Source organism: Pseudomonas sp. P1_C12 (assembly GCF_056406435.1).
This window is the reverse complement of sequence record NZ_JBFUAE010000003.1, coordinates 1-57,179: the sequence shown is the minus strand read 5'-3', so window position 1 is coordinate 57,179 and position 57,179 is coordinate 1. Positions and strand designations below refer to the sequence as shown.

50 protein-coding genes, 2 tRNA genes, 2 rRNA genes and 3 pseudogenes (1 of these 57 running past the window's edge) are annotated in these 57,179 nt (G+C 60.5%); 33 read left to right on the top strand and 24 right to left on the bottom strand.

Annotated elements, in window-relative coordinates; translation table 11 throughout:
* Positions 1-1,246 carry the 3' portion of a uracil-xanthine permease family protein gene (locus tag AC1D19_RS05645; protein ID WP_477756262.1) on the top strand. It extends 29 nt beyond the left edge of the window, so the window shows 1,246 of its 1,275 coding nt (coding positions 30-1,275); its start codon lies off the left edge, out of view; the stop codon is at positions 1,244-1,246.
* Positions 1,247-1,355: 109 nt separating this feature from the next.
* Here AC1D19_RS05645 and hemH read toward each other — a convergent pair whose 3' ends face one another.
* On the bottom strand, positions 1,356-2,378 hold the full coding sequence (hemH, locus tag AC1D19_RS05640) for a ferrochelatase (RefSeq protein WP_477762643.1): 1,023 nt from the start codon (positions 2,376-2,378) through the stop codon (positions 1,356-1,358).
* 13 nt (positions 2,379-2,391) lie between these two features.
* Positions 2,392-3,294: a TIGR01777 family oxidoreductase gene (locus AC1D19_RS05635; RefSeq protein WP_477762642.1), complete on the bottom strand. Its 903-nt coding sequence runs from the start codon at positions 3,292-3,294 to the stop codon at positions 2,392-2,394.
* A 196-nt stretch (positions 3,295-3,490) separates the two neighbouring features.
* On the opposite strand from AC1D19_RS05635, the gene AC1D19_RS05630 reads away from it, so the two are divergent.
* The 7 genes and pseudogenes from AC1D19_RS05630 (at position 3,491) to AC1D19_RS05600 (ending at position 9,285) form a co-directional block, all read left to right on the top strand.
* Positions 3,491-4,477 carry an NAD(P)/FAD-dependent oxidoreductase gene (locus AC1D19_RS05630; protein WP_477756333.1) on the top strand — a complete coding sequence of 329 codons (987 nt, stop codon included), beginning with the start codon at positions 3,491-3,493 and terminating at the stop codon, positions 4,475-4,477.
* A 158-nt stretch (positions 4,478-4,635) separates the two neighbouring features.
* The gene (locus AC1D19_RS05625; protein WP_477762641.1) at positions 4,636-5,595 is read left to right on the top strand and encodes a YbgA family protein; all 960 of its coding nucleotides are present in this window, start codon (positions 4,636-4,638) and stop codon (positions 5,593-5,595) included.
* Positions 5,595-6,536, top strand: coding sequence for a MerR family transcriptional regulator (locus tag AC1D19_RS05620; protein ID WP_477762640.1), 942 nt, complete (start codon positions 5,595-5,597; stop codon positions 6,534-6,536). The genes AC1D19_RS05625 and AC1D19_RS05620 overlap by 1 nt, the downstream gene beginning before the upstream one ends.
* Positions 6,537-6,557: 21 nt before the next feature.
* Positions 6,558-8,000 (top strand): deoxyribodipyrimidine photo-lyase, encoded by a 1,443-nt coding sequence (gene phrB / locus AC1D19_RS05615; RefSeq protein WP_477762639.1) that lies wholly within the window; start codon positions 6,558-6,560, stop codon positions 7,998-8,000.
* Positions 8,001-8,002: 2 nt separating this feature from the next.
* A pseudogene (locus AC1D19_RS05610) lies at positions 8,003-8,101 on the top strand (transcriptional regulator); the annotation flags it as partial.
* Complete coding sequence (locus AC1D19_RS05605; protein WP_477762638.1) at positions 8,098-8,880, top strand: SDR family NAD(P)-dependent oxidoreductase; 783 nt, start codon at positions 8,098-8,100, stop codon at positions 8,878-8,880. The pseudogene AC1D19_RS05610 and the gene AC1D19_RS05605, both read left to right, overlap by 4 nt.
* 99 nt (positions 8,881-8,979) lie before the next feature.
* Positions 8,980-9,285 (top strand): YkgJ family cysteine cluster protein, encoded by a 306-nt coding sequence (locus tag AC1D19_RS05600; RefSeq protein ID WP_007981864.1) that lies wholly within the window; start codon positions 8,980-8,982, stop codon positions 9,283-9,285.
* A 122-nt stretch (positions 9,286-9,407) separates the two neighbouring features.
* On the opposite strand, the gene AC1D19_RS05595 is transcribed toward AC1D19_RS05600, so the two are convergent.
* The 6 genes from AC1D19_RS05595 to hemA form a co-directional block, all read right to left on the bottom strand.
* A complete protein-coding gene (locus tag AC1D19_RS05595) occupies positions 9,408-9,926 on the bottom strand; it encodes an acyloxyacyl hydrolase (RefSeq protein WP_223454734.1) in 519 nt (172 codons plus the stop codon).
* 124 nt (positions 9,927-10,050) lie between these two features.
* Positions 10,051-10,842, bottom strand: a complete 792-nt coding sequence (gene murI, locus AC1D19_RS05590; protein ID WP_477762637.1) for a glutamate racemase — start codon at positions 10,840-10,842, stop codon at positions 10,051-10,053.
* Positions 10,835-11,590 (bottom strand): molybdopterin-synthase adenylyltransferase MoeB, encoded by a 756-nt coding sequence (locus AC1D19_RS05585; RefSeq protein ID WP_477754147.1) that lies wholly within the window; start codon positions 11,588-11,590, stop codon positions 10,835-10,837. Before AC1D19_RS05585 ends, murI begins: the two co-directional genes overlap by 8 nt.
* Positions 11,584-12,414 (bottom strand): peptide chain release factor N(5)-glutamine methyltransferase, encoded by an 831-nt coding sequence (gene prmC / locus AC1D19_RS05580; RefSeq protein WP_477754148.1) that lies wholly within the window; start codon positions 12,412-12,414, stop codon positions 11,584-11,586. The genes AC1D19_RS05585 and prmC overlap by 7 nt, the downstream gene beginning before the upstream one ends.
* A complete protein-coding gene (gene prfA, locus AC1D19_RS05575; RefSeq protein WP_477762636.1) occupies positions 12,415-13,497 on the bottom strand; it encodes a peptide chain release factor 1 in 1,083 nt (360 codons plus the stop codon). It abuts the gene before it with no gap.
* Positions 13,494-14,783: a glutamyl-tRNA reductase gene (gene hemA / locus AC1D19_RS05570; protein WP_007973881.1), complete on the bottom strand. Its 1,290-nt coding sequence runs from the start codon at positions 14,781-14,783 to the stop codon at positions 13,494-13,496. Before hemA ends, prfA begins: the two co-directional genes overlap by 4 nt.
* Positions 14,784-15,096: 313 nt before the next feature.
* On the opposite strand from hemA, the gene AC1D19_RS05565 reads away from it, so the two are divergent.
* The 8 genes from AC1D19_RS05565 to ychF all read left to right on the top strand — a co-directional run bounded on the left by AC1D19_RS05565 (position 15,097) and on the right by ychF (position 22,014).
* Positions 15,097-16,821 carry a tetratricopeptide repeat protein gene (locus AC1D19_RS05565; RefSeq protein WP_477762635.1) on the top strand — a complete coding sequence of 575 codons (1,725 nt, stop codon included), beginning with the start codon at positions 15,097-15,099 and terminating at the stop codon, positions 16,819-16,821.
* 4 nt (positions 16,822-16,825) lie between these two features.
* Positions 16,826-17,443: a lipoprotein insertase outer membrane protein LolB gene (gene lolB, locus AC1D19_RS05560; RefSeq protein WP_477762634.1), complete on the top strand. Its 618-nt coding sequence runs from the start codon at positions 16,826-16,828 to the stop codon at positions 17,441-17,443.
* Between the two features lies 1 nt (position 17,444).
* Positions 17,445-18,296 (top strand): 4-(cytidine 5'-diphospho)-2-C-methyl-D-erythritol kinase, encoded by an 852-nt coding sequence (ispE, locus tag AC1D19_RS05555; protein WP_477762633.1) that lies wholly within the window; start codon positions 17,445-17,447, stop codon positions 18,294-18,296.
* 36 nt (positions 18,297-18,332) lie between these two features.
* Positions 18,333-18,407, top strand: a tRNA-Gln gene (locus AC1D19_RS05550).
* Between the two features lie 46 nt (positions 18,408-18,453).
* Entirely contained in the window at positions 18,454-19,395 is a 942-nt protein-coding gene (locus tag AC1D19_RS05545) for a ribose-phosphate pyrophosphokinase (RefSeq protein ID WP_003208392.1), read from the top strand.
* Between the two features lie 142 nt (positions 19,396-19,537).
* A complete protein-coding gene (locus AC1D19_RS05540) occupies positions 19,538-20,137 on the top strand; it encodes a 50S ribosomal protein L25/general stress protein Ctc (RefSeq protein ID WP_008046051.1) in 600 nt (199 codons plus the stop codon).
* Between the two features lie 169 nt (positions 20,138-20,306).
* On the top strand, positions 20,307-20,891 hold the full coding sequence (gene pth, locus AC1D19_RS05535) for an aminoacyl-tRNA hydrolase (RefSeq protein ID WP_008153430.1): 585 nt from the start codon (positions 20,307-20,309) through the stop codon (positions 20,889-20,891).
* Positions 20,892-20,913: 22 nt separating this feature from the next.
* On the top strand, positions 20,914-22,014 hold the full coding sequence (gene ychF / locus AC1D19_RS05530; protein WP_218426638.1) for a redox-regulated ATPase YchF: 1,101 nt from the start codon (positions 20,914-20,916) through the stop codon (positions 22,012-22,014).
* 128 nt (positions 22,015-22,142) lie between these two features.
* On the opposite strand, the gene AC1D19_RS05525 is transcribed toward ychF, so the two are convergent.
* On the bottom strand, positions 22,143-23,360 hold the full coding sequence (locus AC1D19_RS05525; RefSeq protein ID WP_477762632.1) for an MFS transporter: 1,218 nt from the start codon (positions 23,358-23,360) through the stop codon (positions 22,143-22,145).
* A gap of 332 nt (positions 23,361-23,692) precedes the next feature.
* Between AC1D19_RS05525 and AC1D19_RS05520 the strand changes: the two genes are divergently transcribed.
* Positions 23,693-25,750 carry a methyl-accepting chemotaxis protein gene (locus AC1D19_RS05520; RefSeq protein ID WP_477762631.1) on the top strand — a complete coding sequence of 686 codons (2,058 nt, stop codon included), beginning with the start codon at positions 23,693-23,695 and terminating at the stop codon, positions 25,748-25,750.
* 15 nt (positions 25,751-25,765) lie between these two features.
* Here the strand turns inward: AC1D19_RS05520 and AC1D19_RS05515 are convergent, their stop codons facing one another.
* Positions 25,766-26,671, bottom strand: a complete 906-nt coding sequence (locus AC1D19_RS05515) for a LysR substrate-binding domain-containing protein (RefSeq protein WP_477762630.1) — start codon at positions 26,669-26,671, stop codon at positions 25,766-25,768.
* A gap of 228 nt (positions 26,672-26,899) precedes the next feature.
* On the opposite strand from AC1D19_RS05515, the gene AC1D19_RS05510 reads away from it, so the two are divergent.
* The 6 genes from AC1D19_RS05510 (at position 26,900) to AC1D19_RS05485 (ending at position 32,524) form a co-directional block, all read left to right on the top strand.
* The gene (locus AC1D19_RS05510) at positions 26,900-28,018 is read left to right on the top strand and encodes an ABC transporter ATP-binding protein (RefSeq protein ID WP_477762629.1); all 1,119 of its coding nucleotides are present in this window, start codon (positions 26,900-26,902) and stop codon (positions 28,016-28,018) included.
* Positions 28,019-28,033: 15 nt separating this feature from the next.
* Positions 28,034-28,954, top strand: a complete 921-nt coding sequence (locus tag AC1D19_RS05505; RefSeq protein WP_477762628.1) for an ABC transporter permease — start codon at positions 28,034-28,036, stop codon at positions 28,952-28,954.
* Positions 28,954-29,760 (top strand): ABC transporter permease, encoded by an 807-nt coding sequence (locus tag AC1D19_RS05500; protein ID WP_477762627.1) that lies wholly within the window; start codon positions 28,954-28,956, stop codon positions 29,758-29,760. The genes AC1D19_RS05505 and AC1D19_RS05500 overlap by 1 nt, the downstream gene beginning before the upstream one ends.
* A 27-nt stretch (positions 29,761-29,787) precedes the next feature.
* Positions 29,788-30,834, top strand: a complete 1,047-nt coding sequence (locus tag AC1D19_RS05495; protein WP_477762626.1) for an ABC transporter substrate-binding protein — start codon at positions 29,788-29,790, stop codon at positions 30,832-30,834.
* A gap of 60 nt (positions 30,835-30,894) precedes the next feature.
* Positions 30,895-32,367: an amidase gene (locus AC1D19_RS05490; protein WP_477762625.1), complete on the top strand. Its 1,473-nt coding sequence runs from the start codon at positions 30,895-30,897 to the stop codon at positions 32,365-32,367.
* An 80-nt stretch (positions 32,368-32,447) separates the two neighbouring features.
* Positions 32,448-32,524: transfer RNA gene (locus AC1D19_RS05485), tRNA-Met, on the top strand.
* 79 nt (positions 32,525-32,603) lie between these two features.
* Here AC1D19_RS05485 and AC1D19_RS05480 read toward each other — a convergent pair.
* On the bottom strand, positions 32,604-33,707 hold the full coding sequence (locus AC1D19_RS05480) for a M14 family metallopeptidase (RefSeq protein WP_477762624.1): 1,104 nt from the start codon (positions 33,705-33,707) through the stop codon (positions 32,604-32,606).
* 168 nt (positions 33,708-33,875) lie between these two features.
* Between AC1D19_RS05480 and ggt the strand changes: the two genes are divergently transcribed.
* Positions 33,876-35,708: a gamma-glutamyltransferase gene (ggt, locus tag AC1D19_RS05475; protein WP_477762623.1), complete on the top strand. Its 1,833-nt coding sequence runs from the start codon at positions 33,876-33,878 to the stop codon at positions 35,706-35,708.
* 79 nt (positions 35,709-35,787) lie between these two features.
* Here the strand turns inward: ggt and ddlA are convergent, their stop codons facing one another.
* Positions 35,788-36,882, bottom strand: coding sequence for a D-alanine--D-alanine ligase (ddlA, locus tag AC1D19_RS05470; RefSeq protein WP_477756072.1), 1,095 nt, complete (start codon positions 36,880-36,882; stop codon positions 35,788-35,790).
* A 165-nt stretch (positions 36,883-37,047) separates the two neighbouring features.
* Here ddlA and AC1D19_RS05465 point away from each other — a divergent pair, with 165 nt between their 5' ends.
* Positions 37,048-37,857 (top strand): AraC family transcriptional regulator, encoded by an 810-nt coding sequence (locus tag AC1D19_RS05465; RefSeq protein WP_477762822.1) that lies wholly within the window; start codon positions 37,048-37,050, stop codon positions 37,855-37,857.
* Between the two features lie 76 nt (positions 37,858-37,933).
* Positions 37,934-38,302: a cupin domain-containing protein gene (locus tag AC1D19_RS05460; RefSeq protein WP_477762622.1), complete on the top strand. Its 369-nt coding sequence runs from the start codon at positions 37,934-37,936 to the stop codon at positions 38,300-38,302.
* 12 nt (positions 38,303-38,314) lie between these two features.
* Here AC1D19_RS05460 and AC1D19_RS05455 read toward each other — a convergent pair whose 3' ends face one another.
* The 4 genes and pseudogenes from AC1D19_RS05455 to AC1D19_RS05440 all read right to left on the bottom strand — a co-directional run bounded on the left by AC1D19_RS05455 (position 38,315) and on the right by AC1D19_RS05440 (position 41,769).
* Positions 38,315-38,914, bottom strand: a complete 600-nt coding sequence (locus AC1D19_RS05455) for a flavin reductase family protein (RefSeq protein ID WP_477762621.1) — start codon at positions 38,912-38,914, stop codon at positions 38,315-38,317.
* 107 nt (positions 38,915-39,021) lie between these two features.
* Positions 39,022-39,459 (bottom strand): annotated as a pseudogene (locus AC1D19_RS05450) (methyl-accepting chemotaxis protein); the annotation flags it as partial.
* 150 nt (positions 39,460-39,609) lie between these two features.
* Positions 39,610-40,248: pseudogene (locus AC1D19_RS05445) on the bottom strand (PAS domain-containing protein); the annotation flags it as partial.
* A gap of 207 nt (positions 40,249-40,455) precedes the next feature.
* Positions 40,456-41,769, bottom strand: coding sequence for an MFS transporter (locus AC1D19_RS05440; protein WP_477762620.1), 1,314 nt, complete (start codon positions 41,767-41,769; stop codon positions 40,456-40,458).
* 201 nt (positions 41,770-41,970) lie between these two features.
* On the opposite strand from AC1D19_RS05440, the gene AC1D19_RS05435 reads away from it, so the two are divergent.
* The 3 genes from AC1D19_RS05435 to AC1D19_RS05425 all read left to right on the top strand — a co-directional run bounded on the left by AC1D19_RS05435 (position 41,971) and on the right by AC1D19_RS05425 (position 45,325).
* A complete protein-coding gene (locus AC1D19_RS05435; protein WP_477762619.1) occupies positions 41,971-43,389 on the top strand; it encodes a short-chain fatty acid transporter in 1,419 nt (472 codons plus the stop codon).
* Positions 43,390-43,482: 93 nt separating this feature from the next.
* The gene (locus AC1D19_RS05430) at positions 43,483-44,655 is read left to right on the top strand and encodes a hypothetical protein (protein WP_477762618.1); all 1,173 of its coding nucleotides are present in this window, start codon (positions 43,483-43,485) and stop codon (positions 44,653-44,655) included.
* Between the two features lie 145 nt (positions 44,656-44,800).
* Entirely contained in the window at positions 44,801-45,325 is a 525-nt protein-coding gene (locus AC1D19_RS05425) for an SET domain-containing protein (protein ID WP_477760531.1), read from the top strand.
* 6 nt (positions 45,326-45,331) lie between these two features.
* On the opposite strand, the gene can is transcribed toward AC1D19_RS05425, so the two are convergent.
* Positions 45,332-45,976: a carbonate dehydratase gene (gene can / locus AC1D19_RS05420; protein ID WP_007978048.1), complete on the bottom strand. Its 645-nt coding sequence runs from the start codon at positions 45,974-45,976 to the stop codon at positions 45,332-45,334.
* A 168-nt stretch (positions 45,977-46,144) separates the two neighbouring features.
* Here can and AC1D19_RS05415 point away from each other — a divergent pair, with 168 nt between their 5' ends.
* Entirely contained in the window at positions 46,145-46,549 is a 405-nt protein-coding gene (locus tag AC1D19_RS05415) for a serine kinase/phosphatase (protein ID WP_477757004.1), read from the top strand.
* A gap of 11 nt (positions 46,550-46,560) precedes the next feature.
* On the opposite strand, the gene rimI is transcribed toward AC1D19_RS05415, so the two are convergent.
* Positions 46,561-47,013 (bottom strand): ribosomal protein S18-alanine N-acetyltransferase, encoded by a 453-nt coding sequence (gene rimI / locus AC1D19_RS05410; RefSeq protein WP_108214833.1) that lies wholly within the window; start codon positions 47,011-47,013, stop codon positions 46,561-46,563.
* The gene (locus AC1D19_RS05405) at positions 47,006-47,752 is read right to left on the bottom strand and encodes an energy transducer TonB (RefSeq protein ID WP_477762821.1); all 747 of its coding nucleotides are present in this window, start codon (positions 47,750-47,752) and stop codon (positions 47,006-47,008) included. Before AC1D19_RS05405 ends, rimI begins: the two co-directional genes overlap by 8 nt.
* Before the next feature lie 231 nt (positions 47,753-47,983).
* Here AC1D19_RS05405 and mksB point away from each other — a divergent pair, with 231 nt between their 5' ends.
* The 3 genes from mksB to mksF are packed head-to-tail and all read left to right on the top strand — an operon-like array spanning position 47,984 to position 52,813.
* Positions 47,984-49,273, top strand: a complete 1,290-nt coding sequence (gene mksB / locus AC1D19_RS05400; protein WP_477760530.1) for an Mks condensin complex protein MksB — start codon at positions 47,984-47,986, stop codon at positions 49,271-49,273.
* Complete coding sequence (gene mksE, locus AC1D19_RS05395; RefSeq protein WP_477762617.1) at positions 49,263-49,976, top strand: Mks condensin complex protein MksE; 714 nt, start codon at positions 49,263-49,265, stop codon at positions 49,974-49,976. The genes mksB and mksE overlap by 11 nt, the downstream gene beginning before the upstream one ends.
* Complete coding sequence (gene mksF, locus AC1D19_RS05390) at positions 49,973-52,813, top strand: Mks condensin complex protein MksF (RefSeq protein WP_477762616.1); 2,841 nt, start codon at positions 49,973-49,975, stop codon at positions 52,811-52,813. Before mksE ends, mksF begins: the two co-directional genes overlap by 4 nt.
* A 188-nt stretch (positions 52,814-53,001) precedes the next feature.
* On the opposite strand, the gene AC1D19_RS05385 is transcribed toward mksF, so the two are convergent.
* The 5 genes from AC1D19_RS05385 to AC1D19_RS05365 all read right to left on the bottom strand — a co-directional run.
* Positions 53,002-55,305, bottom strand: a complete 2,304-nt coding sequence (locus AC1D19_RS05385; RefSeq protein ID WP_477762615.1) for a PqiB family protein — start codon at positions 55,303-55,305, stop codon at positions 53,002-53,004.
* Complete coding sequence (locus tag AC1D19_RS05380; RefSeq protein ID WP_477762614.1) at positions 55,298-55,921, bottom strand: paraquat-inducible protein A; 624 nt, start codon at positions 55,919-55,921, stop codon at positions 55,298-55,300. Before AC1D19_RS05380 ends, AC1D19_RS05385 begins: the two co-directional genes overlap by 8 nt.
* A complete protein-coding gene (locus AC1D19_RS05375; RefSeq protein WP_477762613.1) occupies positions 55,908-56,567 on the bottom strand; it encodes a paraquat-inducible protein A in 660 nt (219 codons plus the stop codon). The genes AC1D19_RS05380 and AC1D19_RS05375 overlap by 14 nt, the downstream gene beginning before the upstream one ends.
* Positions 56,568-56,714: 147 nt before the next feature.
* Positions 56,715-56,830: ribosomal RNA gene (gene rrf / locus AC1D19_RS05370) — 5S ribosomal RNA — on the bottom strand.
* A gap of 158 nt (positions 56,831-56,988) precedes the next feature.
* Positions 56,989-57,179, bottom strand: a 23S ribosomal RNA gene (locus AC1D19_RS05365); the annotation flags it as partial.

The window sequence follows — 57,179 nt, the reverse complement described above, 5'->3', positions numbered from 1 at the left end:
GCGCACGGTGCTGTCCGGCGCACAGATGCTGTTCGTGGCCTTCGGCGCCCTGGTGTTGATGCCGCTGATCACCGGCCTTGACCCGAACGTGGCGCTGTTCACGGCCGGCCTGGGGACGATCCTGTTCCAGATCGTCACCGGGCGTCAGGTGCCGGTGTTCCTGGCATCGAGCTTTGCATTCATCACCCCGATCATTCTCGCCAAGGGCCAATTCGGCCTCGCCGCGACCATGGGCGGTGTGATGGCGGCGGGTTTTGTCTACACCTTCCTCGGCCTCGCGGTGAAGATCAAAGGCACCGGTTTCATCGACCGCCTGCTGCCGCCTGTGGTGATCGGCCCGGTAATCATCTCCATCGGCCTGGCCATGGCACCGATTGCCGCCAACATGGCCATGGGCAAGGCTGGCGACGGTAGCGAGCTGATTCACTACCAGACGGCAATGATGATCTCGATGCCCGCGCTGCTGACCACGCTGATCGTCGCGGTGTTCGGCAAGGGCATCTTTCGCCTGGTGCCGATCATCTCTGGCGTGCTGGTCGGTTTCGGCATGGCGTTCTACTTCGGCGTGGTCGATACCGCGAAGATTGCAGCGGCACCATGGTTCGCCATCCCGAACTTCACCGCGCCGGAATTCAACTGGCAGGCGATCCTGTTCATCGTTCCGGTAGCCCTGGCTCCGGCCATCGAACACATCGGCGGCGTGATTGCCGTGGGTAGCGTGACCGGTCGCGATTACCTGAAGAAGCCTGGCCTGCACCGCACCCTGCTCGGCGACGGCATTGCCACCACGGCGGCCGGTCTGTTCGGCGGCCCGCCCAACACCACCTACGCCGAAGTAACCGGCGCGGTGATGCTGACCAAGAACTACAACCCGAAAATCATGACCTGGGCGGCGATCTTCGCCATCAGCCTGGCGTTTATCGGCAAGTTCGGTGCGCTGCTGCAAAGCATTCCGGTACCGGTGATGGGCGGGATTCTCTGCCTGTTGTTCGGTTCGATTGCGGCGGTGGGGATGAACACGCTGATCCGCCACAAGATCGATCTGGCCGAGGCGCGCAATCTGGTGATTGTTTCGGTGACCCTGGTGTTCGGGATCGGCGGCGTGCTGATCGGCACCGGCACCGGGCCGGACGATTTCGGCCTCAAAGGCATTGCGCTGTGTGCGGTGGTGGCGATTGGCTTGAACCTGATCCTGCCGGGCAATGACAGCTGGAAGCACAAGAAGGCGAATGAGCCGCTGATCTGATTGGATGAAGACCTGAGATCTTTGTTGCCAGTCAGATAGCATTCGCGGGCAAGCCCGCTCCTACAAGTTCTATGCAAAACCTGTAGGAGCCGGCTTGCCGGCGAAGCTTTTAAAGCGCCAACGGCGCTCGCTCGCACAACGCACTCAACGCCCGCGCCCAATGCGGGTCATCGTTGAGGCACGGCACCAGCACCAGGTCCTCCCCTCCCGCTGCGCGGAATTGCTCCTTGCCGCGATCTCCGATTTCTTCCAGGGTCTCGATACAATCGGCAACGAACGCCGGGCACATCACCAGAATCTTTTTCACGCCGCTTTTGGCCAACTCATCGAGGCGCGCTTCGGTGTAGGGCTCGATCCATTTGGCGCGTCCCAGACGCGACTGGAACGACACCGACCACTTGCCCTCCGGCAACCCCATGCGCTTGGCAAACTCTGCCGCCGTACGCAGGCACTGACCGCGATAACAGGTGGCGACCACCTCAGGTGGCGCCCCGGCGCAGCAATCGCCGCCCCCTTCGAAGCTGTGACCGGGGTTGAGCTTCTTCAGATGCCGCTCCGGCAATCCATGAAAACTCATCAATAAATGATCGTAGTCCTGCTGCAAATGCGGCCGCGTCGTGGCGACCAGCGCATCGAGGTATTCCGGTTGATCGTAGAAAGGTTGAAGAACCGACAATTGCACGTTGAGGTTTTTCTCGCGTACCACGCGTTTGGCTTCCTCGATGACCGTGGTGGTGGTGCTGTCGGCGAACTGTGGATAAAGCGGCGCCAGCGTAATCCGCTTGTGCCCTGCGCCGACCATGCGCATCAGTGTCGATTCGATCGACGGCTCGCCATAGCGCATGGCCAGTTCGACCGGGCCGTGGTGCCACTGGATGGTCATGGCTTGTTGCAAACGACGGCTGAGTACCACCAGCGGCGAGCCCTCGTCCCACCAGATCGAGGCATAAGCATGGGCCGACTGCTCGGGACGCTTAATCAGGATCAGCGACACCAGCAAGCGTCGAACCGGCCATGGCAGGTCGATCACGTACGGGTCCATCAGAAATTGGTTGAGGTAGCTGCGCACATCCGCCACCGAGGTGGAGGCAGGTGAGCCCAGGTTGACCAGAAGCAACGCGTGATCAGTCATGCAACGTCCTATTTCAAAGGCGACTGGACAGATCGTCCAGAGCCGCGCGCAAATCCATGAACTTAAAAGTGAAACCAGCCTGTAACAAACGCACCGGGGTGGCGCGCTGGCCGCCCAGCAACAGTAAGGACAACTCACCCAGCCCCACCTTCAATACGAAGGCCGGCATCGGCATGAACGCCGGGCGATGCAGTACGCTACCCAGCGTCTTGGCAAACTCGCGGTTGCGCACCGGTTTGGGCGCGCACGCATTATAGGGACCGCTGGCCTCGTTGCGATGCAGAAGAAAATCAATCAGGGCGATTTGATCGTCGATATGAATCCACGGCATCCACTGCCGGCCGTTGCCGATGGGCCCTCCCAGACCCAGTTTGAACGGCAGTAACAGCCGCGACAAAAAGCCACCCTCCGCCGACAGCACCAACCCGGTACGGATGTGAATGACGCGAATGCCCATCGCTTCGGCCCGCTGTGCAGTCTCCTCCCAGGCGATGCATAACTGGCTGGCGAAGTCTTCACTGATCGGCCCCGAATCCTCGGTCAGTTCACGCTCGCCGCCGTTGCCATACCAGCCGACAGCTGAACCGGAAATCAGGACCCGGGGTTTCTGCTCGCGACTTTCGAGCCACGCCAGCAGGGTTTCGGTGAGCGTGATGCGACTGCTCCACAACAAGGCTTTTCGCTTGTGCGTCCAGGGTCGGTCGGCAATCGGCGCTCCGGCCAGATTGACGATCGCATCCACTGGCTCCTGCCCCAGATCCTCCAGCCGGGCAATTCCACGCACTTGGGTACCACATGTTTTCGCGACTTTTTCAGGCTGGCGACTCCAGACTGTCAGGCGATATCCCTGACCCGACCAGTGCCGGCAAAGCTGACGTCCTATCAAACCAGTACCGCCGGTCAGCAATATGTGCATGACTTCTTCCTCGCGTGGCGTTTTACCCTGTCCATTAGTCTATTTTTATAAGCAGGGATCTTTGGTATCGAGCAGGCTCTATGTTTAACAATAGGCCAAGCTGTCAGAACGAGAACGCTAAAAGTTATACCAACAAACAATATTGTACAGGTTTGAACCCCGGCGTAGTCTGTACAGAAAGGTAAACGAGGCACCTATGACTGTACCTATCGCAATCATTGGCACCGGCATTGCCGGACTCTCCGCCGCCCAGGCCCTGACTGACCTCGGGCATGTGGTTCAACTGTTCGATAAAAGCCGCGGTAGTGGCGGGCGCATGTCGAGCAAACGCAGCGATGCGGGCGCTCTGGACATGGGTGCGCAGTATTTCACCGCCCGTGACCGTCGCTTTGTCACCGAAGTCCAGCGCTGGCAGGCCAAGGGCTGGGTTGCCGAGTGGACGCCGCAGCTGTACACCTACCATGGTGGCCAGCTTAACCTGTCGCCAGACGAGCAGACCCGCTGGGTCGGCACGCCGCATATGAGCGCCATCACCCGCGCCCTGCTTGGTGAACTTGAAGTGCATTTCGCCTGCCGGATCACCGAGGTCTATCGCGGTGAAGAACACTGGCATCTGCAGGACGCCGAGGGCTTCACCCACGGACCGTTCAGCCACGTGGTCATCGCCACGCCAGCCCCGCAGGCCACGGCTTTGCTGGCATCTGCGCCGAAACTCGCCGGTGCCGCCGCCGGGGTGAAAATGGACCCGACCTGGGCCATCGCCCTCGCCTTCGAAACGCCGCTGGAAACGCCCATGGAAGGCTGCTTCGTGCAGGACAGCCCCCTCGACTGGCTGGCTCGCAACCGCAGCAAACCCGGGCGTGACAACACTCTCGACACCTGGGTGCTGCACGCAACCAGCGCCTGGAGTCGCCAGCACATTGACCTGTCCAAGGAAGCCGTGATCGAACAACTGCATGGCGCCTTCGCCGAACTGCTGCACGATTCCATGCCCGCACCGACCTTCAGCCTCGCCCACCGCTGGCTCTACGCCCGCCCCGCCAGCAGTCACGAATGGGGCACCCTGGCCGATGCAGACCTGGGGCTGTATGCCTGTGGCGACTGGTGCCTGTCCGGGCGCGTCGAAGGGGCCTGGCTCAGCGGTCAGGAAGCCGCTCGCCGCTTGCATGAACACCTGCAGTAAGCAAAGGCATCAACCCGAGCAAATCGCTGCTGTCGCCATGGACAGCAGCCCGCCACAATACTTATACACAACATTTGACTTGTACAACTTCGAATCTATGATGAAGTTATCCTGTACAGACTCGACCGTCTGCACCGGTTCAGATTCGAGGTGCTCCGATGTCCCACGCCCACGCCAAACCGAAAATCGCCATCAGCGCCTGCCTGATGGGGCTCGACGTGCGCTACAACGGCGGGCACAAGGAATCGCGGTTGTGCAGCCGCACCCTCACTGATTACTTCGATTTCATCCCGGTCTGCCCGGAAGTGGCCATCGGCCTGGGCGTGCCCCGCCAACCGATTCGGCTAGTGGGCAGCGCAGATCAACCCGAAGCCGTGGGCACCCTCGACCACAAGCTTAACGTGACACAACCGTTGGCCACCTACGGCCGGGACATGGCAGCGCAGTTGGGGGATATCTGCGGCTACATCTTCATGCAAAATTCCCCGTCCTGTGGCCTGGAGCGGGTCAAGGTCTACCACGCCAACGGCGCACGGGCGGATATTGGCGGGCACGGGATCTACGCCCGGGCCTTCTGCCTGCGGCACCCGGACTTGCCGGTGGAGGAAGACGGCCGGCTCAACGATCCGGTGCTGCGGGAAAACTTCCTCACCCGGGTGTTCGCCTACAGCGCCTGGCAGCAGCTACGTCAAGAGGGCATGACCCGGCACGGTCTCACGGGCTTTCACTCGCGCTACAAATACCTGCTGATGGCCCACAACCCGGTGCAATACAAAACCCTGGGCAATCTGCTGGGCAACATGGGCAAAACCGATCCGCAGGAACTGGGCCCCCGCTATTTCAGCGAACTGATGTCGGCGCTGAAAAAATGCGCCACCCGCCGCACTCACACCAACGTCCTGCAACACCTCAGCGGCTACCTGAAACAGGCCATCAGCGGCGAAGACAAGCAGGAAGTGCAGCACGTAATCAGCCAATACCGCCTGGGTATCGTGCCGCTGGTGGTGCCGCTGACGCTGCTCAAGCATCACTTTCGCCAACACCCCGATCCGTACATCGCACAGCAGGTTTACCTGCAACCGCACCCGGAAAACCTCAGCCTGCGAAACGCCATCTGATGAAAAAAAAACTCGACACCAGCGCCCGCGAAGACCTCGGCGATGACTTTGAAAAGGCGTTGGACGAAGGCTGGCTGCCGATCCGAGAAGTGGCGCGGCAAACCGGCGTCAATGCCGTGACCTTGCGCGCCTGGGAGCGGCGCTACGGCCTGATCGTGCCGCAACGCACACCCAAGGGGCATCGGTTGTTCTCGGCCGACCATGTACAACGCATCCAGGCCATTCTCACCTGGCTCAACCGTGGCGTTGCCGTCAGCCAGGTCAAGCAACTGCTCGACACGCCGCAAGCCTTCAGCGAGTTCGTCGACAACGATTGGCACGCCTTGCTGCAAACGTTGCTGCAGGCGGTCAGCGGATTGCAGGAGCGCGCCCTGGATGACAGCGTCAATCAGGCGATGGCGTTGTATCCGCCGCGAACCCTGTGCGAGCAATTGCTGATGCCCTTGCTGGCCGCTCTGGAGCAACGCTGGCAAGGCCAGTTCGGGGCGCAGATGGAGCGGGGCTTTTTTTGTGCCTGGCTGCGTAGCAAGTTCGGTGCGCGCATCTACCACAACAATCGTCAGTTGCGCACCGCGCCGCTGCTGCTGATCAACCACTCGGACCTGCCCATGGAGCCGCACCTGTGGCTGACGGCCTGGCTGATCAGCAGCGCCGATTGCCCGGTGGAAGTCTTCGACGGGCCACTGCCTGTCGGCGAACTGGCATTGGCGGTCGAACTTCTGCAACCCCGTGGGATTCTGCTGTACTCAAGCAAAGCCCTGAATCCGGCGCAACTGCCGAAACTTTTCAAAGGTGTCAGTTGCCCAAAAATGATTGCCGGACCAACGGTATGCATCCACCGCACCGAGCTGTCTGTCAGTACTGCCGAGATCGCTGATTTGTACCTGGCCGAAAATCCGTTGTCGGCACATCAGGCACTCGTTCAGCGCGGGCTGATTTAAATGAATCGCGTGGATACCAACATGCAATTGATCTGGCTGCGCAGCGACTTGCGCCTGCATGACAACACCGCCCTCTCGGCTGCCGCGGCTCGCGGCCCGTGCGTGGCGGCATTTCTGTTGAGCCCGGAACAATGGCTGGAACACGACGATGCGCCCTGCAAAGTGGACTTCTGGCTGCGTAACCTACGCGAGTTGAGCCGCGAACTGGGTCAACTGAACATTCCCCTGCTGGTCCGCCTGGCACCTCGCTGGGATGACGCACCCAGCGTATTGCTGAACCTGTGCCGACAGTTGCAGATCGACGCTGTGTACCTCAACGAAGAGTACGGCATCCACGAATCCCGTCGCGATGCAGCCGTCACCCAGACGCTGAAGGCTGAAGGCATCGAAGTTCGCCGCTACCTCGATCAATTGCTGTTCAAGCCCGGGAGCGTGCTGACCCGGACCGGCACTTACTTTCAGGTCTTCAGCCAGTTCCGCAAAGTCTGCTACGAACGACTGCACCGCTCGCTGCCCAGCCTGGTCTGCGCGCCGCACAAACAAACGCCGCTGAACATTGCCAGCGATGCGATCCCCGTGAGTGTCGACGGCTTCGCAACACCCGATGAGAACCTGCGCAACCTGTGGCCGGCGGGCGAAACCGAAGCCTGGCATCGCCTCGACAGCTTTAGCGATGTGCAGATCGCGCGCTATCAAAGCGAACGGGATTTCCCGGCGAAGCCCGGCACCAGTCAGCTCTCGGCCTATCTGGTCGCCGGGGTGATTTCTGTGCGCCAATGCCTGCACGCGGCCTTGAACAGCAATCAAGGTGAATTCGAAAGTGGCAAGACTGGCGCCGTCACCTGGATCAACGAACTGCTGTGGCGCGAGTTCTACAAACACATCCTGGTGGGCTACCCTCGGGTTTCCCGACACCGCGCGTTTCGTCCGGAAACCGAAGCATTGGCCTGGCGCAACGCCCCCGAAGAACTGGCCGCTTGGCAACAGGCGCGTACCGGTTTGCCGATTATCGACGCCGCCATGCGCCAACTGCTGGCAACCGGCTGGATGCACAACCGCCTGCGCATGGTGGTGGCGATGTTCCTGACCAAGAACCTGTTGATCGACTGGCGCGAAGGCGAACGCTTTTTCATGCGTCACCTGATCGATGGCGACCTGGCGGCGAACAACGGTGGCTGGCAGTGGAGTTCCTCCACCGGCACCGACTCGGCGCCTTACTTCCGGATTTTCAACCCGCTGAACCAGTCGGAAAAATTCGACCCCGAAGGCGTGTTCATCAAGCAATGGCTGCCGGAACTGGCCGGGCTGAATAAAAGAGAAGTGCACAACCCCGCCAATCTCGGCGGCCTGTTCGGTGTTGTGGATTACCCCTCACCGATCGTCGACTTGAGTACCTCCCGTACACGCGCGTTGACGGCGTTCAAAAATCTACCCTCACGGCAGTACACCGCAATTGGGTCATGAGTTACCGCTACCGGGATTGCCTCGATGCCGGGGCTCTGTTTTATGAATATTTACCCGTATTGGGCCGGGCAATTGCCTGGCTGAAAAGGAGATTGGGATGAGTTGCGCACTCGCACGACGATACTGGCTGACCGGTGCCAGCAGCGGCATCGGTGCCGCCCTGGCCGAAGAAATCCTGAAAACCGGTGCGCACCTGGCCGTCAGCTCGCGCATCGTGGCCCCCCTCAAAGACTTGTCGCAACGTTATCCGGGACAGGTGCTGGTGGTCGCCGGAGACCTGACCAACAGCCAGACCGTGCGCGAGATCGGCGAGCAGATTGCCGAGGACTGGGGCTCGCTGGACACCGTGATACTCAATGCCGGCACCTGCGAGTACGTGGATGCCAAACAGTTCGACGCCTCGATTGTCGAGCATGTCGTGCGCACCAACCTGCTGGCCAGCAACTATTGCATCGAAGCGGCCCTGCCCCTGCTGCGTGCCGGCACCGCACCGCACATGGTAGCCATGGCCAGTACGGTGACTTACCTGCCACTGCCCAAGGCAGAAGCGTACGGCGCCTCGAAGGCCGGGCTGCGTTATCTGTTCGAATCCCTGCGCATCGACCTGGCCCCGGAAGGTATTGAACTCACAGTGATCAGCCCCGGGTTTGTCGAAACGCCGCTGACGGCGAAAAACGACTTCCCCATGCCCTTGAGCTGGCCGGTGGAGAAAGCCGCACGGCACATCTTCGAAAAACTCAAGGAGCGCCCGCTGGAAATCGCTTTCCCGGCAGCGTTCATGGCCGCCCTCTGGCCACTCTCCAAACGGCCGGACCGAGTGAAACTGGAGATCGGCAAACCCATGGTGCGCAGCCAGCCACCGATCAAGGATCAACCCTGAAAATCGCCACCATCGGCATCGGTATCGCGGACGTTCCGATACTTGAGCGTCCGTCAGACCTTTCACACAGCACCCGGCGACTGCCTTACACTGCGCGCCATGAAAACCATCCCCCATACGCAAATCGCGGAACCCGCGGTCACGTGCTCGACCTGTGCAGCCTGCTGCTGCCAGCTCGAAGTCATGCTGATCACCGATACGGGTGTGCCTGAACGGTTCATCGATACCGATGACTGGGGCGGGGAAGTCATGCTGCGCCTGGACGACGGATGGTGTGCCGCACTGGATCGCAACACGATGATGTGCACCATCTACGAAAAACGCCCGCTGATCTGCCGGGAATTCGAGATGGGCGCACCGGAGTGCATCGACGAACGCCAGGGGATTTCGACGGCGTATCGCTGAACAGGAAAACAACACAGCTCCTGTAGGAGCGAGCCTGCTCGCGATTGCGGACTGTCAGCCAACTAAGCTGGCAACTGACACACCGTCATCGCGAGCAGCCTCGCTCCTACAGGGGGATGCAATTACAACGGCAACGTGTAATGCAGCGAGTAGCTTTCTACACCGTCGTTGGAACTGGCGAGCCCGGCGTTGGAATAGTGCGTCGCACGGATCCCGACTTCATGGCCGCCGTTGAAGCGCAGGCCAAAACCGAACCGGTCTTCAAACTGGAAGGCACTGCCGATGTTGTTGTCTTCGAGTCGGGTATTGGAGAACACCGCCACGCCAATGCCTGCTTCAACGTAGGGCTTGACGTTCTGACCGGCAAATTCGTAAACGAACACCGGAGAGAACGACAGGCTGTTATTGCTCGAGGTCTTGTCGCCTTCCCAATAGGTGTAGGCGCCGCTCCAGTAACCGGTCACGCGACCGACGTCACTCTGCCACCAGCTCTGGTCCCAATCGAATTGCATGCCCAGTCGATACGTCATGGTCGAATCGCTGGTCTGACCAACCGCGAACTCCACACCAGCCGCCTGCGCGGTAAAGGTGTGCCCCATTAATGCGGCCGCAATCGCGGCCAAACAGAATAGTCGCTTCATTAGAAACTTCCCTTTCCGAACAATTTCGTATGGTTTTTTTTGTTGCTCAACCCTGCAAAGCTATGGAAATCGGCGATTTATCAGAAGTTCACCCCAATTTTTCGTTTGATTCCTTTGGACTTTCTTACCTGTTGAAGCTTCGCACAGTGCCAGCCGTATTCCACAGTATCGGCAAGATATTTCTGAAATGAACCGGATCGGCGCTGGTCCAGAACTGCGCTTCTCGGGCAGGCCCCTCGGCGAGCAGCTCGCCTTCGACCAAAAGCCGCTGGAGTTGCCGCGCGACGGCGGCACCGGTGTCGATCAGGCTGATGTCCTCGGGGATCATCTGCCGCAGCATCGGTTTGAGAAAAGGGTAATGAGTGCAGCCGAGAATCAGGGTGTCCGCGCCGGCAGCCAGCAGTGGTTCGACATACCCGGCCAACAGCTGACGCAGCTCGGAACTGCGCAGATCGCCGTTTTCAATCAGTTCAACCAGACCGGGACACGGCTGGGTGATCACTTTCACGTCCGTGGCGAAGCGGTCGAGCAATGCGGCGAACTTGGCACTCTGCAAGGTGCCGGTGGTGGCCAGCACCCCCACCACGCCGGAGCGGGTTGCGGCGGCGGCCGGTTTGACTGCCGGCTCCATGCCGACAATGGGCCATTCGGGATAGTCACGGCGCAAGTCGGCGACACCAGCCACCGTCGCCGTGTTGCAGGCCAGCACCAGGGCCTTGGCGCCCTGTTGCTGAAAGAAGTCGGCCATCACGCTGCAACGCTGCTGGATAAATTCCGGGGTTTTCTCGCCATAGGGAATATTCCCGCAGTCGGCGACGTACATCAGCGTCTCGTTGGGCAGCAAGCACTGGATCTCGGCTAGCACCGAGAGCCCGCCGACACCGGAGTCGAACACACCAATCGGCGCTTCACGCATGTTTCGACCCACAGACGCTGCAACCCGGATCGCGCTTGACCCGCAATTCACGGAAGCGCGTGCCCAAGGCATCGATCAACAGCAGGCGCCCCACCAGCGGCTCGCCGAATCCGGCCAGCAATTTCAGCGCTTCAAGCGCTTGCAGACTGCCGACCAGCCCCACCAGCGGACCGACCACGCCGGCTTCGCTGCAGGTCAGTTCGGCTTCGCTGCCGTGCCCGTATAGGCAGTGGTAGCACGGACTCTCCGGCCGACGCGGATCGAACACCGACAGTTGCCCTTCGAGGCGAATCGCCGCGCCGCTGACCAGCGGTTTGCCGGCGGTTACGCAAGCGGCGTTGACCGCTTCACGGGTGGAAAAATTGTCAGAACAATCGAGGACCAGATCCACCCCGGCCACCACGGCGGCCAGGGAGTCTTCGTCCAGCGCCGCACGATGAGCGATCAACTGGATCTCGGGATTGATCGCGCTCAGGCGCTTGATTGCCGAATCGACCTTGGACATGCCGACGCTGTCGGTGTCGTGAATGATCTGGCGCTGCAGGTTGGTCAGGTCGACCGTATCGAAGTCCGCCAGGTGCAATTCGCCAACACCAGCGGCTGCCAGATACAGCGCCACTGGCGCGCCAAGGCCGCCAAGACCGACAATCAATACGCGGCTTTCCTTGAGCCGCAATTGGCCGTCGATATCGATGTGTTGCAGCAGAATCTGCCGGCTGTAACGCAGCAACTCCTGATCATTCAGCACGGCAGGCGCCCCAGACTGATGCGTTGGTGACCGCCCAGATCGGTGCGGCTGTGGACTTCTTCAAATCCGCGGGTCAGCAGCAAATCGCGGACCGCCTCGGCCTGATCGTAGCCGTGTTCGAGCATCAGCCAACCGCCGGCGTCCAGATGGTCCGGCGCCTGGGCGACGATCAGGCGCAGATCCTCGAGCCCGTCGACACCGGCCACCAAAGCACTGGCCGGTTCAAAGCGCACATCGCCCTCAACCAGATGCGGATCGGCCGCTGCGATGTAGGGCGGATTGCTGATGATCAGTTGAAAACGCTGACCTTCCAGGGCACTGAACCAATGGCTGCTCAGCACGGTGGCGTTGCCCAGGTGCAGACGCTGGCGATTGCGTTCGGCCAGGGCCACGGCTTCCAGAATTCGGTCCACGGCAGTGACGCTCCAGGCCGGACGTTCGCTGGCCAGGGCCAGGGCAATCGCGCCGCTGCCGGTGCCGAGGTCGAGTACTTTAGCCGGTGTGGCCGGCAACAGTTCCAGCGCGGCCTCCACCAGCAGTTCGGTGTCCGGGCGCGGGATCAATGTGTGCGGTGCCACTTCCAGATCCAGCTTCCAGAAACCCTGCTGGCCGAGGATATAGGCCACCGGCTCACCGTTGCGGCGGCGCTGCAAATATTCGGCGAACGTCAGCGCCGCTTCGCTCGGCACGATGCGCTCCGGCCAGGTGTGCAGGAAACTGCGGGACTTGCCCAAGGCCGCCGCCAGCAGCAATTCGGCATCCAGACGCGCCGTGGGCGAGTCGGGCAAATCGGCGGCGCGCAACAAACTGGCAATGATCGTCATTTACTCACCTATCGCTGCCAGTTGATCGGCCTGGTATTCGGCCAGCAACGGCTCGATCACCGCCTCTACACCGCCGGCGAGGATCTCGTCGAGGGAATACAGGGTCAGGTTGACGCGGTGGTCGGTGACCCGGCCCTGGGCAAAGTTATAAGTGCGGATGCGCTCGGAGCGATCACCGGAACCAACCAGCAACTTGCGCTCACTGGCGATGGCGTTGGCCGCGGCGGAGGTCTGTTGATCGTTCAGCTTGGCCGACAACCAGGACATCGCCCGGGCGCGGTTCTTGTGCTGTGAACGTTCTTCCTGGCACTCGACCACGATGCCGGATGGCAAGTGCGTGATGCGGATCGCCGAGTCGGTCTTGTTGACGTGCTGGCCACCGGCGCCAGAGGAGCGATAGGTATCGACGCGCAGGTCGGCCGGGTTGATCTCGATGGCTTCCTGCTCGTCCGGCTCGGGCAACACCGCCACGGTGCAGGCCGACGTGTGGATGCGGCCCTGGGATTCGGTCGCCGGAACCCGCTGCACGCGGTGCGCGCCGGATTCGAATTTCAGCTTGCCATAGACGTTGTCGCCCTCGACCCGGGCAATCACCTCTTTATAGCCGCCGTGTTCACCCTCGTTTTCCGAGAGGATCTCCACTCGCCAGCCACGGCGCTCGGCGTAGCGCGAATACATGCGGAACAGGTCACCAGAGAAAATCGCTGCCTCGTCGCCGCCGGTGCCGGCACGGATTTCGAGAAACACGTTGCGCCCGTCGTTCGGGTCCTTGGGCAGCAGCATGCGCTGCAGGTCGGCTTCAAGCGTGACCAGGCGTTCCTTGGCCTCGCGGACTTCTTCCACGGCCATTTCACGCATGTCCGGGTCGCTGTCCTTGAGCAGTGCCTGGGCGCCTTCGAGGTCGTCCTGCACTTTCAGCAGTTCTTTATAGGTGCCTACGATCGGTTCGACTTCCGCGTACTCCTTGGAATAGGTGCGGAACTTGTTCTGATCGGAAATGACCTCGCCGTCGCCCAGCAGGGCAGTCAATTCCTCGAAACGGTCCTGGAGGATATCCAGCTTATTGAGCAGTGACGCTTTCATTGCGGTTTTTTATCCGAAAAGCTATCCGATGAGCCCTCACCGAGGGCAAAGAGTTCCTGGGCCATCGCCAACGCATCCAGGCGACCTTCGGCAGAAAGCTTTTTCAATTGCACGCTCGGTGCGTGCAACAGTTTGTTGGTCAGCCCGCGAGCCAGTTGCACCAGCACCTCTTCGGCACTGCTGCCATTGGCCAGCATGCGCTGGGCCTTTTGCAATTCTTCGTCGCGCAGGCGTTCGCTCTGTTGACGATAAGCCTTGAGCACGTCCACCGCCGCCAATTCACGCAGGCGGACCATGAAGTCTTCGGCACCGACCGAGACCATCTCTTCGGCGGCCTGGGCTGCGCCCTGACGGCTCTTGAGGTTCTCGGCAACCACCTCGTGGAGATCGTCGACGCTATAGAGGTAAACGTCGTCCAGCTCGCCGACTTCTGGCTCGATGTCGCGGGGAACGGCGATATCCACCATGAAAATGGGTTTGTGCTTGCGCAGTTTCAAGGCGCTTTCCACTGCACCCTTACCCAGAATCGGCAATTGGCTGGCAGTGGAACTGATGACGATATCGCTGCGCACCAGCTCTGCCGGAATATCCGACAGCAACACCGCATGGGCACCGAACTGTTCGGCCAGAATGCTCGCGCGCTCCAGGGTGCGGTTGGCGACCACGATGCGCTTTACACCCAGGTCATGCAGATGGCGGGCGACCAGGGTGATGGTCTCGCCGGCGCCGATCAACAAGGCCTGGCTGCGTTGCAGGTCGCTGAAAATCTGCTTGGCCAGGCTCACCGCGGCAAACGCCACCGACACCGGGTTCTCGCCGATGGCAGTGTCGGTGCGCACCTGCTTGGCCGCATTGAACGTGGCCTGGAACAGCCGCCCGAGCAACGGCCCGATGGTGCCGGCCTCGCGGGCCACGGCATAGGCCGACTTCATCTGGCCGAGAATCTGCGGTTCGCCCAACACCAGCGAGTCGAGCCCGGAAGCCACCCGCATCATGTGACGAACTGCCGCATCATCTTCATGCACATAGGCGCTTTCGCGCAGCTCGTCGTAGCTCAAATGATGATATTCGGCCAGCCAGCGCAGCACGACATCCGCCGACAGGTGATCCTGTTCTATATAGAGTTCACTGCGATTGCAGGTGGAGAGGATCGCAGCTTCGCGGCTGTCGGTGAGTCGGCAGAGCTGCTGCAAGGCCTCAACCAGCTGCTCAGGGGTAAAAGCCACGCGCTCGCGGACGTCTACTGAAGCAGTCTTGTGGTTAATACCGAGTGCAAGGAAGGCCATTCAAAGTCGCTGATGGTGACGTGAAGCCGGTAATTGTCCTACTTCGACGGAATCAGAACAACCACTCGATATCTATCGCTTCGGTAGATGGCGCCAACGTTGCGAGCGGTTCTCGTTTACACAATCCTTGTAGGAGCTGGCTTGCCAGCGAAAGCGGCAGCACAGGCGACCTGTCTGTCGACTGGACCATCGCCTTCGCCGGCAAGCCAGCTCCTACAGGGACCGTGTGCATGCGAAAATGCCAGGCCGGTTATGTTTGGCCGAAAGCTTGTGTCATGATGATCCGACCGCAGGTTAGTCGTCCTCTTCCTATATGAATAGATCTTCCGCGTTGCTCCTCGCTTTTGTCTTCCTCAGCGGCTGCCAGGCCTTGGCACCCGTTCCGTCGGACGGTACGTCGCCGGTTGAAGACAGCACCCCGGTCCCTGAAAAGCCCAAGGTCTACAGCTCATTCAGCGAGGACACCATCTTCAGCCTGTTGAGCGCCGAACTGGCTGGCCAGCGCAATCGTTTCGACATTGCCCTGGACAACTATGTGACCCAGGCCATCAATACCCAGGATCCGGGCATTTCCGAGCGGGCATTCCGTATCGCCGAATATCTGGGCGCCGATCAGGCAGCCTTGGACACCGCGCTGATCTGGGCCAAAAACGCCCCCAACGACCTCGAAGCGCAACGCGCCGCCGCCGTGCAACTGGCACGCGCCGGGCGTTATGACGACTCCATGGTCTATATGGAGAAAGTCCTGCAAGGCAAGGGTGACACGCATTTCGACTTCCTCGCGCTGTCCGCGGCCGACACCGACCAGGACACCCGCAACGGCTTGATGAAAAGCTTCGACCGTTTGTTGCAGCGTCATCCGGACAACAGCCAGCTGATTTTCGGCAAGGCGCTGCTGATGCAACAGGATGGCGATACCAAAGGCGCGCTGAAGCTGCTGGAAAACAATCCGCCGGACGACGGCGAAATTGCCCCGATTCTGCTGCGTGCACGCCTGTTGCAAACCCTGAATCGCGGTGACGAGGCCTTGCCGCTGCTGCAAAAAAGCATCAAGAAATACCCGGACGACAAGCGCCTGCGCCTGACTTATGCGCGGATGCTGGTTGAACAGAACCGTATGGACGACGCCAAGGCCGAGTTCTCGAGCCTGGTTCAGCAATACCCGGAGGACGACGAACTGCGTTACTCCCTGGCACTGGTCTGCCTGGAAGCCAAGGCCTGGAGTGAGGCCAAGGGTTACCTGGAAGACCTGATCGCCCGGGAAAGCCACGTCGACTCGGCGCACCTGAATCTCGGTCGCATCGCCGAAGAACAAAACGACCCGCAAGGCGCGCTGATCGAATACGCCAGGGTTGGCCCGGGCAGTGACTTCCTGCCGGCGCAATTGCGCCAGGCCGACATCCTGATGAACAACGGCAGGACTGCCGAAGCGCAAAGAAAGCTGGCGGCAGAGCGCGATGAGCAGCCCGATTATGCAATTCAGCTGTACTTGATCGAAGCCGAAACCTTGTCCGCCAACAACCAGGGCGACAAGGCCTGGAAAATTCTGCAACAAGCCTTGCAGCAATACCCGGACGACTTGAATCTGCTCTACACCCGAGCCATGCAAGCGGAAAAACGCAATGACCTGGCGCAGATGGAAAAAGACCTGCGCGCGATCATCAAGCGCGACCCGGACAATGCCATGGCGTTGAACGCCCTCGGCTACACCCTGTCTGACCGCACCACACGCTACGCCGAAGCCAAGGCCCTGATCGAACAGGCGCATCAGATCAGTCCGGAAGACCCGGCGGTACTCGACAGCCTTGGCTGGGTGAATTACCGCATGGGCAATCTCGACGAAGCCGAGCGCCTGCTGCGCCAAGCCCTGGATCGCTTCCCCGATCAGGAAGTCGCCGCTCACCTGGGCGAAGTCCTGTGGGCCAACGGCAAACAGCGCGAAGCCAAACAGGTCTGGGGCAAGTTCCTCAAGGAACAACCCGACAGCCCGACCCTGCGCGGCACCATCAAACGCCTGACCGGATCAGAGACTCTTTAAGATTATGTTTTTGCGCCATTTCATCGTTTTCAGTTTTATCGCCCTGCTCGCCGGTTGCGCGGGCCTGGGTCCCCGCGAATCAGTCGAGGGTCACGGCAACCCCACCCAATGGCGAGAGCACAAACAGCAGCTTGCGAGCCTCGATGGCTGGCAGATCGACGGCAAGATCGGCATTCGCGCACCGAAAGATTCGGGCAGCGGCACGCTTTTCTGGTTGCAGCGCCAGGATTACTACGACATTCGCCTGTCGGGACCACTGGGCCGCGGCGCAGCTCGCCTGACCGGACGTCCGGGCAAGGTGTCGCTGGAAGTCGCCAACCAGGGACGCTACGACGCACCGAATCCGGAAGTGCTGCTCGAAGAACAGTTGGGCTGGAAATTGCCGGTGTCCAACCTGGCCTGGTGGGTGCGCGGGCTCCCGGCTCCGGACAGCAAAAGCCGTCTGACGCTGGACGACAACAGTCGTTTGGCCAGTCTGGAACAGGACGGTTGGCAGGTCGAGTACACCGAATATACCCAACTGAACGGTTACTGGCTGCCCGAACGGATCAAACTGCATGGCACCGACCTGGATGTCACGCTGGTGATCAAGGCTTGGCAACCGCGCAAATTGGGGCAGTGAAATGCCAGACAATCGCCTGACACTGCCTTCGCCAGCCAAACTCAATTTGATGCTGCACATCCTGGGGCGCCGCGAAGACGGCTACCACGAACTGCAGACGATGTTTCAGTTTCTCGATTACGGCGACGAAATCACCTATGCCCTGCGCGATGACGGTGTCATCCGACTGCACACCGAATTCCCAGGCGTCCCCCACGACAGCAACCTGATCGTCAAGGCCGCGAAAAAACTTCAGGAGCAGTCCGCTTGCTCGCTGGGCGTCGATATCTGGATCGACAAGATCCTGCCCATGGGCGGTGGTATCGGTGGCGGCAGTTCGAATGCCGCAACGACTTTGCTCGGCCTCAATCACCTGTGGCAATTGGGCTGGGATGAAGATCACCTGGCTGGCCTGGGGTTGACGCTGGGCGCCGACGTCCCGGTTTTCGTACGTGGCCACGCGGCTTTTGCCGAGGGCGTGGGGGAGAAACTGACCCCTGTCGACCCGGAAGAACCGTGGTATCTCGTGCTGGTGCCGCAAGTCTCTGTAAGTACGGCAGAAATTTTTTCAGATCCGTTGTTGACACGTAACACTCCTCCCATTAAAGTGCGCCCCGTTCCCAAGGGAAACAGTCGTAATGACTGCTTGCCGGTGGTAACAAGGCGTTATCCAGAGGTACGTAACGCTTTGAATTTGTTAGGTAAATTTACCGAAGCAAAACTCACCGGAACTGGAAGTTGTGTGTTTGGGGGCTTCCCAAGCAAAGCTGAAGCTGATAAAGTCTCGGCCCTTCTTACAGAGACCCTTACAGGTTTTGTAGCAAAAGGAAGCAACGTTTCGATGTTGCACCGCAAGCTTCAAGGTCTGCTCTAAAGGAACCGATTACTGGGTAATCGTTGCAACAGATACAGGGGCGTCGCCAAGCGGTAAGGCAGCAGGTTTTGATCCTGCCATGCGTTGGTTCGAATCCAGCCGCCCCTGCCATTTTCCTATACTCATCCAGGTTACCCTCAGCCTTCAGGTACTGCGCGTGTCCAAGATGATGGTCTTTACGGGGAACGCTAACCCCGATCTGGCTCGGCGTGTCGTACGTCAGCTGCATATCCCTCTCGGTGACATCTCTGTCGGTAAATTCTCCGATGGCGAAATTACAGCCGAGATCAATGAAAACGTCCGCGGTAAAGACGTCTTCATTATTCAGCCGACTTGCGCTCCGACCAACGATAACCTGATGGAACTGGTAGTGATGGCTGATGCCTTCCGCCGCTCCTCGGCTACTCGTATCACTGCTGTTATTCCTTACTTTGGTTATGCCCGTCAGGATCGCCGTCCGCGTTCCGCACGTGTGGCTATCAGCGCGAAAGTCGTGGCTGACATGCTTACCGTAGTCGGCATCGACCGTGTTCTCACGGTTGATCTGCATGCTGACCAAATCCAGGGTTTCTTCGATATTCCGGTAGATAACATCTACGGCTCCCCGGTTCTGGTGGATGACATCGAAGATCAGCGCTTCGAAAACCTGATGATCGTGTCCCCGGACATTGGTGGCGTCGTGCGTGCACGTGCCGTTGCCAAATCCCTGGGCGTGGATCTCGGGATCATCGACAAACGCCGTGAGAAAGCCAATCACTCTGAAGTGATGCATATCATCGGTGATGTCGAAGGGCGTACCTGTATTCTGGTCGATGACATGGTCGATACCGCCGGCACCCTGTGCCACGCGGCCAAGGCCTTGAAAGAGCATGGCGCTGCCAAGGTTTTCGCCTACTGCACACACCCTGTGCTGTCCGGTCGGGCGATCGAAAACATCGAAAATTCCATGCTGGATGAACTGGTGGTGACTAACACCATCCCGTTGTCCGCTGCTGCACAAGCCTGCTCGCGTATCCGTCAACTGGATATCGCGCCGGTAGTTGCCGAGGCGGTTCGCCGCATCAGCAATGAAGAATCGATCAGCGCGATGTTCCGCTAAGGGCCCTGCCCTTCTCGAAATGTCTCGTTGACGAAAAGCGCCCCGCCCCGGCATTCCTGTCGGGGCGGGGCTTTTTTGCCCATATCGCCTTTAGCGCTGGTCGCAAACGCTGGGGCGAATGTGGTTATTTTGGAGATACAACATGAACGATTTTACCCTGAATGCTGAAGTGCGTTCCGACCTGGGGAAAGGTGCGAGCCGCCGCCTGCGTCGTCTCGCAAGCCTGGTTCCAGCTGTAGTTTACGGTGGCGAAAAAGCCCCTGAATCCATCAGCATGCTGGCCAAAGAAGTTGCCAAACTGCTCGAAAACGAAGCGGCTTACAGCCACATCATCGAGCTGAACGTTGGTGGCACCAAGCAGAACGTCGTGATCAAAGCCCTGCAGCGTCACCCGGCCAAAGGCCACGTGATGCACGCTGACTTCGTACGCGTAGTAGCTGGCCAGAAACTGACCGCTATCGTTCCAGTGCACTTCATCAACGAAGAAGCACCGACCAAGAAAGGCGGCGAAATCTCGCACGTTGTTGCCGAGATCGAAGTTTCCTGCCTGCCGAAAGATCTGCCTGAGTTCATCGAAGTCGACCTGGCTAACGCTGAAATCGGTTCGATCATTCACCTGTCGGACCTCAAGGCTCCTAAAGGCGTTGAGTTCGTGGCCCTGGCACACGGCGATGACAAGGCTGTTGCCAACGTCCACGCTCCACGTGTTGCTCCAGAAGCTGCAGAAGGCGCTGCAGAGTAATTTTACTCTGTACGCCGGAGTGACCGGAAACATCGCGGACTAGAGCATAGCGAGAAAGCGGGCGAGAACGCGGAGTTTACATCATGGTAAATGAGCAATTTTCGTCCACTTTCGCCGCTCTCCCTGATTGCGGCGATGTTATCCACCACTCCAATGAAGGGCCCCTATCGTGACTGCCATCAAACTGATCGTTGGCCTGGGAAATCCAGGCGCTGAATACGAACAGACCCGGCATAACGCAGGGGCCCTTTTTGTTGAGCGCATCGCGAACGCACAAGGCGTGAACCTTGTGGCGGACCGCAAATATTTTGGCCTGACCGGGCGCTATTCGCATCAGGGTCAGGATGTTCGTCTGCTGATTCCCACCACGTACATGAACCGCAGCGGCCAGGCCGTAGCGGCACTCGCCGGTTTCTTCCGCATCACGCCTGAAGAAATCCTCGTGGCGCACGACGAACTCGACCTGCCACCCGGCGTTGCCAAGCTCAAGCAGGGCGGCGGCCATGGCGGTCACAACGGGTTGCGCGACATCATTGCGCAACTGGGCAATCAGAATACCTTTCATCGCTTGCGGCTTGGCATTGGCCACCCGGGCGTTGCCAGTATGGTTTCAAATTTCGTCCTGGGTCGTGCGCCACGCGCTGAACAGGAAAAACTCGATGCCAGCATCGACTTTGCCCTCGGCGTGCTGCCGGATATCCTCGCCGGTGAATGGAACCGCGCGATGAAAAACCTGCACAGCCAGAAGGCCTGACTCTTATCCGAGGGGAAACACCATGGGATTCAATTGCGGCATCGTCGGCCTGCCTAACGTCGGCAAGTCCACCCTGTTCAACGCCCTGACCAAATCCGGGATCGCGGCCGAGAACTTCCCCTTCTGCACCATCGAGCCCAACAGCGGTATCGTGCCGATGCCGGATCCGCGCCTGGATGCCCTGGCAGCCATCGTCAATCCAAAGCGCATCCTGCCGACCACCATGGAGTTCGTCGACATCGCGGGCCTGGTCGCCGGTGCGTCGAAAGGCGAAGGCCTGGGCAACAAGTTTTTGGCCAACATCCGTGAAACCGATGCCATCGCCCACGTGGTCCGCTGCTTCGAAGACGAGAACGTGATTCACGTCTCCAACAGCGTCGACCCGAAACGCGACATCGAAATCATCGACCTGGAACTGATCTTCGCCGACCTCGACAGCTGCGAGAAGCAACTGCAGAAAGTCGCGCGCAACGCCAAGGGCGGTGACAAGGATGCAGTGGTCCAGAAAGGCCTGCTGGAGCAACTGATCGCTCACTTCACCGAAGGCAAGCCAGCGCGCACTCTGATGAAGAACATGGGCGCCGACGAAAAAGCGGTAATCAAGGGCTTCCACCTGCTGACCACCAAGCCGGTCATGTACATCGCCAACGTCGCAGAAGACGGTTTCGAGAACAACCCGCTGCTGGACATCGTCAAAGCCATCGCCGAAGAAGAAGGCGCTGTGGTTGTTCCGGTGTGCAACAAGATCGAAGCGGAAATCGCCGAACTCGATGACGGCGAAGAGAAAGACATGTTCCTCGAAGCCCTGGGCCTCGAAGAGCCTGGCCTGAACCGCGTGATCCGTGCCGGCTACGAAATGCTGCACCTGCAGACCTACTTCACCGCTGGTGTCGAAGAAGTCCGCGCCTGGACCGTCCGCGTCGGTGCCACCGCACCACAAGCCGCTGGCGTGATCCACACCGACTTCGAAAAAGGCTTCATCCGCGCCGAAGTGATCGCCTACAACGACTTCATCCAATACAAGGGCGAAGCCGGTACCAAGGAAGCCGGTAAATGGCGTCTGGAAGGCAAGGACTACATCGTCAAAGACGGCGACGTGATGCACTTCCGCTTCAACGTGTAAGCCATACGCTCACAAAAAAGCCGCGTTTGATACGCGGCTTTTTTGTGAGAAATTCAAAAGATCGCAGCCTTCGGCAGCTCCTACAGATGATCGGCGTAGGAGCTGCCGAAGGCTGCGATTTTTTAGCTCTATGCCCTTTTGGTACGCGGCAGGAAGATCGCCAACACCCCGAACAACGGCAGGAACGAACACAGGTAGTACACGTATTCGATACCGCGAATGTCCGCCAAATGCCCAAGCAGCGCCGCGCCAATCCCGCCGAAGCCGAACATCAAGCCGAAGAATACCCCGGCGATCATCCCGACATTGCCCGGCACCAATTCCTGGGCGTACACCACGATGGCCGAGAACGCCGAGGCGAGGATGAAGCCGATGACCACGCTGAGGATGCTGGTCCAGAACAGGTCGACATGGGGCAGCAGCAGTGTGAAAGGTGCAACACCGAGGATCGAGAACCAGATCACTGCCTTGCGCCCGATCCTGTCGCCAATCGGCCCGCCAAAGAATGTCCCCGCGGCTACTGCGCCGAGAAACAGGAACAGGTGCAGCTGCGAGCTGGCCACCGACAGGTCGAACTTCTCGATCAGGTAGAAGGTGAAGTAGCTGGTGAGGCTGGCCATGTAGAAATACTTGGAGAACACCAGCAATCCGAGCACGACCAACGCGCTGGTCACTCGGCCCTTGGACAGGCCGTGAGTCGCCGCCTGGCCTTGCTTGAGCTTGAACAGGTTCAAGTGGTTGGCGTACCAGCGGCTGATCCGGTAGAGCACGAACAGCGCAAACACCGCGAACAGGCCGAACCACGCCACGTGCCCTTGGCCATAGGGAATGATGATCGCCGCCGCCAGTAACGGGCCGAACGCCGAGCCTGCATTACCGCCGACCTGGAAGGTCGATTGCGCCAGCCCGAAGCGCCCGCCTGAAGCCAGGCGCGCCACGCGGGACGCTTCCGGGTGGAAGGTCGATGAACCGATGCCGATCAAGCCTGCCGCCAGCAGAATCAACGGAAAGCTGCCGACCACCGACATCATCAGAATCCCGACCAGGGTGCAGACCGTCCCCGCCGGCAACAACCACGGCTTGGGATGGCGGTCGGTGTAGTAACCGACCCACGGCTGCAGCAGCGAGGCCGTCAACTGGAACGTCAGGGTGATCAGGCCGACCTGGGTGAAGGTCAGGCCATAGTTGGCCTTGAGCATCGGGTAGATCGACGGCAGCACCGACTGGATCAGGTCGTTGATCAAATGCGCCAGCGCTACCGCGCCGATGATGCGCATCACCAGGGGACTGCTTTGGGGCGTAGTGGACGCCGGCACTGAGCCGGACTGGGCGTTGCTGATAGCCATGGGGGTTTCCGTACAACAGGTGGGTACAAACAGGCAGATGCATCAATGTGCCATTTTTCAGTGCAGCAACGCCATCCCCTTAGCCTGCTAACGACCTCGTTTTTCATCGCCACAACCTTGATGGCGCAAAGCCATGGTCTGAATCTTGCCTTCCTTGTCTGCTTGAACGCGGCCTCCTTACAAAGGAGACCAAGAATGGGAAGTTTCGCCACAGAGTCGGCCTACAGAGCGGACAAGGGTGAACTTTCGAGGCCTTTTAAGAGGGCACGAGTCGGGGGCAACAACCTCCGGCGCACGCCAATGGTGCGTGGTGTCCAGAGGAGTCATGGGGCATGCAGGCTTTTTTATCACCGGGGATCGGGCTGCTGGGGCGCTTCGGCTTCGCACGCAAATTCCAGCTGTTGTTTCTGCTGTTTATCCTGCCGCTGGCCGGCAGCCTGTGGATGATCGGCCAGGACTATCGCGACAAACTCAGCCTGATCTCCGGCGAACGCGCCGGGGTGCGGCAACTGCTGGCGCTTGATGCGCTGGATGACCTGCTCGGCGCCCAGCGTGATCGTGCCGCCCGGTGGCGCGCCACGGAAACCAATCGCCAGCCAACGCCCGCCACCCTCGCCGCGATGGCCGCCTTCGATGCGGTTCAGCCCGCCGTCAGCCAGGCCACTGCCGAGTTGGGCAACGCCCTGCAAAAAGAAAACGCCGAGGGCGAAACCCTGTTGCGTTATCAGGCCCTGCAAACCGCCCTCGATGGCCTCGACTCAAAAAGCCTGAGCAACGTTGGCTGGTGGCCCGATGGCTATGATCGCTTCACCAACGCCTTGAGCGCCCTGCAAGCCTTGCGCGAACAGATCGCCATGGACAATCGCCTGACGCTGGCACCGTGGCTGGAGACTTATTTGCTGACGCAGATTTCCACCCAGCATGCGCCGGACCTGATCGAACGGGTCGGTCGTCTGGCGGCGGTGGGTCAGGCCTCGGTGGTGTCAGGGCAGTTCACCCTGCAAAGCCGTCTGCAACTGCGCGACTTGCGCAGCCGCATCGGCGATGCGCGAGAGCAGTTGGTGAAAACCGCGGGCCTGCTCGAAGCGCGCCTGCCCAGCGCTCTGCAAACCTGGACCGGGCAATATCACGACAGCCTCAAGCACCTGGACGCAGGCCTGAAGGTGCTGGATGACGGCGTGTTCGGCGGCAGCATCAACCTGAAGCCGGATGACTTCGAACGCACTCTGGATGCCCTGCTCTCCGATCTAGCCTCGTTGCGCCAACAATCGCTGGTGTCGCTGGATCAACGCCTGGATTACTACCACGACTCGGCAATCCGCCAGTTCATTGTGGTGGCCGCGGTGCTGGGCTGCCTGCTGTTGGCCGCGCTGTATCTGTTCATCTGCTTGCAGGCCTCGATCCGTCGCAGCGCCCGCGGCATCACGGTGCTGGCCGAGGCCTTGCGCGACGGCAATCTGAGTCTGCAAGTACCGGTTCGGGGACGGGACGAACTGGCGGCCATCAGCACCGCGCTGAACGTCGCCGTGGTTCAACTGCGCACCAGCCTGCAAGGGGTGGATCACGAAACCCTGCAATTGAGTCACGCGGTGCAAACCCTCAATCATCATTCCAGCGACGCCTTGGGCGAAGTCGAAGCCCAGCAGTTGCAGATCAGCCAGATTGCCGCTGCGGCGACGCAACTGGCCGCCACCTCACAAGGGGTGGCCCACAGTTGCGAACAGGCGTCCGGCAGCGCCCAGCACACCCGGCGCATTGCCGCCGACAGCAGCCGCGACAGCCAGCGCACCACCGCGAGCATCCAGCAACTCAATCAACGCCTGAACGACACTGCCGCGGCGCTGGGCCGGGTCAGTGAACAAGGGCAGCAGATTCAACTGGTGGTCGACACCATTCGCGGCGTTGCCGAGCAGACCAATCTGTTGGCCCTCAACGCCGCCATCGAGGCGGCGCGGGCGGGCGAGCAAGGGCGCGGCTTTGCGGTGGTGGCCGATGAGGTGCGCAGCCTGTCGCAACGCACACAATCGTCGACCGCACAGATTGCCGGCACGGTCGACAGCCTGCGCAACACCGTGAATGAGGCGGTCAGCCTGATGCAAGCCGCGTGCAGTCAGGCAGAGAGCGATGCACAAGCGGTCACCGGCCTCGGTGAACGGCTCGGGGAAATCGCCAGTGCGGTGCAGAGCGTCACCGATACCCTGGCGCAAATCGCCACGGCGGTGGAAGAACAGGCCAGTACCGCCGACGAGGTCAGCGGCAATATCCAGCAGGTCGATCAAGCGGCGGTGCGTTTGCTCGAAGGTGCCCGCGCGGTGAATCAGGCCGCGGACACCCTGAGCCACGGCAGCAAGGCCTTAAGTGACAATACCGGGCGCTTCCGCTTGAGTTGAGTCCGCCAGGACTTCTCAGGCGCGGATCACCGCCTCCGGGAAGTCCTGCTCCAGTTCGCTCTTGAGCCAGTCGATAAACCACGCCACGTCCGCCGAGAGCTCGGCGGACGGCGTCAGCACCCGATAACTTTCCAGCTTCACTTGCGCGTCCACCACCCGCACTAGCTTGCCGCTATGGAGTTCTTCGCGCACCAGCACTTCGTTGGCCAGCGCAATGCCCTGCCCGCTCTCGGCCACCGACAGCGCGTGGTCATTGTTGACGTAGAGCATGTCCGAATTGAGGTGGATGTCGAGGTCGTTGGCGGCGAACCACAGGTTCCACCACTCGCCGTCATCGACGTGGATCAGATTGTGTTTTACCAGGTCCCCGGGGCTGTCGATGGGCTCGACGCTGGCCAGATAATCGGGGGAACAGATTGGAAACACCCGAGGACAAATCAGGCTGGTGCGGGAGTGGGCATATTGGCCGTCCAATCCGTAGACGATGCCCAAGTCAGCACTTTTGCCATCCACTTCGGTGAAGGTCGAATTGGGTTCGATGGCGAACTTCAAGCCCGGGCGCAGATGACGCATGGCCTCGATGCGCGGCATCAGCCAGCGCTTGGCGAACCCCGGCACCACCATGATGCGCAGCCAGCGCTCGGCGTGTTTGGGCTGCGCCTCTTTTCCGGCCTCGATGATCAGCTGCAAGGCGGCGGTGATCTTGCGGTGGTACTTCTCCCCCGCCGTCGTCAGGTTGACCCCGCGAGAGGTGCGCTCGAACAGTTGGATGCCCAGCCAGTCTTCCAGCAACTTCACGTGACGGCCGATGGCCGGCTGGGTCACGTGCAGGGCCTTGGAGGCTTCGACATAGCTGCCCAACCGGGCCGCGGCATCAAAGGCACGCACCGCGTTGAGTGGCGGCAAACGGTGGTCAGGCATGGTTTCCGGGCGCCTTCTGCTGTTAAATTTTTTAACAGCCCCTATGTTAAAATTGAAGTTTCGCCCCCGCAACCCCTCGCTGATAATCGATCCACAGCAGAACAAAAAAACAGCTGGTTACAACACCCGAACGCAATCTCGATCCTGCCCAGAAAAATAATATCCATGGCCCGAAGGCACAGCTGTTTTCAGCACGTGCGCAGGCGATGGGGGAATCGGAGGTAACGCATGAATGCCCTGCATTCGCTGCAAACGCTGGCGGTGTCCATCCGCTCAGTGCGCAAAGTCTACGGTGATCCAAAGACTGGCCCGGTGGCGCTGAAAAGCATCGACCTGGACATTCGCGACAACGAGTTCTTTACCCTTCTCGGCCCTTCGGGCTGCGGCAAAACCACGCTCCTGCGGATGATCGCCGGGTTCGAATTCCCGACTGAAGGCGAGATTCTGCTCTACGGCGAAAACATCGCCGACCGCCCACCCTTCCAGCGCCCGGTCAACACGGTGTTCCAGCATTACGCGTTGTTCCCGCACATGACCATCGCCGAGAACCTGGCCTTTGGTCTTGAGTCCCACCCGATGGGCAAAGTCCTGAACAAAACGCAAATGGCCGAACGAGTGCGCGAGATGCTCGCCCTGGTGCAGATGGAGCGCTTTGCCAACCGCAAGCCGGCGCAACTGTCCGGCGGTCAGCAACAGCGCGTGGCCCTCGCTCGTGCATTGGCGCCGCATCCCAAAGTCTTGCTGCTCGACGAACCACTCTCGGCGCTGGACCTCAAGCTGCGCCAGGCCATGCGCGAAGAGCTGAAAACCATTCAGGCTCGCACCGGCATCACCTTCATCTTTGTCACCCACGACCAGGAAGAAGCCCTGACCATGTCCGACCGCATTGCCGTGTTGTCCGAAGGCGAGGTGCAGCAGGTCGGCCGTCCGGAAGACATCTACGAACGCCCGCGCAATCGCTTCGTGGCGGACTTCATCGGTGAAACCAACTTCATCGAAGGCACGGTCACCCGCGTCGAAGACGGCCTGACCTGGTTCTCCGGCCCCGCCGGACATCCGCTGCCTGCACAGCCGTGCAGCGATGTGCGAGTCGGCGCCAACGTCGCATTGTCCGTGCGCCCCGAGCGTTTGCATCTGGTGCCGGGCAATACCGAATGTGCCTTGCCGTGCCGGATCGAAGCGCAGATCTACCTAGGCACCGACCTGCAATACCAGGTCAGCCTGAGCGACGGCTCACGCCTCACCGTGCGCACCCCCAACTGCGTCGACCAGAGCAAACGCTTCGCCGTCGGCAGCCAGGCCGGTCTGTTGTTCGACCAGGGCAGCGCCAGCGTCCTGCACGATTGAGCACGAGGAATTGCCATGCACGCTTTACCGATTGCCAACCCCCTGGAACGTCGGCGGGCCTTCCAGAGCTTTCTCGGTGTCAGCCCCGCGCTGATCGCCATCGGCCTGTTTCTGATCGTGCCGATCCTGATCGTCATCGGCTATTCGCTGATGGAGGCCAACCCCTACGGCGGGGTGAACAAGGTATTCAGCAGTGACGCCTACACCTCGCTGTTGTTCGAGCGGCAACTGGATGACAGCCTGGCCTTCGCCGACTCCTATCTGATCATTGCCCTGCGCTCGATAGGTATCGCCGGGCTGACCACGCTCATCACCCTGTTGATCGGTTTTCCGGTGGCGGTATGGCTGGCCATGCAACCAGCTCATCGTCGCGGCCTGCTGATCTTCCTGATCACCGTGCCGTTCTGGGCCAACCTGTTGATCCGCACCTATGCGTGGATTCTGCTGCTGCGCAACACCGGGGTGATCAACAACAGCCTGATGGGCCTCGGGGTCATCGACCAGCCGCTGCAACTGCTCTACACCGACGGCGCGGTGCTGCTGGGGCTGGTTTATACCTACGCGCCCTTCGTGGTGCTGCCGATCTACGCCACCCTGGAAAAAATGGACATCCGCCTGCTCGAGGCCGCTCAGGACCTCTACGCCGGACGCGTTCGAACCTTGCGCAAGGTGGTGTTACCGATCGCCAAACCAGGAATTCTCGCTGGCGCCATCCTCACCTTCGTGCCTTGCCTGGGCGCGATGATCGCCCCGGAACTGCTCGGCGGCGGCACGCGGATGATGCTCGGCAACCTGATCTTCCGCCAGTTCAGCGATGCGCGTAACTGGCCATTCGGCGCGGCGCTTTCGCTGGTGTTGATGGCGGCGGTGATGTTGGTACTGACGGTTTATGCCTTGCGTGCCGAGCGCCAGCGCATCGCCAAAGGAGGTGCGTGATGATCGGCCTGTTCAAACGCAATACGCTGGGCGTGCAGGACTTCCCCGGCTTCGGCGGCTTCAGTTTCCTGTTCTACCTGTACCTCTACGCACCGATCGTGGTGCTGGTGGTGTTCTCGTTCAACGCCAACCAATCGGCCACGGTGTGGACCGGTTTCAGCATCGACTGGTATCGCGCGGCCTTCGCCAACCAGGCCCTGCGCCAGGCGGCCGGCAACAGCCTGTTGATCGCGGTCTGCGCCAGCATGGTCGCCACGGCCATCGCCACCCTCGCCGCCCTCGGCACCTCACGGGGTGCGAAGTTCAAGGGCCTGCAACTGTCCATGGGCGCGATCATGTTGCCCCTGGTGCTGCCGGAAATCGTGGTCGGCGTCGCCACCCTCGCGCTGTTTTCCACCATCGGCCTGTCCCTGGGCTACGGCAACCTGATCATCGCGCACACGGTGTTCTGTATCCCGTTCGCCTTTCTGCCAATACGGGCACGCCTGAACGACATGGACCTGTCCCTGGAACAGGCCTCGGCCGACCTGTATGCCGGCCCATGGCGGACCTTCCGCAAGGTCACTCTGCCGCTGCTGATGCCGGGGATTTTCTCCGGGCTGATGCTGGCCTTCATCGTGTCGCTGGATAACTTCGTGATCTCGATGATGGTCTCCCAGGCCGGCACCACCACCTTGCCGATCTTCATCTTCGGCCTGTTGCGCATGGGCGTGACACCGGACGTCAACGCCGTCTCGACCCTGATCCTGGGCGTCTCGGTGCTGTTCGTCACGCTCTCTTATCTGCTGGGCAAAAAGAAATCCTGAACCTTCTACGCACTGTGGGGAAATAGCATGAGCAAGTTGATTGCAAGCATCGGCACTTCGTTGTTCCTGACTTTACCGCTGACCATGGCCGGCAGCGTTCAGGCCGCGGAAAAGCTCAACGTGGTGAGCTGGAGCGGTTACTTTTCGCCGGAGATTCTCGCCAGATTCCAGAAGCAGACCGGCATCGAAGTCACCGTCGATTCCTACGATTCCAACGAAACCCTGCTGGCCAAATTGAAACAGGGCGGTGCCGGTTATGACGTGGCGATCCCCTCGCACCAGTTCGTGCCGATCCTGATCAAGGAAAAACTGCTGGAGCGTTTCGACCCGGTCAACGAGCCTTACTACGCCAGCGTCGTCGACAACCTGAAAAAACCCACCTGGGACCCGGAAGGCGCCTACTCTGTGCCGTTCATCTGGGGCACCACCAGCGTGGTGCTCAACACCGAGCGCTACAAGGGCCCCACCGACAGCCTCAAGGCGCTTTACGAGCCGCCGGCCGAACTGCAAGGGCGGATCAACATGTTCGACTCGGTCAGCGACGTGGTGGACATGGCCAGCCTGTACCTGAACATCCCGCTGTGCAGCGAAGATCCGAAGCAGATGCAGCAAATCCTGACCCTGCTCAAGGCGCAGAAACCCTTCGTCAAGACCTACAGTTCCAAGGCCGGCTCGATCCGCGAAAACCTCGCCTCGGGTGAAATCGACATGTCGACCTTCTGGGGCGGCTCGTCGATGCGCGCCCGGGAGATGAAACCGAGCCTGAAGTATCTCTACCCGAAAGAAGGTGTGCTGGCCTGGGTCGACAACATGGTCATCCCGACCGGCAGCAAGAACCCGGCGAACGCCAAGGCCTTCATCGCGTTCCTCAGCCAGCCTGAAAACGCGGCGATGACCCAGAACTTCCTCAAGCACCAGAGCCCGATCAAGGGTGTGGAACCCTTCCTCGATGCGGGCCTGAAGGACGCGCCGGAGCTGCACATTCCCGAAGGCACCAACGTGGTGTTCAGCAAGACCTGCGGCGAAGGCGCGATCCGCCTGGCCGACCGTCTCTGGACCAACCTGATGCGTTGATCTCTACCGCCCCGACGCGATGGCGGGGCGTTTTTCCAGCCGTCTGAAAGGCCGCTTGCAATGAACTCTAATAACATCAGCGAACTGGTCCTGTTGCAGGCCCATGAGCTCGCCGAACGCATCCGCCTGCGCCAGGTTTCCTGCCGGGAAGTGATGCAGACTTATCTTGCCCACATCGAACGCTTCAACCCGCAGGTCAATGCGCTGGTGAGCCTGCAAGCGCCAGAAGACCTGCTGGCCCAGGCGGATATCCGCGACGCCGAACTGGCAAAAGGCCAATACCGTGGCTGGATGCACGGCCTGCCCCACGCCATCAAGGACTTGTCCCTGACCCGTGGCATCCGCACCACGCTAGGTTCGCCGCTGTACAAGGACTTCATCCCCGAGCGCGACGGCATCATGGTCGAGCGGATCAAGGCCGCCGGCGCAATCATCATCGGCAAGAGCAACACCCCGGAATTCGGTCTCGGCTCGCAAAGCTATAACCCGCTATTCGGCGCGACCGGTTGCGCCTACGACCCGAGCAAGACCGCCGGCGGCAGCAGCGGTGGCGCGGCGGCGGCGCTGGCCATGCACCTGGTGCCGGTGGCCGACGGCAGCGACATGATGGGCTCGCTGCGCAACCCGGCCGCCTTCAACAACATCTTCGGCTTCCGTCCGTCACAGGGCCGAGTGCCCTTCGATGACAGCGCTGATCTGTTTATCGATCAGCTCGGCTACGAAGGCCCCATGGCTCGCAGCGTGCGCGATGCAGCGTTGCTGTTGTCGGTACAGGCCGGGGCCGATGCGCGGGCGCCACTGTCCATTGCCGAGCCCGGCAGCGCCTTTGCGGCACCGCTGGATCGAGACTTCAAAGGCACGCGTCTGGGCTGGCTCGGCGACTTCAACGGCTATCTGCCGATGGAAAAAGGCATCCTCTCATTGTGCGAAAAGGCCTTCGGCGACTTCGAAAGCCTGGGATGCCATATCGAGTCCGTACAGTCCGAATTCGCGCCAGAGAAGCTGTGGAGCAGTTGGCGGACGTTGCGTCACTGGATGGTCGCCGGCTCGTTGGGCGCGACCTATGCCGACCCGCAAAAACGTGCGCTGTTGAAACCGGAAGCCTGCTGGGAAGTGGAGAACGGCCTGAAACTCTCGGCCACCGAGGTGTTTGCCGCCTCGGTGACGCGCAGCGACTGGTATCGGGCGATCTCCAGGCTATTCGAAAAATACGACTATCTGCTGCTGCCCAGCGCTCAGGTGTTCCCGTTCGATAAAACCCAAGCGTGGCCCGCCTCCATCGAAGGCGTGACCATGGACACCTATCACCGCTGGATGGAGGTGGTGATTCCCGGCACCTTGTCAGGCTGCCCGGTGGCTAACGTACAGGTCGGCTTCAACGCCAGCGGCCTGCCCATGGGCCTGCAAATCATCGGCAGACACCAGGCCGACTTCGCTGTCCTGCAACTGGCGCACGCGTACGAACAGGCCAGCCGCTGGTTCCAGCGCTGCCCTTCACCGCTGCTCGGAGGGTCGATTTTGCTAAAGAGTTGATAAACGGTTGAAAGCGCAGAGAAATATTTTAGATTTATGCTTGACGCATCCCCGTTACCGGTGAATAATGCGCGCCACTTGGCTACATAGCTCAGTTGGTTAGAGCATAGCATTCATAATGCTGGGGTCCGGGGTTCAAGTCCCTGTGTAGCCACCAAGTACTAAAAACGGCTTACCGCAAGGTAGGCCGTTTTTTTATGCCTCGTTTTTTTATGCCTGTAGGAGCGAGCTTGCTCCTACACCGCTGGCAATGCAGACAACGCCCGCTCCCAGATCTGCCACGTCCGCAGCCAGACCATCGCCTGCCAATCGCTGTCGGCGGGATAGAACTGCTCGAGCAGATTCAGCTTGATCTCGCGCCCTGTTGCGTCATTCGGGTTGCCATGCAGATGCAGCCAGTGATCATCGCGCAGATGACGGTGAACGTCCGGCCCCGGGTAAGTCCCGCACTCAATGACAAACGGCATCAGCCGCACCTGTGGCAGCGCATTGATCAGCGCCTGCGAGGTGTAGCCGGTGGCCGTTGCGGCCACGCCGGTTTCGCTCAGGGTGTCGGCACCGGTTTGCAGGCTGTAGAGCCACGGGCCATAAATCGCCTGCGCATCCGCCAGCGCCGGATAGGCGGACTCGGTGATGGTCAACAACATCGGATGACCGTACTCGCCAGCGCCCGTGTGCAAGTCGAAACACATGGCAACCTCGGCATGGGCCACGTGCTTTTGCACGATCTTGTGCAGCGTGCGGTTTGACCAGCTCGGCGCCAGCCCGCCGAAAAACAGGCCGTCGGGATGAGCATGCTGACCACCCTCGACAATCGACATGACTGCCGGCCAGCCGTGCAGGCGGATCTGCTCGTCGAGCAAGGCATCGGCACGATCACGCTGCGGACCGTGCAACTGCGGGCAGGCATAGATTTCATGCAGGGCGTTGTAGGCCTGGTTGTCCGGCAGCGGGCGCTGGAAATCCAGGTGATTGCGGTTGAGGTCGATGTTGTCTTCATTGACCCGTCGCAACCACGCCATGCCCCAGGGGTTGATGGCATGGATCATGACTACGGCGACATCCGCTGGCAGGGAACGCCTGCCCAACTCCTGCAGCCATTTGATCTGACAGCCCGAGCCATAGAAGCCTTCGACCCCGTGGGTGCCGCTCAGCGCAATCAGCAGGCGCTTGGCGTCCGGATCACCCAATACCGCCACATCCGTGCTCAGGGGCTCACCAAACGGCCCTTTGAGCGGGTGTGGATACTCAGTCAGCGTTGCGCCGGCGCTGGTCGCTGCGGCCAGAAACTGTTCGCGCTGAGAGCGATAACTCGGCTGGGTTGGAAACTCGGTCTGCATGTCTGCCTCTTGTTGATTTTATGGTCTGCCTGTTGGCAACGACCCTACAGAAAACCCCGCCATTGATGAAGGACAAAAACGTCGGTGCCGTGGGACCTGGTTTGCGTCCCTCCCGGTCGGCCGATACAGTCCACTGATCGTAGATCCAACGGACGGAGTACCCCACACGTGTTCTCAACCTTCCCTTTGCGCCGCTATCGCCTGCCAGCTCTGTTTCTGCTCGCCAGCGTCTTGACCCTGACCGCGTGCAACAACGCTTCAGTCCCGACCCTGCCGCTCGCACCGGAAAGCGCCTCCGGTTTGCGCACCGACCTGCGCACCCAACACGCCGAGAAATACATGGCGGCGGCAGCCAACCCGCTGGCGGCCGAAGCCGGGCGGGAGATGCTGCGCCGGGGCGGCTCGGCCATCGACGCGGCGATTGCGATGCAAGCGGTGTTGACGCTAGTCGAGCCACAGTCTTCGGGCATCGGTGGCGGCGCATTGATCGTACTCTGGGATGGCAAAGCCGTGCGCACCTACGACGGCCGTGAAACCGCCCCGGCCGGCGCCACCGAGAAACTTTTCCTGCAAGCCAATGGACAACCGATGGGGTTCACCCAGGCGCAGATTGGCGGTCGCTCAGTGGGCACACCCGGCGTATTGCGCGCCCTGGAACTGGCCCATCAAAAACACGGACGCCTGCCCTGGGCGCAGCTGTTTGAACCGGCCATCCGGCTCGCCGAGCAAGGCTTTGCCATTTCGCCACGCCTGCATCAGTTGATCGCCGCGGATTCGTCCATGCCACGCTCGCCGGAAATGATGGCTTACTTGCGCAATTCCGATGGCAGCCCAAAAGCCGTCGGCACAAACTTGAAGAACCCGGCCCTGGCCGCCGTGTTCGAACATATCGCCCATGAAGGCCCGGATGCCCTGTACAAAGGCCCGGTCGCCGAGGAAATCGCGGCCAAGGTTCAGGGCCACACCAACCCCGGCAGCCTGTCCCTGACCGATCTCGCCAACTACCAGGCCAAGGAGCGCGCACCGCTGTGCACCGACTATAAGCGCTGGCAGGTCTGCGGCATGCCGCCGCCGTCGTCGGGAGGGATCGCCGTGGCGCAGATCCTCGGCACGCTGCAAGCCCTGGAGACTCGCGATAAACGCCTGGCGCTGGCACCGCTGAAGCCGGTCAAGAGCACGGCCCCGGCCGGCATCGAACCCGACCCGCAAGCGGTGCACCTGATCTCCGAAGCCGAACGCCTGGCCTACGCCGACCGAGCTCAGTACGTCGCCGACACAGACTTCGTACCCGTGCCGGTCAAGGGCCTGGTCGACCCGGCCTACCTCGCCAGCCGCGCCGCCCTGATTGGCGAACGCAGCATGGGCACGGCCAAACCCGGCACTCCGCCGGGCATCCGGGTGGCCTATGCGCCGGACCGTTCGCCGCTGCGGATTTCCACCTCGCAAGTGGTGGCCGTCGATGACGCCGGCGGTGCCGTGTCGATGACCACCACCATCGAGTCAGCGTTCGGCTCGCACATCATGGTTCAGGGTTTCATGCTCAACAACGAGATGACCGACTTCTCATTCATCCCCGAGGAAAACGGGCAAAAAGTCGCCAACCGCGTCGAACCCGGCAAACGCCCGCGCTCTTCCATGGCCCCGACCCTGATCTTCGACCGCCAGAGCGGCGAATTCCTCGCCACCGTCGGTTCCCCCGGCGGCTCGCAAATCATCGAATACGTGGCCAAATCCACCATCGGCCTGCTCGACTGGAACCTCGATGCCCAAGCCGCCATTAAACTGCCCAACTTCGGCAGCCGCAACGGCCCGACCGAACTGGAACAGGGGCAGTTCAGCCCGACGCTGGTTCAGGCGCTGAAAGACAAAGGGCACAGCGTGAGCGAAATCGACATGACCAGCGGGACCCAGGCGATTGTTCGGGTCAAGGACGCCCAAGGCAAAGCGTCGCTGACAGGCGGGGCCGATCCGCGGCGTGAGGGGCAAGCGTTGGGGGATTGAGTCGTACGCGGGAATGAGAAAGGGCTTACCGATGGGTAGGCCCTTTTGTTTTATGAGCAAGCGAAAATCAGCCGCTCACTTATCGACTGATCTTCAACCCCTGCCGAACATGGTGCTTTTCCAGCGCCAGCTCGATCAGTCGCGTCACCAGTTCGCTGTAGGTCATGCCAGTGGCCTGCCACAGTTTCGGGTACATGCTGATGCGGGTGAAGCCGGGCAGCGAGTTGATTTCATTGATCAGCACTTCGCCGCTGTCGGTCAGGAACACGTCGACGCGGGCCAGGCCGGAGCAGCCCAGCACCTGGAATGCCTCGACGGCCAGGGCGCGAATGCGCTCGCTGGCCTCGACGCTGATATTGGCCGGCACCACCACTTCAGCCGCCGTGTCGTCGATGTATTTGCTGTCGTAGGAATAGAACCCGCTGCGCACCACGATCTCGCCGCAGCCACTGGCGATGGCGTCTTCATTGCCGAGCACCGCGCACTCAATCTCGCGGCCGCTGACGGCAGATTCGATCAACACCTTGGTATCGAAACTCAAGGCCAACGCCACCGCAGCAATGTACTCAGCCTCGTCGGTGACCTTGCTCACGCCCACGGAAGAGCCCTGATTCGCCGGCTTGACGAACAGCGGCAAACCGAGCCGGGACTGAACCTCGGCAAACCCGGTACCCGCGGCCGTGGCACGGGTCAATGTCACGAACGGCGTCACGGCCAGGCCGGCATCGCGCAGCAGGCGCTTGCTGATGTCCTTGTCCATGCAGACGGCCGAGCCGAGCACATCGGAGCCGACAAACGGCAGATCGGCCATGCGCAGCAAGCCTTGCAGGCAACCGTCTTCCCCGAGGGTGCCGTGGACAATCGGGAAGATCACATCGACGTGGCCGAGCAATTCCTGGCTGGAGGTTTCCACCAGTTGCTGGCTGGCTTTACCCGGCACCACAGCCAGTTCACGATTGGATTGATTGAGGGCGATCAGCGCCGGGTTTTCCTGGTTCAGCAAAAAATTCGAAGGGTCGTTGAGGTGCCAGTGGCCTTGTTTGTCGATGCCGATCAGCACCGGCTCGAAGCGTGAACGATCCAGTGCATCGACGATGTTTTTCGCCGACTGCAACGACACTTCATGCTCGGCCGAACGGCCTCCGAAAATGATCCCCACGCGCAACTTGCTCATGACCTGGCCTCATCCTGACAAATAAAAAACAACCTGTAACGAATGCGTCCCACAGTGCAGTATTTGCCCTTGGTTTTCTAGCGGACAAGCCGCCTTCCGATCAGAAGACAGGGAACCGCTGGCTGGGTTACCGTGTTGCGCATCAAGCTCAAGACAATCATCACCATGACCAAGCGTCCGCCTCGCAATGACTGGTTCCTTCGCGCGCCCGATGTCGGCGGGCTGCAGCGTTTCGAGGCGTTTTTTTCCGGCCATGGCTACGACCTTCACCGCCACGACACCTATGCCATCGGCCACACCCTGGCCGGGGTGCAGAGCTTTCAGTATCGCGGCGGCTGGCGTCACAGTCTGCCCGGCGCAACGATCGTGCTGCACCCGGACGAAGCCCACGATGGCGAGGCCGGCACAGAGTCCGGCTTCCAGTACCGGATGATGTACATCGAACCGGCGCTGATCCAGCAGATGCTCGGCGGGCAAGCGCTGCCATTCATCAAGACCGGGCTGTCGAACGATCCCCGCTTGTTCGCCGCCACGGGCGCGTTGCTGCGCAGCCTGGATTGCCCGCTCGATCCACTGGAAGAACAGGACGCGCTGTTCGATCTGGCGCAAGCCATGAGTACGGTTTCCGGTGCGCCGGGCAAACGCTCGGGTTTTGATTACGTGGCCGCGCAGCGTGCGCGGGAATACATCCACGGCGCTCTGGATCGCACCGTGACCCTGGATGAACTGGCGCAGCACAGTGGTCGGGATCGCTGGAGCCTGTCCCGGGATTTTCGCCTGTTGTTCGGCACCAGCCCCTACCGCTACCTGACCATGCGCCGCCTGGATATGGTCCGCGCACTGCTGATCCAGGGTCAGAGCCTGGTCAGCGCCGCGCTGATCGCAGGCTTCACCGACCAGAGCCACATGACGCGGCAATTCGGCAAAACCTACGGCTTGTCACCGGCCCGCTGGATGAACATGCAGCGCCGTTGAGCCACGCACAATCGTACAAGAAGCGCGTTGAGTCGCTGGCTATCGTGGGTTCACCAACCACTGCGAGAGCTGTTTCATGAACGCTTACGAAAGCCTGAACTTCGCTGAAAAAATCAGCCGGATCGATTCCCACTGGTCGCCCCGGGTCATCGCCGAAATGAACGACTACCAGTTCAAGGTGGTGAAGCTGCTGGGAGACTTCATCTGGCACGACCACCTCGATACCGACGAAACCTTCATCGTTCTGGAAGGCCAGTTACGCATCGATTTTCGCGATGGCCACGTGCTGGTGAACGCCGGGGAAATGTACGTGGTGCCCAAAGGCGTCGAGCACAAGCCCTGTGCCGAGCAGGAGGTAAAACTCCTGCTGATCGAACCCAAGGGTGTACTGAACACCGGCAACGAAGGTGGTGAGCGCACAGCCGAGAATGATGTGTGGATATGAGCGCTGACCGGCTTACACCTGCAAGGTCTTGCCGTCCACCGGCTCGCCAATGGTCAGGAAGTGCCCGCCCGCCACGTGGTGCAAGGTGCGCAAGGCATCTTGCCCTTCGAAGTGCCAGCGGCCTTCGCTGAACACGCGCTCGTCAGCCTGGGCGGCAATCACTTCGGCCAGGAACAGATCGTACTGCTGGGGGTTGTTCGGCTCCGGCAACAGGCGACATTCCAGCCAGGCCACGCAGCCTTCGAGCATCGGCGCATCAACCGACTGACCGGTGAACGTCTGCAAGTCGTAGGTTTCAAACTTGTCGCGCCCCTGGCCCTGGGTCAACTCCAGGCCGGAGGTCGAACCGACGGTCTGCACAATGTCGGCCTGGGCAGCGCACGGGACGTTCAGCACAAAAGTGCCCGAGGCCTCCAGCAACTGGCGAGTCCAGGTGGACTTGTCCAGCACCACGGCAATTTTCGGTGGTTCGAAATCCAGCGGCATGGCCCAGGCTGCCGCCATGATATTGCGCCGGCCACCGTGGGCTGCGCTGACCAGCACGGTCGGGCCATGATTGAGCAGACGATAGGCCCTGGACAAGGGAACCGGACGGCGGTGGGAAGCGCTCATGGAAGTCTGCTCCTGGGGGAAAAGAGCCGATTGTAACGGGATAAAACACGCTGAAATGAAAAGATCGCCGATGGCGATCTTTTCAGGCTTCGGGCAAAACGCTGGACTCAACTCATCAGTTGATTGGCAAACTGCCCCACCGCATTGACCACTTTCTGCGCGCCGTCCTGGATCTCGACAATCACCGTACCCGCTTCCGCCGCCAGTGCCAGGCCCTGTTCGGCCTGGAGCTTGCCGTCGGTCATCAGCGCCACGGCGTTGCGCGCCATGTCCTGGTTCTGGCGTACCACGAGGACGATTTCGTCGGTGGCCTGGCTGGTGCGCGACGCCAGTTGCCGGACTTCATCGGCCACCACGGCAAAGCCCCTACCCTGCTCGCCTGCACGCGCCGCTTCGATGGCCGCGTTGAGCGCCAGCAGGTTGGTCTGCTCGGCAATGCCGCTGATGGTTTTGACGATGGTACCGATCACCAGCGACTGCTCGTTCAAGGCCTCGATGCCATCGCCAGCGGTTTGCATGTGCTTGGCCAGGTCACGCATCACGTCCACGGCCTGGGTCACCACGGCGTTACCGCGCTGGGCGCTTTGGTCGGTTTGCTGCGAGGTGCTGTAGGCGATGTTGGCGGCCTCGGCGACGGCTTGTTCCTGATTGACCTGATCGGTAATCACCGTGGCGAACTTCACCACCTTGTAGAGCCTGTTGTTGGCATCGGCCACTGGGTTGTAGGACGCCTCCAGCCAGACCGTACGACCGTGGCTGTCGACACGCTTGAAACGGTCGGTCACGTACTCGCCCGCGTTCAGGCGACGCCAGAAGTCCTGGTACTCGGCACTGTTGTACTCCTCCGGCAGACAGAAGGTGCGGTGATGTTTGCCTTTGATCTGCGCCAGGCTGTACCCCATGCCACTGAGGAAGCGGTCGTTGGCAGTCAGCACGTTGCCGTTGAGGTCGAATTCGATCACCGCCGTGGAGCGCACCAGTGCGCCGATCAGGTTCTCGTGCTCGCGGGAGGCCTCGATGGTGCGGGTCAGGTCGCTGGAGAAGATCGAAAAATACTTGATCCGCCCATCGGCCGAGCGCACCGGTTGCAGGATCGAACGCAACCAGGCTTCCTGGCCCGTACCGCGCAACAGGCGCACTGCGCCGGCGAAGTGCTCGCCACGGGTCAGCGCGTTTTTGAAACGCTGCTGGAATTCGTCGAACTTCACGTGATCCGGGACGAAGTCGTCGATGTGTCGGCCGATCAGGTCACCGCTCTTGTAGTGCATCTCGCCAAGGAAGTTCTGATTGACCGACTGAACCCGTCCATCGCTGTCGAGAGTCAGTACCAGCATCTCGCTTTCCAGACTTTCCTTCACTTGCTGGAGGCTGGAGAGTTCTTCACGAAGAGCCGACAGCTCCTGCTTCAAGCGTTTATTGAACATGGGAAAGCACCGATGGACGGGGGTAGAAAGCGATACGCAACCTAACCATCGGCCTTGGAAACATTTACTTAAGCGTGTTTCAGGCTTGTCCTGTAAAAATAGTTATGACGCGCACAATCAATGCGCGCCAGCAGTGGAACAGCCTGCGATTCTCGGCATCCGTGCACCGAAATAAGCCGCACTGCCCACACCCACCGCGCCCATCACCGCACTGAACATCACGCAGATCCATGGACTCCATGGCATCAGACCGATCAACAACAGCGGTGTGACACTTGCCCATGCGGCGTAGGCAATGTTGTAGGTGAACGAGATTCCCGAGACGCGAATCCGCGCCGGGAACAGGCTGACCATCACCGATGGCACCGCGCCGACCACCCCGCAGGACAGCCCTGCCACGGCGTAGGCCAGGCCGAGCCAGTCGCCGCCCATGATCAGGCAGCCATACAGCACGCCGATGCCCAGCGGCAGCAGCAGGCTATAGAGCATCACCGTGCGCCAGGCGCCGATGCGGTCGACCAGCAGCCCGGCGAGCACGCAGCCGATGTTCAAGAACACGATGCCCAGTGCGCTCAAGGCGAAGGTATGGCTGGTGGTCATGCCAAAGGTTTTCTGCATCATGGTCGGGGTGATGACCACGAACACCACCACCGCCGAGGTCAGCACACAGGTGAGAATCATCGCCGGCAAAATGGCCAGGCGATGCTCGCGCAAGACCGTGCGCAGCGGCAGTTCGCCGGCCGCCTCGCGCTGCGCCTGCATGGCCATGAACACCGGGGTTTCGTTGAGCCAGCGACGCAGCCAGACGCCAATCACCCCAAACACGCCGCCGAGCAGGAACGGGTAACGCCAGGCGTAATCGAGGATTTCCTCCGGGGTGAATGCCTGCGCCAGAAAGGTCGCGGTCAATGCGCCGATAAGATAGCCGAAGGTCAGCCCCGCCTGCAGGAAACCCAGGGCATAGCCGCGATGGGCGATGGGCGCGTGCTCGGCGACGAATACCCAGGCACTCGGCACTTCGCCCCCCACCGCCGCGCCCTGGAGGATGCGCAGGCCCAACAGCAGCAACGGAGCGAAATAACCGATTTGCGCGTAGGTCGGCATGATCCCGATCAGCAGGCAGGGCAACGCCATCATCAGGATGCTCAGGCTGAAGACTTTCTTGCGCCCCAGACGGTCGGCGAAGTGCGCCATCAGGATGCCGCCCAGCGGTCGCGCCAGGTAACCGGTGACGAAGATCCCGAAGCTTTGCAGCAGGCGCAGCCACTCGGGCATTTCCGGCGGGAAGAACAGCTGACTGAGGGTCAGGGCGAAAAACACGAAGATGATGAAGTCGTATATTTCCAGCGCCCCGCCGAGGGCGGCAAGCCCCAGGGTCTTGTAGTCCGAGCGGCTGAACGGCGCCGCGCGCGAATCGGTGTTGGCAGTCATGTAAAGAACTCTGGCACAGGCAAAAACCAAGGCGCCCATGGTCTACGCAAATGCACCGGCGGACAACCCGTTAGACCAAAGTCCCATAGCCACGAAACAGCCCCGCAAAAATCCTCGGCTTGAATTAATGTTGGCGTCTGTCCAGACGGGCGGTTACTGCCCCGAAGACCACAACAAACATAAAAATCCGAGGTAACCCCCGTGGCCGCTGATATCGAAGATAGCCGCTCCGCCCGCTTTGCCCTGCGCTGCTCAAGTTTTGCCGAACGCTGGTTTCCTGACTCCTGGGTGTTTGCTGCCCTGGCGGTGATTATCGTGGCCTTGGCCACCATGGCGATGGGAGCCAAACCCACCGACGCCGCCATGGCCTTTGGTGATGGCTTCTGGAGCCTGATCCCCTTCACCATGCAGATGGCCTTCGTGGTGATCGGCGGTTATGTGGTCGCCAGTTCGCCGCCAGCGGTGAAACTGATCGACCGTCTGGCGAAGATCCCGAAAAACGGCCGCTCCGCCGTGGCCTGGGTCGCGCTGATCTCGATGGTCGCGTCGCTGCTGAACTGGGGCTTGTCCCTGGTGTTCGGCGGTTTGTTGGTGCGCGCCCTCGCCCGTCGTACCGATCTGAAAATGGACTATCGCGCCGCCGGTGCCGCCGCCTATCTGGGGCTTGGCGCGGTATGGGCCCTGGGCCTGTCGTCGTCCGCAGCACAATTGCAGGCCAACCCGGCGAGCCTGCCGCCGTCGATTCTATCGATCACCGGGGTGATTCCCTTCACCCAGACGATCTTTCTCTGGCAGTCCGGCGTGATGTTGCTGGCCTTGATCGTCATCTCGCTGATCATTGCCTACGCCACTGCCCCTGGCCCGAACTCGGCACGTGATGCCAAGGCCTGCGGTGTCGATCCGAGTTTCAACCTGCCACCGCTGCAACCACGCACCCGCCCCGGCGAATGGCTGGAATACAGCCCGCTGCTGATGATCCTGCTGGTGCTGCTGGCCGGTGGCTGGCTGTTCCACGAGTTCTCGACCAAACCGGCGATCAGTGCGATTTCCGGGCTGAACACCTACAACTTCCTGTTCATCATGCTCGGCGCCCTGTTGCACTGGCGTCCGCGCAGCTTTCTGGACGCCGTGGCCCGTGCGGTGCCGACCACTACCGGCGTGCTGATCCAGTTCCCGCTCTACGGTTCGATCGCGGCGCTGATGACCACGGTCAAGGGCGCCGATGCGCAGACCCTGGCCCATCACATCTCGACCTTTTTCGTCAGCATTGCCTCCCACGACACCTACGCGCTGCTGATGGGCGTGTATTCGGCGATTCTCGGCTTCTTCATCCCGTCCGGTGGCGGCAAGTGGATCATCGAAGCGCCGTACGTGATGCAAGTGGCCAATGACCTGAACTACCATCTGGGCTGGGCGGTGCAGATCTACAACGCCGCCGAAGCCCTGCCCAACCTGATCAACCCGTTCTACATGTTGCCGCTGCTGGGCGTGCTGGGGTTGAAAGCGCGGGACTTGATCGGCTTCTCGTTCGTGCAATTGCTGGTACATACGCCATTGGTGCTAGTGTTGTTATGGGCACTGGGGACGACGCTGGCGTATTTGCCGCCGGTAATGCCGTAACCATAAAAAGGGCCGATATTGATATCGGCCCTTTTTGTTCCGCCCTGTCTGTTTCAGTATCTGCTGGTCTTATACGCTGAAAAGGATCTGAGCATGTTCAAACTCGCGGCACTCACCCTCGCAGCCCTCACTCTGAGCACCACCGCCCACGCCGATGCCAACTTGAAACTGGGCACTACCGAACGCGTTACCCGCCTCTTCGCCTACCCCAACAATTGCAACGTGATCTGCTTTCGCAACTGGACGCTTGAGCAAACCGTCGAGCATTACCTGACCCAGAGCGTGCAGCGCGATGGCTACGGCGACGCGAAGGTTCTGGTCAAAACCGACAATGGTCAGCTCCACGCAGAAATCATCGGCGTGCCCAACGGCTATGAAAAACCTTTGGCAGCGCTGCTCGATGCCGGTGACCTGGCCTATAACGGCGCCAGCAAACTGAATGCCGATGGCAAGTGGGCGTACAGCTGGTATCTGTTCCTGCCGCTGGGCATGGCCCTGGAAAACCGCAAAAGCGTCGAACTGCTGCACTTCCCGCCAGACTATTCGCTGACCCAGGCCCAGGATTACCTGAGGTCCGCCACCACGGATCGCTGGGCCACGCTGCTCACCGCCAATGGCATCCCGGTCGAGCAGACGCCAGGCTTCCAGACCATTGTCGACATCGCCCCTATCGCCGCCCCATCCAACGCCGGCAAGGATCTGGAGGGCGTCTACAGCTACTTCAACGACTACCAGACCACCATGGTCAGGAACGTCAGCCTGCACGCCAGCGGTGAAACATTGCCAATGGTCGCCTTCGGCGCGCCGGTGCGTAACTGGATCCAGCAACAGTACGGGTCGACCGTGAACGTGCTGGGCCTGGCGACGATCAGCCCGAGTGACGGGGTGAATGTGCGGGTGCTGGGTTCCAACCACCCGAGCTACATCTGGTACGCCGCCGATCCGGCGAACTATTCCGGCAATGATGCCAAGGCCAAGGCCGATGCAGCGGGCCTGAAAGTCATGGGCCAGGATTTGAGTGCCGCGTGCTGGCAGGCCGTCATGGGCCGCCAACCGGACAGTAATGCCGATGTCGAGCTGAAAACCTGCACGCAAACCTGGCAAGTGGCCGAGAAGGAAAAAACCTGCACGCTGTTCTACACCTCGATTCGCAACCTGACGCCCGGACAGGCGGCGGCCAAATGCTCGACTGCACCGGTCCAGCTGCAGCTCAAACAGCTCAAGGCGCCAGCGCCAGCCACTGCCCTGCCCGCTCCACCGCTGTAAACCGACTATCGGCAGTCCATCTGTCAGTTATGACAGTAGACCGCCCGCAATATCTGCGAGAGGCTTGGGCCGTACCCCATGTGCTGCGGCGCTGACAGGATCGTCAGCCAATGGAAGTCGCAGCACCCAGCCGACAAGGATCGTTATGAAAGCCAATGCACTGCGCAAGTCTCTCGCACCGCCGCCGCAGGGTGTTTACCCTTTTGCGGAGTTGCCCCTTCACCTCGGATTTCCATCCCTGGCCGATTTCGAGATTCTCTCGAACGACAAAGGCACGCCGATGGCCATAGCAGCGCTGCGCGAGTTTCCCCGCATCAGTCGAATCTGCCGGGTATCGGGGCATTTGCTGCCCTATCGCAGCCGACATACCCGCCAGCTGGCGCCCGATGTTCACGTCTATGACCCGCGCTTCTGCGGGCTGCTGTGCCACTCTTGCGACCCGAACGTGTTTCTGGACATGAGTGAGCTGTGGTTATGGGCGCTGAAGGACATTCAGAAAGGCGACTGGCTGTCGATGGATTACGCTGCGACGGAAGACAAGCTGCTGCGCCAGTTCGCCTGCCGCTGCGGTTCATACAACTGCCGGGGCTGGATCGCCGGCTACGATGAAGCGCCGAACGCCGACGGCCAGCTGTTTTTGCAACAGTGGCGTCGGCAAAGTCCGTGCTGAAGGGCTTTACAGGGGCTCGAACGGACGCAGGCGGTACTGCGGTGGCAGTTGCTCGAAACCGCTAATGGTCGCATTCAGGCTCTTCCAGCGGCCATCCTTGATGCCATAAATGCAGCCGTGGATCGACAGGCTCTGTCCGCGATGCCAGGCGTTTTGCACAATGCTGGTGTGACCGACGTTGGCCACCTGCTGGATCACGTTGAGCTCGCAAAGACGGTCGACCCGTTCTTCTTCGGTGGCCAGTTTGGCCAGTTCTTCGCGCTTTTCGTAATACAGGTCACGAATCGAGCGCAGCCAGCCGTCGATCAGGCCGAACTGACGATCCTGCATCGAGGCGCGCACACCACCGCAGCCATAATGACCGGTGACGAGGATGTGTTTGACCTTGAGCACATCGACCGCGTACTGAATCACCGACAGGCAGTTGAGGTCGGTGTGCAGCACCACGTTGGCCACATTACGGTGTACGAACAGATCGCCCGGCAGCATGCCGACGATCTCGTTGGCCGGCACCCGGGCATCGGAACAACCGATCCACAGAAACTCGGGGGTCTGTTGGCGAGCCAGCTTGGCGAAGAAGTCAGGATCTTCCTCCTTGATCGCAGCGGCCCAACGCTCGTTGTTATCAATCAGATCTTGTAATTCGTTCATGCTTTGAAGCCTCAAGAATGATGCGCAGCTTTGACTGACAACCGTCCGTCGGGGTCACGCGCGAAATGCAGTTGCTCTCCTGATCCGGAACACGGGGCTCCATGCCGGTGGAATTCTCGGTAGCCACGTGGGTCAACCGTAGTAAGGCCTACAGTATGAGGAATTACCATGAATGATTCACGACGTCCGTACGATGCGGTGCAACCGGAGCCCATCGATGACGACGAAGACCGCATAGGCTCGGTGCATGAGCTGGATTTCGATGAAGAAGTGCCCAGCGCCAGAATCGGTGACGAACTGCCGGATGAGGAGCACGAGCAACTGATGCCTCGTCGGCGCGTACGTGAAGCAGGCCTGGCCGGCGCCTCGACCGGGGACCATCAACCTACCGACGATGACCTGAGCCCGGAAACCCTGATCCGTGAAGACGGCGCCCGGGATGCCCATGAGGCGGGCAATGATAGCCGCGCGGATTGGGACCTGAGCATCGTCGATGAGGACGATATTGGCGGTGGCAATGGTCTGGATGAGGCGGAATTGGCGCGGCGCGATCCTCTCGACAAAAAACGTTGAGCTCTACGGACTCAATCCACCAAAGTGCAGGCCATGACCACAGCATCTTCGCGCCCACCCACCGCCGGGTAGTAATCCCGGCGCCGGCCGATCTCGTTGAAACCATAACGCTCGTACAGCTTGAACGCCGCGGTATTGCTGTCGCGCACTTCCAGGAAACACTCCCGGGCGTCGGCCTTGTAGGCAATCGACATCAAATGCTCAAGCAATGTCAGCCCCAGGCCACGGCCCTGGTTTTCCGGCTTGACCGTAATGTTCAGCAGGTGCGCCTCGTCGAGAATGATCTGCACCACACCGTGGCCCACCTGTTGCTGACCTTCGAACATCAGCCAGATCTGATACTTACCCAGGCCATCGAGGAAAATCCCGCGAGTCCAGGGATGGCTGTAGGCCGCGTATTCGATTTTCAGTACAGTTTCCAGGTCCGCCTCGTTCATCGGGCGAAACGATACAGCGTCACTCATTCGATTCTTTCCAGCGCGCCATCAGCCGACGCATGGCTTGCCAGACATCAGCCTTACGCTGTGGCTCATCCATTAATAATTCCAGGCCCGGCACCGCCCAGGCCGAGCCCAGGCCTTCGATCTGCAACTCGCGATTGAACGCATCGGCATCCGCTTCGCCGGCAAATCGCACCGCAGGCAGGCCGATCAGCCACAAGCAGGCGCAGGGCGTTTCTTCCATGCGCACCGAGAGGAAACCTTGCACGAAGTCTCGGGCCGCTTCCGGGCCCTGATCCATCGTGCCTCGCACCAACAGCGGCCAACGCACCGGCTCACCGACGATCTGCGGGCTGTCCGGCAGACCGGCGGCGCGCAACATGTCTTTGAGCAGCAGGTAAGCAGGATCACGACTCTGGAAGGATTCGCCTGTGGGTAACTCCACCAGCAGCAGGCAACGCCCGGCCCGCAACAATTGCAGGGCGAAACGCGGGGGCGGCACGATCGGGGCCTTGACCACGACCGGCGCCTCTTCAGCCTCTTCCACCGGTTTGGCCCCGGTGCGCGTGCTTGCCAGCGATGGGCGCGGCACCTCGATCTTCGCCCGCTCGGCCGGCTTGGCCACAGGCGCCACGGGCGTCTGGGCCACAACAGCGGGCACGACAGGCGCGACCACAACCGGCTCGGGGGTCTCCAGCAGCTCGGGCCGCGACGGTGCGGCAAAGGGCAATTCGGTGCGCGGCAGCCAGTTGACCACCTGCATGGCGGCCAGATAAGCGCGACGACGGGACTCGATAAGCAAAGGTCGGCCACTTGTGGATAACTAAAGTGCGCTGATTCTACCGCCGTTCGCTCAATATCGCTTGCTGTTGATCGATAGCCTCGACCGATGCTCTTTATCGAAAGAATGCGACAGCCCGTCCCGAGATTGAATCGCATTGCCCCCGATGCAGTACAATCGCCGCTTTTAATCGCCAACCAGCCGGCCATTCCGATGATCGAACCCAAGCGCGTCTTGCGCGCCCTCGCTGAACACTGGGCACTTCTGGAGCCACTGTGCGAGCACTTCGACCAAGGCACCCTGAGCCTCAACGAATTGCGTTCACAGTTGGCCGCCCAGCAACTCGACAGTACGCCGCAGGACATCACCAGCCTGCTCGACGTGTGGATTCGCCTCGACATCCTGGTTCCCGTGGCCAAAAGCCCGAACCGTTTCGAGCTCAATGCGCAGATTCACGACTTCCTCGCCTATCTGCGCCGTGAACACCGCCTGGGCCTGTGCCTGGAAATCGAAGCCTACCTGCGCCACCTCGAGCGTCTGGCCGGTTATATCCAGGACGCGTTCGATATCCGCGACGGCAATGACCTGGCCCGCCAGTTGCGCCTGCTCGACATGCGGGTTCGCGACGTACTGAAAAAACTCGATAACGACGAACAGGCACTGGTGGCCGTCGCCGAACGGGCGAAAACCAGCGATCGGCAAATACCGTTGCGCCAGCGTTACGCTGAAGTGCTGGCGACCTGGGACGAATACGTCGAGCCGATGATTGATCTGGTGAACGCCGACGGCGCCTTCGAACAAGGCGTGCGCAAGGTCGAAACCGTCCTGCTGAAGATGCTCAGCGAACAGCAGCGCCTCGGCCACCTGGTCGACGACGACATGCTGCTGCGCACCCACGCACGCATCCTCGAAATGCAGACCAGCGCCCAACTGACCCTGCGTCATGCCCGCGAACTGCTGCTGCCGTTGCGTGAAGAAGCGCGCCGACACAACGCCGTGACCCGTGGCGCGGCACTGGCCCTGTCGATGATCCGCCGCAAAGGCATCGACGCCGTGCCACAAGCGGCCATGCCGATGTTCACTCGCCCGCAAAGCACCTTCCTTGGCAGTGCCAGTCAGGTCGAAGCCTACGTTTATGCGTTGGCCCGCTTCGAACCGAAACCGGCACGTTTCCCCAAGGCTCACAAGACCCAGAAAGGCGAAGCGCCACGGGCACCACGCACCGTTCGGGAAATGCTCGAACGCTGCGAAGACGCCTTGCCGATGCCGGACCTGATGACCTGGCTGCTGGAGCAGGAACCTGACGGCGCCACCGACGAATTGCTGTACTGGTTCTCGCGCCTGTCGCGGGAAAAACGCTTCACGCGCGAGCGTCTGGAGCGTCGCGAATACCATACCCACGAGCATCAGGTCAGCCTGCGCTCCTTCGCCCTGCTCTCGGTCAGCGATGCCACCGAGAATTCTGCGAGCACCCTCTATGGAAGTACTTCGCATGCAACTTGATCTTTCCGAACTGTCCCAGCTGGCGCCGATCTTTCGCGAGCTGTTCAAGGGTTATCACGTCAGCCGCCGCGATCCGGAGCTGTACGCACAGTTGTCGAACTTCCAGGACCAGTACCGCACGCTGTTCAAGGCCCTGGGTTTTGAACTGGTCTGCGACACCCGCGGCTTCTACTACTTTGTGCCGGACCTCGCGGCGGCGGCGGTGAACAAGACCGCCCAGCGTCTGGCGCTGTTCACCTTCATCCTCGTCGAGCACCTGGCCGACCAGGGCCGCGACCCGATCTCCGTGCTCGATGGCGGCAGCCTCGGCCGCGATGAGCTGCCGTCGTTGCTGGAAAAGTACCGCGACCTGTTCATCCAGGCCGAAGTGCAGACCCAGGACGAGCTCGAAGAAAAGATCATGCGACGCATGACCCAGCTCGGTTTCGCCAGCGAAGAAAACGGCATCTACCGTTTCCTGCCGCCGATGCACCGCTTCCTCGATGTGTGCCTGTCGGTGCAGCAGGACCGCGATCTGGCCGCCAGTCTGCACAGCGTCCTGCCGTTGCCGGTGCCGGTGCTGATCAACGAAGACAGCGACGAAAAACTGCTGCAGACCGATGACCCGCTGGATCTCAGCGCCTTTGAGATAGAGAGTGAAGGCGAAAGCGAAGAAGACGCCTTAGCCCGGGCCATTGCCGAAGAACAGGAGCTCGACGCATGAGCAAGGAACGTTACGGCATCCGCCGCTTTGCCCTTTTGAACACCGCCGGCTACAGCCTCGGCCTGTTCCCGCTGGAAGAACCGCTGTCGGTCTACGGCGCGAACAACCTCGGTAAATCCGCCTCGATCAACGCCTTGCAGTTCCCGATCCTGGCGCGCATGTCGGACATGAGCTTCGGCAAGTACAGCCTGGAGCAGTCCCGGCGCTTCTACTTCGCCACCGACACCAGCTACATCCTGGTCGAAGTGAACCTGCCCCACGGTCCCCACGTGATCGGCGTGGTCGGTCGCGGCCCGGGCGGCGGTTTCGGTCACCAGTTCTTTGCCTACGCCGGCAAACTGGACCTGGCCCACTATCAGAAAAACGACACCTGCCTACGTCAGAAAGAACTCTTCACCAACCTTGAACGCGAAGGCCTGAAAGCCTACGAACTCAAGCCGGACGAACTGCGCCGTTTGCTGGTCGGTGGCCACACCTCGATCCCGCTGGACCTGACGCTGATTCCGCTGCGCTCCACCAGCGAGCAGAGCCTGAAGACCTTCCGCGCGCTGTTCATCAACCTGCTGCACATGCGCGAAATCACTGCGGCAAAGCTCAAGCAACTGTTCCTCGATGCCTTCGAACACAGCCTGCGCTCCGGTAGCGTCGATTACATTGCCGCGTGCGAAGAAGCGTTCCGCGATGTACGACGCATGGAGCAGGACTACAACTCGCTGGTCGCCGCCGGCCCGCTGGTCGAAGCCCTGGCCAACGGCGTGAAGCAACGCGACATCCTGCGCGGCAAACTGCACCGGATCTCGCCGTTGCTCGACTCCCTGCTGGGCACTTGGTCGGACTACGCCAGTGCGCGCAAGGAAGAGCTGAGCATTCAGGCCGAGCACTACCGCAATGAGCAGGACGCCCTGCAAAACGACCAGCGCGGCGGCACTCAGGAACTGATGCGCCTGGAGCGGGAAATCACCGGCATCCAGCGCTGGCTCGGCGAACTGTCGGTGCTCAAGCATCGCTTTGCCCTGATCGATGACGTCAAGGTGCTGGAACAGCAACTGCTGGCCGCCAAGGACGCCCACGACGAACTGGCCGGCGCATTGGCGCAATCCCGCCAGTTCAGCGCCGAAGACCTTGACGAGCGCCTGCGCGACCTGGAAAAACGCCTGAAGTCGGTCAGGCAGCAACTCGATCACGCCGATAACAACAGTTACGCCCGTCTGCGCGAAGAATTCTCACAGCAAGACGTCGAACGCCTGATGCGCCTGTTCAACAGCGCACTGTTCAGCCTGCCGCTGGGTGAACACGGCATCACCCTCGACGACGACGGCGAGTGGGTCAAATCCGTGGAGCTGATCCTCGACGGTTTCAAAGGTGAACGCTTCGAAGTGCCGGGGCTGTCCATCGACATCTCGCACATCGAACCTCCGGCATTGCAGGCCCTGGCTGACCGCGCGGCATTGCGCGATCAGAAAGAGCGCCTGGAAAAAGAACTCAAGCAACTGAAAACCCAGCAAGCCGTGGCCGCCGACCGCGCCGCGAGCAAGACCCAGACCGAAGCGCTGTACCAGCAAGTGCTGGATGCACAGAAGGCCCTGGAAGATTTCCGTCGCGCGCAAACCCTGAGCGCCGAAGAAGGCGACAAGCTTGAGCAACTGGCGCAGATGGAAGCCGCGCAAGACGAATTGAAGCGCTCCAGCGATGCCTTCACCGAGCGTGTCCAGCAACTGTCGGCCAAGCTGCAACTGGTCGGTCGGCAGATCGGTGACATGGAAGCCAAGCAACGCACCCTCGACGACGCTCTGCGCCGCCGTCAGTTGCTGCCAGCGGACCTGCCGTTCGGCACACCGTTCATGGACCCGATCGACGACTCCATGGACAACCTGCTGCCGCTGCTCAATGACTATCAGGACAGCTGGCAAGGTCTGCTGCGGGCTGACGGCCAGATCGAAGCGCTGTACGCTCAGGTGCGCCTCAAGGGTGTGGCCAAGTTTGACAGCGAAGACGATATGGAGCGTCGCCTGCAACTGTTGATCAACGCCTATGCGCACCGTACCGATGAAGCCCTGACCCTGGGCAAGGCTCGTCGTGCCGCCGTGACGGACATCGCCCGGACCCTGCGCAACATCCGCAGCGACTACGACAGCCTCGAACACCAGCTGGCACTGTTCAACCGCGAGATCAACAAACGCCAGGTCTCCAACCTGCAAAGCTTCCGTATCGTGCTCGCGCCGAACAAGGAAGCGCTCAAGCACATCGACCAGATCATCCACAGCGCCGGCCAGTACGAGGAAGGCGAAACCCTGTCGGTGTTCGATCTGAGCCAGAGTGCGGAACAGGACAACAAGAACGAAGAGGCCAAGGAATACCTGGCGCGGCTGGTGGCGGCGAACCACAACCAGCTCGGCCTCAAGGACTTGTTCGAACTGGCGTTCGAGATCACCAAGGTCAACGGTCAACCGGTGATCCACACCGACATCGACGGCGCCGCCTCCAACGGCACCACCATGACCATCAAGGCGCTGACCAACATGTACTTGTTGCTGCACTTGATGGACCGTGACCAGGCCGGTCGCGTGCGCCTGCCGTACTACCTCGACGAGGCAGCGGACATCGATGAGAAGAACCAGGCCGCGTTGCTGGAAACCAGCCTGCAACTGGGCTTCGTGCCGATTCTGGCGAGCGTGAAGCCGCAGGTCTGCGCCAGTGTCGCCATCGACCTGGAAGGCGGCAGCGGCCCGGCCGGCATCTACATCGACGAGGCGGACTGGAAGTACATCCGTCGTCACGACCAGGTGAAAGCGACGGTAATTGAACAAGCGGATGAACCGGAGCTGGATGCGGTCTGAGGCTTGAATCGAAGGCGATAAAAAGGCCACGGTCCAATGGATCGCGGCCTTTTTTGTGGGCATTCAAACTATTCAGTAGTCTTGAACCCCATCGCGAGCAGGCTCGCTCCCACATTAGATCGGTGTTGAACACAATCCAGTGTGGGAGCGAGCCTGCTCGCGATGGGGACAGCACTGCCGCCAACAGGTTACTTGCCGAGCGATATCTTCGGCGCCCAACCCAGCCATTCCTCTTCAAACTTGTCGAACAGCGCGAACGTCTGCTCCGGTTGCGCCGGGCCGCCCATGCGCTCACCGTCCGGTGTGGCAAAGGCGACACCGCCCTGAATCATCGTCTCCAGGGATTCAGTGCGCACCGTTGCGCCTTTGAACAGGCCGACATCGAAGTCGAAACCGCTGGTGTTCCAGAACCGCGTGCCGCTGCGTACCAGTGGCGCGTACTTCGGCTCGATCAGGATATGGATCAGGACACGATCAGCGGTCTGGCCCAGTTCATAACCCGTCACCTTGCCCACTGTGATTTCGCGATACGTCACTGGCACGCCGGCCTTCAACGACCCACGACGAGCGGCGCTCAGCACCAGACTCAATCCCGCTTCCTGCCTGGCGGTTTCCGGCGCAGCGACCAAAGCGACAAAGTTCTTCTGCGGTCCCAGATTTTTGGCTGCCGGTTGCACCTCGATGTATTGCCCGGTCACCAGGGTTTCGAGATTGGACGTCTTGATCAGGCCCAGCTCAGGCTTGACCACCCAGAACTGACTGCCGACTCGGGCGATGCGCTCCGGCACTTCGGTAATCCGTGCGGTCAGCAGCACCGATTGCAGGTCGTCACTCAGGTCAACGTCCTCGATCTTGCCGACATCCAGGCCCTTGAAGCGAATCGGCGTGCCCGTACGCAAACCATCGGCGCGGTCTACCTTGATGGTGACTACCTCGCCCTTTTGCGTGGCGTCGTCATGACTGGCGAATAAGCGGAAACGCGGAATGCGCTTCTGTAGCGGCGCCTTGGCTTCCGGGGTTTCAAACGCAATACCGCCGGCCATCAGGCTTTGCAGCGATTCGCTTTTGACTTGAACCCCACCGGTCAGTCCACCCGTGAGCGTGATGCCGCTGGCGTTCCAGAAGCGTGTCGAGGCGTTGACCAGATCCTCGTACTCCTTTTCGATGTGCACGCCGATGATCAGCTGCTTTTTAGTGCGCGAGAACTGATAGCTCTGTACCGAACCGACCTTGACCTGTTTATAGAGAACCGGGCTGCCGACTTCCAGCGAACCAAGGTTTTCGGTGAACAACACCAGGTGCAGGCCCGGTGCACGCAGGTCCAGTGGTGGCGCCTTGGGACGCGCCACGAATTCGCGTTGCGGTGCGGCACCCTTGTCGCCAGGACGCACAGCGATGTAGTTACCTTTGACCAGCGCTTCCAGGCCGGTAATCCCCGCCAGGGAAATAGACGGTTTGACCACCCAGAATTGCGTACCGTCCACCAGGTAATCTTCAGCCAACGGGTCCATCGTCAATTCGGCGGTGGCCCCGGACAGATCGGGATCGACCTTCAGCGCCTTGAGACTGCCGACCTGTATGCCTTTGTACATCACCGGCGTACGACCGGCCTGCAAGCCTTCGAAGTCGCTGAGCTTGACCTTGACCCGGATGCCGGCCGCCGCTGCATCGAAGTCTTCGTAGAGCCTGAATGGCAGGCTGGGGTCGGTAGGCGGGCTGTCCTTGCGATTTTCAGGCGTAGCGAACGCAATACCACCGGCGACGATGCTGGCCAATGACTCGCTGCGCACTTTCACGCCTGACAGATTGGCGTCGATGCTGATGCCGCTGGCGTTCCAGAAACGTGTGTGTTTGCGCACCAGTTTGGCGTAGGTCGGTTCGATGAATACCTTGAGTTCAACCGTGCTCTGGTCCTCGGAGAGCACGTAGCTCTTGATCTGACCCACCTTGATCTGTTTGTAGAACACCGGACTGCCCCGGTTCAGCGAGCCCAGCCGATCAGCCTTGATGGTCAGGTGCAGACCCGGCTGGGCATCGGAGAGCGGTGGCTCTTGAGCCAAGGCCTTGAACTTGCGAACCGGCTCCCCCTCGCCCGGGCTGATCGCAACGTAGTTGCCCGAAACCAGCGTCTCCAGGCCCGTGATACCGGCCAGCGTCACGCTCGGCTTGACCAGCCAGAAACGTGTGCTGGTGCGCAGGTATGGCTCTACGTCCTTGTTCATCTCGATGCTGGCAATAACCCCCTTGGAACTGCCCTCATCATCGAGCTTGAGGCTTTTGACCTTGCCGACTGACATGCCTTTATAGACCACTTCGGTCTTGTTGGCCTGAATGCCTTCGCCACTCTCAAAACGCACCTGAATCTCGATGCCGGTCTCGTTATAGGCACGCCAGCCGAGCCAGCCGCCAATGATCAAGGCGATCAGGGGCAGCACCCAAATGGCAGACCAGTTCGAGGCCGGTCGGGTTTTCGCTACAGGCAAATCAGTCATGGTCGTCGTCCGACTCCGTGTTATCCCAAATCAGTCGGGGATCGAAAGTTACTGCGGCAAGCATCGTCAGAATCACCACAGTGGCGAAGGCGATGGCGCCAAGATTGGCTTCGATGCTGGCAAGCCGCCCAAAATTCACGACCGCCACGAGGATGGCGATCACAAAGATATCGAGCATCGACCAGCGGCCGATGAATTCAATGAAACGGTACATCCAGATACGCTGGCGAGCCGAAAGGGGCTGACGGCGCTGCACGGAAAACAGCAGCAGAGCGATGCCTACCAGCTTGAAGGTGGGCACCAGGATACTGGCGATAAACACCACCGCCGCAATGGGGATCATTCCGTAGTGCACCAACTCGATCACACCCGCCATGATCGTGCTGGGCGCACCTTTGCCCAAGGAGTTCACGGTCATGATCGGCAACAAGTTGGCCGGTATGTAAAGAATGGCGGCGGTAATCAGCAATGCCCAGGTACGCACCAGGCTATTCGGGCTGCGGGCATGCACCAGTGCTCCGCAGCGCGTACAGACTTGCTCATCGGTATCAGCTTCTTGCCTGTTCAATTCATGACATTCCTTGCAAATCAGAATGCCTGCATCAATCGCCCGCATGGGCATCCTCTCCTGATAACGCCTGCCAGATCTGGTGAGGCGACATTACGACCTCCAGCCAGACTTGAATCAGCAACAAACCAATGAAGCACGCCAAGCCGAGACCTACGGTGATTGCTGCCATATCTGCCAGCTTGACGATCGCCACCAGCACGCCCATGAAGTAAACCTCGAGCATCCCCCATTCGCGTATATGGTGATAAATGCGATAGAGCAACAAGCCGTAGCTGCGTCCGACATCGAAACGGATACTCAACAATACGGCCAGTTGGCACAGCAGCTTGAGCAGCGGGATCCCCATGCTGCACAGGAACACGACCACTGAAACGCTTTGCATGCCAGTGTCAAAAAGCGCGATAACACCGCTCCAGACAGTGTCTTGCGAAGATTGCCCGAGCAGATTGAGTTGCATGATGGGTAAAAAGTTCGCCGGAATAAACAACAACAAGGCGGCGATGACCAAGGCAAGACTGCGCTGTACGACGTTGTAGCGATGGGCATAAAGCTCGTAGCCACAGCGCGGGCACAGGGCTTTTTCGCCGTGGGCGAGTTCGGGTTTACGCATGAGCAAGTCACACTCATGGCAGGCAACCAGATTTTCTAGTGGTAATTCTGACAGCTCTTTGGCGTCAACCGAATCCGGCATAAGCGCTCTGACTCTGAAAAAGTTGGACCTATTCTAGTGTCCCGGGATAAAAATAACTGCGCCAATTTGTGCTTGATTGATCGTGCTTTTTCTACGCCAAAAACAAAACCCCTACCTGCATACGCAGATAGGGGTTTTGGAATTTAATCTTGACGATGACCTACTCTCACATGGGGAAACCCCACACTACCATCGGCGATGCATCGTTTCACTGCTGAGTTCGGGATGGGATCAGGTGGTTCCAATGCTCTATGGTCGTCAAGAAATTCGGGTACTGAGTCGTGACCAGATGGCCTCGCTTCAGYAAATTGGGTAKGTGATAGCTTTCGGTGTTTTGYGAGCGTCGAACTTTCGGTTCATTTTCGTCTTCACACACCGCAATCTGATGCTCTTTCGAGTAGTCAAATTGCTTGGGTGTTATATGGTCAAGCCTCACGGGCAATTAGTATTGGTTAGCTCAACGCCTCACAGCGCTTACACACCCAACCTATCAACGTCGTAGTCTTCGACGGCCCTTCAGGGGACTCAAGGTCCCAGTGAGATCTCATCTTGAGGCAAGTTTCCCGCTTAGATGCTTTCAGCGGTTATCTTTTCCGAACATAGCTACCCGGC

Bases quoted from the DNA above. Each gene is read 5' to 3' on its own strand.
- AC1D19_RS05620 (WP_477762640.1), top strand. From the start codon at position 5,595: ATGAAAAAAAAACTCGACACCAGCGCCCGCGAAGACCTCGGCGATGAC.
- AC1D19_RS05510 (WP_477762629.1), top strand. From the start codon at position 26,900: ATGAATGCCCTGCATTCGCTGCAAACGCTGGCGGTGTCCATCCGCTCA.
- ychF (WP_218426638.1), top strand. From the start codon at position 20,914: ATGGGATTCAATTGCGGCATCGTCGGCCTGCCTAACGTCGGCAAGTCC.
- prfA (WP_477762636.1), bottom strand. From the start codon at position 13,497: ATGAAAGCGTCACTGCTCAATAAGCTGGATATCCTCCAGGACCGTTTC.
- ispE (WP_477762633.1), top strand. From the start codon at position 17,445: ATGCCAGACAATCGCCTGACACTGCCTTCGCCAGCCAAACTCAATTTG.
- AC1D19_RS05600 (WP_007981864.1), top strand. From the start codon at position 8,980: ATGAAAACCATCCCCCATACGCAAATCGCGGAACCCGCGGTCACGTGC.
- AC1D19_RS05515 (WP_477762630.1), bottom strand. From the start codon at position 26,671: ATGCCTGACCACCGTTTGCCGCCACTCAACGCGGTGCGTGCCTTTGAT.
- AC1D19_RS05425 (WP_477760531.1), top strand. From the start codon at position 44,801: ATGAAAGCCAATGCACTGCGCAAGTCTCTCGCACCGCCGCCGCAGGGT.
- AC1D19_RS05430 (WP_477762618.1), top strand. From the start codon at position 43,483: ATGTTCAAACTCGCGGCACTCACCCTCGCAGCCCTCACTCTGAGCACC.
- AC1D19_RS05405 (WP_477762821.1), bottom strand. From the start codon at position 47,752: ATGCAGGTGGTCAACTGGCTGCCGCGCACCGAATTGCCCTTTGCCGCA.
- hemA (WP_007973881.1), bottom strand. From the start codon at position 14,783: ATGGCCTTCCTTGCACTCGGTATTAACCACAAGACTGCTTCAGTAGAC.
- AC1D19_RS05520 (WP_477762631.1), top strand. From the start codon at position 23,693: ATGCAGGCTTTTTTATCACCGGGGATCGGGCTGCTGGGGCGCTTCGGC.
- AC1D19_RS05495 (WP_477762626.1), top strand. From the start codon at position 29,788: ATGAGCAAGTTGATTGCAAGCATCGGCACTTCGTTGTTCCTGACTTTA.
- mksF (WP_477762616.1), top strand. From the start codon at position 49,973: ATGAGCAAGGAACGTTACGGCATCCGCCGCTTTGCCCTTTTGAACACC.
- prmC (WP_477754148.1), bottom strand. From the start codon at position 12,414: ATGACGATCATTGCCAGTTTGTTGCGCGCCGCCGATTTGCCCGACTCG.
- AC1D19_RS05505 (WP_477762628.1), top strand. From the start codon at position 28,034: ATGCACGCTTTACCGATTGCCAACCCCCTGGAACGTCGGCGGGCCTTC.
- AC1D19_RS05540 (WP_008046051.1), top strand. From the start codon at position 19,538: ATGAACGATTTTACCCTGAATGCTGAAGTGCGTTCCGACCTGGGGAAA.
- mksE (WP_477762617.1), top strand. From the start codon at position 49,263: ATGCAACTTGATCTTTCCGAACTGTCCCAGCTGGCGCCGATCTTTCGC.
- AC1D19_RS05595 (WP_223454734.1), bottom strand. From the start codon at position 9,926: ATGAAGCGACTATTCTGTTTGGCCGCGATTGCGGCCGCATTAATGGGG.
- AC1D19_RS05385 (WP_477762615.1), bottom strand. From the start codon at position 55,305: ATGACTGATTTGCCTGTAGCGAAAACCCGACCGGCCTCGAACTGGTCT.
- AC1D19_RS05500 (WP_477762627.1), top strand. From the start codon at position 28,954: ATGATCGGCCTGTTCAAACGCAATACGCTGGGCGTGCAGGACTTCCCC.
- AC1D19_RS05635 (WP_477762642.1), bottom strand. From the start codon at position 3,294: ATGCACATATTGCTGACCGGCGGTACTGGTTTGATAGGACGTCAGCTT.
- AC1D19_RS05460 (WP_477762622.1), top strand. From the start codon at position 37,934: ATGAACGCTTACGAAAGCCTGAACTTCGCTGAAAAAATCAGCCGGATC.
- AC1D19_RS05480 (WP_477762624.1), bottom strand. From the start codon at position 33,707: ATGCAGACCGAGTTTCCAACCCAGCCGAGTTATCGCTCTCAGCGCGAA.
- AC1D19_RS05625 (WP_477762641.1), top strand. From the start codon at position 4,636: ATGTCCCACGCCCACGCCAAACCGAAAATCGCCATCAGCGCCTGCCTG.
- lolB (WP_477762634.1), top strand. From the start codon at position 16,826: ATGTTTTTGCGCCATTTCATCGTTTTCAGTTTTATCGCCCTGCTCGCC.
- AC1D19_RS05525 (WP_477762632.1), bottom strand. From the start codon at position 23,360: ATGGCTATCAGCAACGCCCAGTCCGGCTCAGTGCCGGCGTCCACTACG.
- AC1D19_RS05465 (WP_477762822.1), top strand. From the start codon at position 37,048: ATGACCAAGCGTCCGCCTCGCAATGACTGGTTCCTTCGCGCGCCCGAT.
- ddlA (WP_477756072.1), bottom strand. From the start codon at position 36,882: ATGAGCAAGTTGCGCGTGGGGATCATTTTCGGAGGCCGTTCGGCCGAG.
- phrB (WP_477762639.1), top strand. From the start codon at position 6,558: ATGCAATTGATCTGGCTGCGCAGCGACTTGCGCCTGCATGACAACACC.
- AC1D19_RS05630 (WP_477756333.1), top strand. From the start codon at position 3,491: ATGACTGTACCTATCGCAATCATTGGCACCGGCATTGCCGGACTCTCC.
- AC1D19_RS05565 (WP_477762635.1), top strand. From the start codon at position 15,097: ATGAATAGATCTTCCGCGTTGCTCCTCGCTTTTGTCTTCCTCAGCGGC.
- murI (WP_477762637.1), bottom strand. From the start codon at position 10,842: ATGCGTGAAGCGCCGATTGGTGTGTTCGACTCCGGTGTCGGCGGGCTC.
- hemH (WP_477762643.1), bottom strand. From the start codon at position 2,378: ATGACTGATCACGCGTTGCTTCTGGTCAACCTGGGCTCACCTGCCTCC.
- can (WP_007978048.1), bottom strand. From the start codon at position 45,976: ATGAACGAATTACAAGATCTGATTGATAACAACGAGCGTTGGGCCGCT.
- AC1D19_RS05605 (WP_477762638.1), top strand. From the start codon at position 8,098: ATGAGTTGCGCACTCGCACGACGATACTGGCTGACCGGTGCCAGCAGC.
- rimI (WP_108214833.1), bottom strand. From the start codon at position 47,013: ATGAGTGACGCTGTATCGTTTCGCCCGATGAACGAGGCGGACCTGGAA.
- AC1D19_RS05380 (WP_477762614.1), bottom strand. From the start codon at position 55,921: ATGCGGGCGATTGATGCAGGCATTCTGATTTGCAAGGAATGTCATGAA.
- AC1D19_RS05375 (WP_477762613.1), bottom strand. From the start codon at position 56,567: ATGCCGGATTCGGTTGACGCCAAAGAGCTGTCAGAATTACCACTAGAA.
- mksB (WP_477760530.1), top strand. From the start codon at position 47,984: ATGATCGAACCCAAGCGCGTCTTGCGCGCCCTCGCTGAACACTGGGCA.
- AC1D19_RS05440 (WP_477762620.1), bottom strand. From the start codon at position 41,769: ATGACTGCCAACACCGATTCGCGCGCGGCGCCGTTCAGCCGCTCGGAC.
- AC1D19_RS05490 (WP_477762625.1), top strand. From the start codon at position 30,895: ATGAACTCTAATAACATCAGCGAACTGGTCCTGTTGCAGGCCCATGAG.
- AC1D19_RS05455 (WP_477762621.1), bottom strand. From the start codon at position 38,914: ATGAGCGCTTCCCACCGCCGTCCGGTTCCCTTGTCCAGGGCCTATCGT.
- AC1D19_RS05415 (WP_477757004.1), top strand. From the start codon at position 46,145: ATGAATGATTCACGACGTCCGTACGATGCGGTGCAACCGGAGCCCATC.